Source organism: Streptomyces sp. NPDC003697 (assembly GCF_053587115.1).
Map to the genome: position 1 here is coordinate 1 of NZ_JBSFNN010000006.1, position 55348 is coordinate 55348.

At 73.1% G+C, this 55348-nt stretch carries 56 protein-coding genes and 1 rRNA gene (1 of these 57 cut by a window edge); 32 read left to right on the top strand and 25 right to left on the bottom strand.

The window, feature by feature from the left end:
- Positions 1–160 precede the first annotated feature (160 nt).
- A 5S ribosomal RNA gene (gene rrf, locus ACWDNY_RS03700) occupies positions 161–277 on the top strand.
- A 107-nt stretch (positions 278–384) separates the two neighbouring features.
- Entirely contained in the window at positions 385–951 is a 567-nt protein-coding gene (locus ACWDNY_RS03705) for a GNAT family N-acetyltransferase (protein WP_451644071.1), read from the top strand.
- 41 nt (positions 952–992) lie between these two features.
- Here ACWDNY_RS03705 and ACWDNY_RS03710 read toward each other — a convergent pair whose 3' ends face one another.
- The 7 genes from ACWDNY_RS03710 to ACWDNY_RS03740 all read right to left on the bottom strand — a co-directional run bounded on the left by ACWDNY_RS03710 (position 993) and on the right by ACWDNY_RS03740 (position 8476).
- Entirely contained in the window at positions 993–2567 is a 1575-nt protein-coding gene (locus tag ACWDNY_RS03710) for a type IV secretory system conjugative DNA transfer family protein (protein ID WP_451644072.1), read from the bottom strand.
- Between the two features lie 8 nt (positions 2568–2575).
- Entirely contained in the window at positions 2576–3997 is a 1422-nt protein-coding gene (locus tag ACWDNY_RS03715; protein ID WP_451644073.1) for an ATP-binding protein, read from the bottom strand.
- Between the two features lie 14 nt (positions 3998–4011).
- Positions 4012–5571: an SCO6880 family protein gene (locus tag ACWDNY_RS03720; protein ID WP_451644074.1), complete on the bottom strand. Its 1560-nt coding sequence runs from the start codon at positions 5569–5571 to the stop codon at positions 4012–4014.
- Positions 5568–6917, bottom strand: a complete 1350-nt coding sequence (locus ACWDNY_RS03725; RefSeq protein ID WP_451644075.1) for a hypothetical protein — start codon at positions 6915–6917, stop codon at positions 5568–5570. Before ACWDNY_RS03725 ends, ACWDNY_RS03720 begins: the two co-directional genes overlap by 4 nt.
- Positions 6907–7758, bottom strand: a complete 852-nt coding sequence (locus ACWDNY_RS03730; protein WP_451644076.1) for a hypothetical protein — start codon at positions 7756–7758, stop codon at positions 6907–6909. The genes ACWDNY_RS03725 and ACWDNY_RS03730 overlap by 11 nt, the downstream gene beginning before the upstream one ends.
- Positions 7759–7984: 226 nt before the next feature.
- Positions 7985–8293, bottom strand: a complete 309-nt coding sequence (locus tag ACWDNY_RS03735; RefSeq protein ID WP_014673544.1) for a hypothetical protein — start codon at positions 8291–8293, stop codon at positions 7985–7987.
- A gap of 54 nt (positions 8294–8347) precedes the next feature.
- Positions 8348–8476, bottom strand: coding sequence for a hypothetical protein (locus ACWDNY_RS03740; protein WP_451644077.1), 129 nt, complete (start codon positions 8474–8476; stop codon positions 8348–8350).
- A gap of 443 nt (positions 8477–8919) precedes the next feature.
- On the opposite strand from ACWDNY_RS03740, the gene ACWDNY_RS03745 reads away from it, so the two are divergent.
- From ACWDNY_RS03745 to ACWDNY_RS03755, 3 genes are all read left to right on the top strand, one after another.
- On the top strand, positions 8920–9711 hold the full coding sequence (locus tag ACWDNY_RS03745; protein WP_451644078.1) for a trypsin-like serine peptidase: 792 nt from the start codon (positions 8920–8922) through the stop codon (positions 9709–9711).
- Positions 9712–10296: 585 nt separating this feature from the next.
- Positions 10297–11241, top strand: coding sequence for a C40 family peptidase (locus ACWDNY_RS03750; RefSeq protein ID WP_451644197.1), 945 nt, complete (start codon positions 10297–10299; stop codon positions 11239–11241).
- 250 nt (positions 11242–11491) lie between these two features.
- Positions 11492–12202 carry a phosphatase PAP2 family protein gene (locus ACWDNY_RS03755; RefSeq protein WP_451644079.1) on the top strand — a complete coding sequence of 237 codons (711 nt, stop codon included), beginning with the start codon at positions 11492–11494 and terminating at the stop codon, positions 12200–12202.
- 267 nt (positions 12203–12469) lie between these two features.
- Here the strand turns inward: ACWDNY_RS03755 and ACWDNY_RS03760 are convergent, their stop codons facing one another.
- A complete protein-coding gene (locus ACWDNY_RS03760; protein WP_451644080.1) occupies positions 12470–14065 on the bottom strand; it encodes an FAD-binding oxidoreductase in 1596 nt (531 codons plus the stop codon).
- Positions 14066–14588: 523 nt separating this feature from the next.
- Between ACWDNY_RS03760 and pstS the strand changes: the two genes are divergently transcribed.
- From pstS to pstB, 4 genes are all read left to right on the top strand, one after another.
- Positions 14589–15719, top strand: coding sequence for a phosphate ABC transporter substrate-binding protein PstS (pstS, locus tag ACWDNY_RS03765; RefSeq protein WP_451644081.1), 1131 nt, complete (start codon positions 14589–14591; stop codon positions 15717–15719).
- Positions 15720–15823: 104 nt separating this feature from the next.
- Entirely contained in the window at positions 15824–16831 is a 1008-nt protein-coding gene (pstC, locus tag ACWDNY_RS03770; RefSeq protein WP_451644082.1) for a phosphate ABC transporter permease subunit PstC, read from the top strand.
- The gene (gene pstA / locus ACWDNY_RS03775) at positions 16828–17883 is read left to right on the top strand and encodes a phosphate ABC transporter permease PstA (protein ID WP_451644083.1); all 1056 of its coding nucleotides are present in this window, start codon (positions 16828–16830) and stop codon (positions 17881–17883) included. Before pstC ends, pstA begins: the two co-directional genes overlap by 4 nt.
- Positions 17884–17983: 100 nt before the next feature.
- Complete coding sequence (pstB, locus tag ACWDNY_RS03780; RefSeq protein WP_451644084.1) at positions 17984–18760, top strand: phosphate ABC transporter ATP-binding protein PstB; 777 nt, start codon at positions 17984–17986, stop codon at positions 18758–18760.
- 304 nt (positions 18761–19064) lie between these two features.
- Here the strand turns inward: pstB and ACWDNY_RS03785 are convergent, their stop codons facing one another.
- The gene (locus ACWDNY_RS03785) at positions 19065–20060 is read right to left on the bottom strand and encodes an anion permease (RefSeq protein WP_451644085.1); all 996 of its coding nucleotides are present in this window, start codon (positions 20058–20060) and stop codon (positions 19065–19067) included.
- Between the two features lie 8 nt (positions 20061–20068).
- Positions 20069–20689: a DUF47 domain-containing protein gene (locus tag ACWDNY_RS03790; RefSeq protein WP_188289463.1), complete on the bottom strand. Its 621-nt coding sequence runs from the start codon at positions 20687–20689 to the stop codon at positions 20069–20071.
- Positions 20690–20919: 230 nt separating this feature from the next.
- Between ACWDNY_RS03790 and ACWDNY_RS03795 the strand changes: the two genes are divergently transcribed.
- Entirely contained in the window at positions 20920–21276 is a 357-nt protein-coding gene (locus tag ACWDNY_RS03795) for a metal-sensitive transcriptional regulator (RefSeq protein ID WP_451644086.1), read from the top strand.
- 100 nt (positions 21277–21376) lie between these two features.
- On the opposite strand, the gene ACWDNY_RS03800 is transcribed toward ACWDNY_RS03795, so the two are convergent.
- Both ACWDNY_RS03800 and ACWDNY_RS03805 read right to left on the bottom strand, forming a co-directional pair.
- Positions 21377–21556 (bottom strand): hypothetical protein, encoded by a 180-nt coding sequence (locus ACWDNY_RS03800; RefSeq protein ID WP_451644087.1) that lies wholly within the window; start codon positions 21554–21556, stop codon positions 21377–21379.
- Between the two features lie 104 nt (positions 21557–21660).
- Positions 21661–22536: a hypothetical protein gene (locus ACWDNY_RS03805; RefSeq protein WP_451644088.1), complete on the bottom strand. Its 876-nt coding sequence runs from the start codon at positions 22534–22536 to the stop codon at positions 21661–21663.
- 145 nt (positions 22537–22681) lie between these two features.
- Here ACWDNY_RS03805 and ACWDNY_RS03810 point away from each other — a divergent pair, with 145 nt between their 5' ends.
- Entirely contained in the window at positions 22682–22855 is a 174-nt protein-coding gene (locus tag ACWDNY_RS03810) for a hypothetical protein (RefSeq protein WP_451644089.1), read from the top strand.
- A gap of 55 nt (positions 22856–22910) precedes the next feature.
- Here ACWDNY_RS03810 and ACWDNY_RS03815 read toward each other — a convergent pair whose 3' ends face one another.
- The 3 genes from ACWDNY_RS03815 to ACWDNY_RS03825 are packed head-to-tail and all read right to left on the bottom strand — an operon-like array spanning position 22911 to position 26925.
- Complete coding sequence (locus tag ACWDNY_RS03815; RefSeq protein ID WP_451644090.1) at positions 22911–23345, bottom strand: NUDIX hydrolase; 435 nt, start codon at positions 23343–23345, stop codon at positions 22911–22913.
- A gap of 60 nt (positions 23346–23405) precedes the next feature.
- Positions 23406–24659 (bottom strand): CHAD domain-containing protein, encoded by a 1254-nt coding sequence (locus ACWDNY_RS03820; RefSeq protein ID WP_451644091.1) that lies wholly within the window; start codon positions 24657–24659, stop codon positions 23406–23408.
- Complete coding sequence (locus ACWDNY_RS03825; protein WP_451644092.1) at positions 24640–26925, bottom strand: RNA degradosome polyphosphate kinase; 2286 nt, start codon at positions 26923–26925, stop codon at positions 24640–24642. Before ACWDNY_RS03825 ends, ACWDNY_RS03820 begins: the two co-directional genes overlap by 20 nt.
- Before the next feature lie 289 nt (positions 26926–27214).
- On the opposite strand from ACWDNY_RS03825, the gene ACWDNY_RS03830 reads away from it, so the two are divergent.
- Positions 27215–27640, top strand: coding sequence for a hypothetical protein (locus tag ACWDNY_RS03830; protein WP_451644093.1), 426 nt, complete (start codon positions 27215–27217; stop codon positions 27638–27640).
- Here the strand turns inward: ACWDNY_RS03830 and mshD are convergent.
- The 7 genes from mshD to ACWDNY_RS03865 all read right to left on the bottom strand — a co-directional run bounded on the left by mshD (position 27580) and on the right by ACWDNY_RS03865 (position 35166).
- Complete coding sequence (mshD, locus tag ACWDNY_RS03835) at positions 27580–28500, bottom strand: mycothiol synthase (RefSeq protein WP_451644094.1); 921 nt, start codon at positions 28498–28500, stop codon at positions 27580–27582. The two genes, ACWDNY_RS03830 and mshD, sit on opposite strands and share 61 nt — an antisense overlap.
- 354 nt (positions 28501–28854) lie before the next feature.
- The gene (locus tag ACWDNY_RS03840; protein WP_451644095.1) at positions 28855–30306 is read right to left on the bottom strand and encodes a HAMP domain-containing sensor histidine kinase; all 1452 of its coding nucleotides are present in this window, start codon (positions 30304–30306) and stop codon (positions 28855–28857) included.
- A complete protein-coding gene (locus ACWDNY_RS03845; RefSeq protein WP_451644096.1) occupies positions 30303–31037 on the bottom strand; it encodes a response regulator transcription factor in 735 nt (244 codons plus the stop codon). The genes ACWDNY_RS03840 and ACWDNY_RS03845 overlap by 4 nt, the downstream gene beginning before the upstream one ends.
- Positions 31038–31165: 128 nt before the next feature.
- Positions 31166–31417 (bottom strand): hypothetical protein, encoded by a 252-nt coding sequence (locus ACWDNY_RS03850; protein ID WP_451644097.1) that lies wholly within the window; start codon positions 31415–31417, stop codon positions 31166–31168.
- Between the two features lie 38 nt (positions 31418–31455).
- Positions 31456–32619 carry a S1C family serine protease gene (locus ACWDNY_RS03855; RefSeq protein WP_451644098.1) on the bottom strand — a complete coding sequence of 388 codons (1164 nt, stop codon included), beginning with the start codon at positions 32617–32619 and terminating at the stop codon, positions 31456–31458.
- Between the two features lie 617 nt (positions 32620–33236).
- The gene (locus tag ACWDNY_RS03860) at positions 33237–34259 is read right to left on the bottom strand and encodes a LacI family DNA-binding transcriptional regulator (protein ID WP_451644099.1); all 1023 of its coding nucleotides are present in this window, start codon (positions 34257–34259) and stop codon (positions 33237–33239) included.
- Between the two features lie 85 nt (positions 34260–34344).
- Entirely contained in the window at positions 34345–35166 is an 822-nt protein-coding gene (locus ACWDNY_RS03865; protein WP_451644100.1) for a response regulator transcription factor, read from the bottom strand.
- A 254-nt stretch (positions 35167–35420) separates the two neighbouring features.
- On the opposite strand from ACWDNY_RS03865, the gene ACWDNY_RS03870 reads away from it, so the two are divergent.
- From ACWDNY_RS03870 to ACWDNY_RS03905, 8 genes are all read left to right on the top strand, one after another.
- On the top strand, positions 35421–36404 hold the full coding sequence (locus ACWDNY_RS03870) for an alpha/beta hydrolase (protein WP_451644101.1): 984 nt from the start codon (positions 35421–35423) through the stop codon (positions 36402–36404).
- A 43-nt stretch (positions 36405–36447) separates the two neighbouring features.
- A complete protein-coding gene (locus tag ACWDNY_RS03875) occupies positions 36448–36702 on the top strand; it encodes a MoaD/ThiS family protein (protein WP_451644102.1) in 255 nt (84 codons plus the stop codon).
- Between the two features lie 3 nt (positions 36703–36705).
- Positions 36706–38172, top strand: coding sequence for a hypothetical protein (locus ACWDNY_RS03880; RefSeq protein ID WP_451644103.1), 1467 nt, complete (start codon positions 36706–36708; stop codon positions 38170–38172).
- Between the two features lie 227 nt (positions 38173–38399).
- The gene (locus tag ACWDNY_RS03885) at positions 38400–39137 is read left to right on the top strand and encodes an LmeA family phospholipid-binding protein (protein WP_451644104.1); all 738 of its coding nucleotides are present in this window, start codon (positions 38400–38402) and stop codon (positions 39135–39137) included.
- Positions 39138–39350: 213 nt separating this feature from the next.
- Positions 39351–39431: an Ms5788A family Cys-rich leader peptide gene (locus ACWDNY_RS03890; RefSeq protein ID WP_350751515.1), complete on the top strand. Its 81-nt coding sequence runs from the start codon at positions 39351–39353 to the stop codon at positions 39429–39431.
- A gap of 147 nt (positions 39432–39578) precedes the next feature.
- Positions 39579–40424: a sulfurtransferase gene (locus ACWDNY_RS03895; protein ID WP_451644105.1), complete on the top strand. Its 846-nt coding sequence runs from the start codon at positions 39579–39581 to the stop codon at positions 40422–40424.
- Between the two features lie 35 nt (positions 40425–40459).
- The gene (locus tag ACWDNY_RS03900) at positions 40460–40747 is read left to right on the top strand and encodes a DUF1416 domain-containing protein (RefSeq protein ID WP_006139129.1); all 288 of its coding nucleotides are present in this window, start codon (positions 40460–40462) and stop codon (positions 40745–40747) included.
- A 143-nt stretch (positions 40748–40890) separates the two neighbouring features.
- Positions 40891–41148: a DUF3099 domain-containing protein gene (locus ACWDNY_RS03905; RefSeq protein WP_451644106.1), complete on the top strand. Its 258-nt coding sequence runs from the start codon at positions 40891–40893 to the stop codon at positions 41146–41148.
- 317 nt (positions 41149–41465) lie between these two features.
- Here ACWDNY_RS03905 and ACWDNY_RS03910 read toward each other — a convergent pair whose 3' ends face one another.
- The gene (locus ACWDNY_RS03910; protein ID WP_451644107.1) at positions 41466–41828 is read right to left on the bottom strand and encodes a DsrE family protein; all 363 of its coding nucleotides are present in this window, start codon (positions 41826–41828) and stop codon (positions 41466–41468) included.
- Positions 41829–42036: 208 nt separating this feature from the next.
- Between ACWDNY_RS03910 and ACWDNY_RS03915 the strand changes: the two genes are divergently transcribed.
- The 6 genes from ACWDNY_RS03915 to ygfZ all read left to right on the top strand — a co-directional run bounded on the left by ACWDNY_RS03915 (position 42037) and on the right by ygfZ (position 47190).
- Positions 42037–42870, top strand: coding sequence for a hypothetical protein (locus tag ACWDNY_RS03915; protein WP_451644108.1), 834 nt, complete (start codon positions 42037–42039; stop codon positions 42868–42870).
- A 275-nt stretch (positions 42871–43145) separates the two neighbouring features.
- Complete coding sequence (locus tag ACWDNY_RS03920; RefSeq protein WP_451644109.1) at positions 43146–43895, top strand: hypothetical protein; 750 nt, start codon at positions 43146–43148, stop codon at positions 43893–43895.
- Positions 43892–44860 carry a hypothetical protein gene (locus ACWDNY_RS03925; protein WP_451644110.1) on the top strand — a complete coding sequence of 323 codons (969 nt, stop codon included), beginning with the start codon at positions 43892–43894 and terminating at the stop codon, positions 44858–44860. Before ACWDNY_RS03920 ends, ACWDNY_RS03925 begins: the two co-directional genes overlap by 4 nt.
- A gap of 238 nt (positions 44861–45098) precedes the next feature.
- A complete protein-coding gene (locus ACWDNY_RS03930) occupies positions 45099–45674 on the top strand; it encodes an FABP family protein (RefSeq protein ID WP_451644111.1) in 576 nt (191 codons plus the stop codon).
- A 93-nt stretch (positions 45675–45767) separates the two neighbouring features.
- Positions 45768–46205 (top strand): Fur family transcriptional regulator, encoded by a 438-nt coding sequence (locus ACWDNY_RS03935; protein ID WP_451644112.1) that lies wholly within the window; start codon positions 45768–45770, stop codon positions 46203–46205.
- A 10-nt stretch (positions 46206–46215) separates the two neighbouring features.
- Positions 46216–47190, top strand: coding sequence for a CAF17-like 4Fe-4S cluster assembly/insertion protein YgfZ (gene ygfZ, locus ACWDNY_RS03940; protein ID WP_451644113.1), 975 nt, complete (start codon positions 46216–46218; stop codon positions 47188–47190).
- A gap of 37 nt (positions 47191–47227) precedes the next feature.
- Here ygfZ and dtd read toward each other — a convergent pair whose 3' ends face one another.
- On the bottom strand, positions 47228–47653 hold the full coding sequence (gene dtd / locus ACWDNY_RS03945; protein WP_451644114.1) for a D-aminoacyl-tRNA deacylase: 426 nt from the start codon (positions 47651–47653) through the stop codon (positions 47228–47230).
- Between the two features lie 282 nt (positions 47654–47935).
- Here dtd and ACWDNY_RS03950 point away from each other — a divergent pair, with 282 nt between their 5' ends.
- From ACWDNY_RS03950 to ACWDNY_RS03960, 3 genes are all read left to right on the top strand, one after another.
- The gene (locus tag ACWDNY_RS03950) at positions 47936–48736 is read left to right on the top strand and encodes an RsiG family protein (protein WP_451644115.1); all 801 of its coding nucleotides are present in this window, start codon (positions 47936–47938) and stop codon (positions 48734–48736) included.
- A gap of 74 nt (positions 48737–48810) precedes the next feature.
- Positions 48811–49791, top strand: coding sequence for an asparaginase (locus ACWDNY_RS03955; RefSeq protein ID WP_451644116.1), 981 nt, complete (start codon positions 48811–48813; stop codon positions 49789–49791).
- 160 nt (positions 49792–49951) lie between these two features.
- On the top strand, positions 49952–51211 hold the full coding sequence (locus ACWDNY_RS03960) for a GNAT family N-acetyltransferase (RefSeq protein WP_451644117.1): 1260 nt from the start codon (positions 49952–49954) through the stop codon (positions 51209–51211).
- Positions 51212–51907: 696 nt separating this feature from the next.
- On the opposite strand, the gene ACWDNY_RS03965 is transcribed toward ACWDNY_RS03960, so the two are convergent.
- Entirely contained in the window at positions 51908–52096 is a 189-nt protein-coding gene (locus ACWDNY_RS03965) for a hypothetical protein (RefSeq protein WP_451644118.1), read from the bottom strand.
- Between the two features lie 171 nt (positions 52097–52267).
- Between ACWDNY_RS03965 and ACWDNY_RS03970 the strand changes: the two genes are divergently transcribed.
- From ACWDNY_RS03970 to ACWDNY_RS03980, 3 genes are all read left to right on the top strand, one after another.
- Complete coding sequence (locus ACWDNY_RS03970) at positions 52268–53149, top strand: GntR family transcriptional regulator (RefSeq protein ID WP_451644119.1); 882 nt, start codon at positions 52268–52270, stop codon at positions 53147–53149.
- Positions 53149–53898, top strand: coding sequence for an HAD family hydrolase (locus tag ACWDNY_RS03975; RefSeq protein ID WP_451644120.1), 750 nt, complete (start codon positions 53149–53151; stop codon positions 53896–53898). The genes ACWDNY_RS03970 and ACWDNY_RS03975 overlap by 1 nt, the downstream gene beginning before the upstream one ends.
- A 423-nt stretch (positions 53899–54321) precedes the next feature.
- Positions 54322–55348, top strand: the 5' portion of a protein-coding gene (locus ACWDNY_RS03980; protein ID WP_451644121.1) for a phosphotransferase. The gene runs 1151 nt beyond the window's last position; only the first 1027 of its 2178 coding nucleotides appear in the window; the start codon lies at positions 54322–54324; its stop codon lies beyond the right edge, outside the window.

The following is a 55348-nucleotide window of genomic DNA, read 5'->3' on the forward strand; positions in this document are numbered from 1 at the left end:
GGTTGATAGGCCGGATCTGGAAGCACGGTAACGTGTGGAGGTGACCGGTACTAATAGGCCGAGGGCTTGTCCTCAGTTGCTCGCGTCCACTGTGTTGGTTCTGAAACCACGAACAACCCCACACCGTTTGTGTGTGGTGCGGTTGTCAGTTTCATAGTGTTTCGGTGGCCATAGCGTGAGGGAAACGCCCGGTTACATTCCGAACCCGGAAGCTAAGCCTTACAGCGCCGATGGTACTGCAGGGGGGACCCTGTGGGAGAGTAGGACGCCGCCGAACAATTTGTGGGAAGACCCCGCACCGTATGGTGCGGGGTCTTCTGCGTTTAGGGGGTCCCGGGAAAAATGGATGCCGACGGCTGACGCACCTGCCGTACGGTGGCCCCCATGAGCAGCCCCAGCAGCGATGAGAAGTACGTCGTACGCGCCATACAAGCCGGCGAGTGGCCCGCGGTGAAGGCGCTGCGGCTCCTCGCGCTCCAGGACCCGGTGGCGCACCTGGCCTTCCTGGAGACCTACGACCAGGCCCTGACGAAGCCGGACTCCTTCTGGCAGGAGCGGGCGGCCGGGGCATCCGAAGGGGCGCCGGGGGCACGGCAGTTCATCGTCGAGGCGCCGGACGGCTCGTGGGTCGGCAGCGTCACCGTCCTTGTGGAGGAGGCCGGCAGCCAGGACTGGGCCGGATTCCCGGTCGAGCAGCGCCAGGGGCACCTGGTGGGCGTGTACGTGCGGCCCGAGCACCGCGGGTGCGGACTGACCGAGGTGCTGTTCGACGAGGCGCTGAGCTGGGCCTGGTATATCGGCGTCGAGCGGGCTCGGCTGATCGTGCACGAGGACAACGGGCGGGCGCAGCGTTTCTACCGCCGGATCGGCTTCGAACCGAGCGGGCACACCGTGGCGTTGACGGCCGGAGCGGAGAAGAACGAGCTGGAGTTCGTGCTCCAGCGTCCCTGAGGGCCAAGGGGCTGTCCGGCGGATCATGCCGGACGGGCCCCCTATACCGGCAGTTCGCGGTGGGGCCAGCGGGCGCGGGCCTGTTCGCGGGAGCGGAGCAGGGCGAGGGTCGGCAGCCCGCGGCCCGCCCCGGTGGACAGCAGGTCCGGGAGCTCGGGGAGCGGGGCCACCGCGGCCACGTCCTCCAGGACCAGGGTGAGTGGTGGGTCGAGCCGACCGGAGGATGACCGTTCGGCCATGCGCCGGCCGTGCTCGACCACGCTCTGGGCGAGTGCCGTCAGCAGGGGCATCGCGCCCGGATCGGTGCGCGGATCCTCGATGGACCGCCCCATCACGTAGAGCGTTCCCTCTTCGTGGACGAAGGAATCCAGGGCGAGCGCATCATTTCGGTGCGGGGTGCAGGCTTCACGGACGTTCACGGTGAGGAGCGAGGCCAGGGCTCGGCTCGTCAGCTCCTGTGCTATGTCGCGGCGTTCGGGGTGCGAGGTCAGCGCGGCCTCGAGCTCGCCCGCCGAGCCGGCAGCCGCCTTGGGATGGGTGCGCAGGACCCGTACGGCGTCCTGGACCTGGGACCCCTGGGCCCAGCGGTGGACGTGGCGGACGGTGCGTCCGTCGACGGCGGCGGCGTGCAGGTAGCTGCGCAGCAGGGTCTCCGCGGTGTCGCTCACCGCCTGGTCGATCCTGGCGGTGGGACGGACGGGAGCGAGCAGGGCGGTGGCCCGGGCGGCCGCCGTGTTCCTGTCCGCGCAGCCCGCGACGGGGGACCAGTGCAGGCGGCCCGGGGTGTCGCAGAGGTGGCCGGGGTCGTAGAGGAGGACCGGGCCCAGCTTGGCCCGGGCGTCCTTGGTGTCCTGCCAGAGGCCGGGGTTCGAGGTGACGACGAGGGCGGGGCCGGCCGCGTCGCGGATCGCCTGGGCCGCGATGGACCGGCGGCTCTCCGGCGAGGCCACGACGACCGTCGTCCAGCCGGTCACGGCGGCTTCGGCGAAGGGGGCGGCGGCAGGGGCCGTGGGGGTGGCGGGCCGCGATGCCCCGACCGCCTCCGGCTGCTGTACCTGTTCGGCCTGAGGCTGCTGCGGCCCTTGCGGCTGCTCGGGCTGGGCGAGGGGTGGATCGGGTGGCTGCGGGACCGTTCTCTGGGCCGGGACCTCGTGGGGTGCCGGCGCGGGGACCTCGTGGGGGTGCGGGGCCGTGTCCGGGGTGGGGCGCTTCCGCTCCGCCGCCTGCTCGGCCCGTCTGCGCAGCCGGCCCGCACGCCATCGTGCCACGGTGCCCAGGACGAACACGGTGAGCACGAACAGCACCATCAGCTGCCCGATGAACAGCCCCCAGAACAGCCCGTACCCCGACAGCCCACCCGGAGGGGTGTCGGGCCAGGCGCCGGGCAAGTCGTGCGGTCGGCCGGCGAGGTGACGCATGGCCAGAGGCGTACGGGTGAAGGTGACGCCGGACGGCCAGGCGCCGTGCGCGAACAGCCCGGCGAGGCCGGTCGCCGTCCAGACCAGCAGCGTCATGCCGAGGAGGAACCCCAGCAGGCCGACCAGCACCCCGTCGGGCACGCCTCCCTGGCCGTCCCGGCGGGCCGCCCCTGCGCGGTCGTGGTCGTCCGGTCGCACGCCGCCTCCTAGGCCACCGTCGACTCGGAGGAGCCGTCCAGGTCGGCGATGTGCTGTTCCATGAAGGCCGCCGCCCGTTGCTCGGCCTCCAGTTCTGCGGCGCGCAGGGCGTCGTCCTCGCGGTCGCTGGCGGACTCGGTCATCGCGCGGTCGGTGAAGACCAGCGGGCGTTCGGTCTCGGTGATCAGGTGCTTGACCACCTGGACGTTGCCGTTGACGTCCCACACGGCGATGCCGGGAGTGAGGGTGGGGATGATCTCCACCGCCCAGCGGGGCAGGCCGAGGACCCGTCCGGTCGCCCTGGCCTCGTCGGCCTTCTGGGCGTAGATCGTCCGGGTCGACGCCATCTTCAGGATCGCGGCAGCCTCCTTGGCCGCCGCTCCGTCCACCACGTCGGACAGGTGGTGCACGACCGCGACGAAGGACAGGCCGAGGCGGCGCCCGAACTTGAGCAGCCGCTGGAACAGCTGCGCCACGAACGGGCTGTTGATGATGTGCCACGCCTCCTCGACCAGGAAGATGCGCTTCTTGCGGTCGGGACGGATCCAGGTGTGCTCCAGCCACACGCCGACGATGGCCATCAGGATCGGCATGGCGATGGAGTTGCGGTCGATGTGGGACAGGTCGAAGACGATGAGCGGGGCGTCCAGGTCGATGCCGACCGTGGTGGGGCCGTCGAACATGCCGCGCAGGTCACCGTCGACCAGGCGGTCAAGGACCAGTGCCACGTCCAGGCCCCAGGCGCGCACGTCGTCTATGGCGACGTTCATCGCCTCCGCCGACTCCGGCTCCGGGTGCCGCAGCCGCTCGACGATGTCGCCGAGCACCGGCTGGCGCTCGACGATCGTCTCGTTGACGTAGGCGTGTGCCACCTTCAGGGCGAAGCCGGAGCGCTCGTCGAGGCCGTGGCCCAGGGCGACCTCGATGATCGTCCGCAGGAGGGCGAGCTGCCCGGTCGTGGTGATCGCCGGATCCAGCGGGTTGAGCCGGATGCCGTGGTTGAGGGCGGCGGTCGGGTCCAGCCGGATCGGCGTTATCCCCAGTTCCTCCGCGATGAGGTTCCACTCGCCGACGCCGTCCTCGCCCTGGGCGTCGAGGACGACGACCTGGCGGTCGCGGAAGCGCAGCTGGCGCAGGACGTAGGTCTTCTCCAGGGCCGACTTGCCGTTGCCGGACTCGCCGAGGACGAGCCAGTGGGGCGCGGGGAGCTGCTGGCCGTAGAGCTGGAACGGGTCGTAGATGTAGCCCTTCCCGGAGTAGACCTCGCGGCCGATGATGACGCCGGAGTCGCCGAGGCCGGGGGCGGCGGTCGGCAGGTAGACCGCCTGGGCCTGGCCTGTCGACGTGCGCACGGGCAGCCGGGTGGTCTCGACCTTCCCGAACAGGAAGGACGTGAAGGCGTCCGTGAGGGCGGTCAGCGGGTCCCGCATCAGAGCATCAGCCCCTACCGTCGGATTCCGGTGGCGAACGGGAGCGTGTTCACGAAGGCGCGGTGGTGCTCGCGGTCGCACCACTCCAGTTTCAGGTACGACTTTCCGGCCGAGGCGCGGATGGTCCGCTTGTCGCGGGCCAGCGCCTCGGGGGTGCGGGAGGAGACGGTGATGTAGCCGACGAGGTTGACGCCGGCGGCGCCGCTCGCCAGGTCCTCGCCGCGCTGGTCGATGCGGTGGTGGGCGGCCACGTCGCGCGGGTCGACGGTGCGGTTCATCTTCGCGGCGCGGCTGGCCTCGGCGACATCGTTCGTCTTCTCGGTCAGCATGCGCTCGATGGCGACCTCGGTGGGTTCCAGGTCCATCGTCACGGCGACGGTCCGGATGACGTCCGGGGTGTGGACGAGCAGCGGGGCGAGGAAGTTCACGCCCACCGGGGTCATCGGCCACTCCTTGACCCAGGCGGTGGCGTGGCACCACGGCCGGCGGGTGGACGACTCGCGGGTCTTGGCCTGCAGGTAGGTCGGCTCCATGGCGTCCAGTTCGGCCGGCCAGGCGTTGCGCTGCGTCATCGCCTGGATGTGGTCGATGGGGTGGTCCGGGTCGTACATGGAGTGGATGAGCGAGGCGAGCCGTCCCTGACCGAGCGGCTGCCGGACGCGGATGTCCGCCTCCTGGAGCCGGGAGCAGATGTCGGTGAGCTCGCGGGCCATGACGACGGCGAGTCCGGCGTCCCGGTCGAGCTTGCGGCCGCCGGCGGGCCGGGCCGCCCGGGCCATGGCCTGCGCCTCGGCGGCGAGCTCGCGGGTGTAGTGCATGCAGGCGACCAGGTAGGCGCGGTGTTGCTCGCTGCTGGTGGACACCATCGACTGCAGCTGGTCGTAGGACCGCTGGAGCCAGTGCGGCGCCCGCTCGTCGCCGCGCTGGGAGACGTCCTTGGCGTGGGCGTCGGGGTCGGCGGGCAGCGTGCGGGCGAGCATCTGCAGGCGGGTGACGAAGCCGTCGCCGTTGGCCACGTGCTTCAGCAGGGTGCCGAAGCGGTCGACGAGGGCCTCCTGGTCCTCGGAGTCGCGCAGGCCGACGCCGGGGCCCTCGATCTCGATCGCGGCGGTGACCGTCTTGCGGTCGGCGTGCAGCAGGACGGCGATCTCGTCGGGGCCGAAGGGCGCGGCGAGCCAGGTGATGCGGCCGATGCCGGGCGGCGGGCCCACCTCGATCTCCCGCCCGTCCAGGCGGGTGCCGGCCTCCATGACGCCGGAGCGGTAGAGGGCGCCGCGCTTGACGGTGCGTTTGTAGCTGCGGTTGATCTCGAACCACTTGTAGAAGGTGCGGTGCCGGTAGGGCACGTAGACCGCGGCCAGCGCCAGCATCGGGAAGCCCGCCAGCAGCACGATGCGCAGGGACAGGACGGGGACGAGGAGCCCGCACATCATGCCGATGAACGCGCCCAGGACGATCAGCGCGATCTCGCCGGTCTCGCGGTTGCGGCCGATGATCGCGTTGGGCCGGGCGCGGCCGATCAGGTATGTACGGCGGGGCGTGACCGCGTGGGACACGTGGGACTCGGTCGTCAACGCCCGTCACCTCCTGTGCGGTTGGTGCTGCTGTTGCGGGTGCTGCCGGCGTGCGGGGAGTTCACCGGGCTGGGGGAGCGCGGGGCCGGTGCGGCGGGAGGGGCGGCTCGGCCGCTGTCCGGGACGCGGGTGCTGTGGGCGGCGACGCCGCCGGACAGGGGGTTGGCCGGGCGCGGGGCGGACGACTGGGCGCCGCCACCCGCGTCGACCCGGGTGCTGTGGGTCTTGATGCCCTGGGCCACCATGTTGGCCGGTGAGCTGAGGACGGCGGCGGCCTTGCCCTCGGCGCCCTGCATGATGCGGTTGTTGCGGGAGGCGGCGATCTCGTCGCCGAAGCCGGGGACGAAGCGGTAGATCATGGCGCTGGCGAAGATGGCCAGCAGGATGATGGCGAGCCCGGAGACGACGGCTCCGAGCGCGTCCGGTCCGTCGTCCGCGGCGAGCGCGCTGGCCAGCCCGAGCACGATGACGATGACCGGCTTGACCAGGATGACGGCGATCATGATGCCCGCCCAGCGGCGGACGTGGCCCCAGAGGTTCTTGTCGACGAGGCCCGAGTAGACGACGACGCCGAGGAGGGCGCCGACGTATAGCAGGACGGCCCGGAGGAACAGCTCGAGGTAGAGGACGCCGGCCGCGAGGATCGAGACGAGCGACACCAGGATCAGCATGATCGGGCCGCCGCCGATGTCCGTGCCCTTGTCCAGCGCCTCGGCGAACGTGCCGAAGAACGTGTCGGTCTGGTCGCCGGTGGCCTTGGCGAGGACGTCGCTGACGCTGTCGGTCGCGGAGACGACGGTGTAGAGGATCAGCGGGGTGAAGGCGGAGGCGAGGACGGTGAGCCAGAGGAAGCCGACGGCCTCGGAGATGGCGGTGGTCAGGGGGACACCGCGCACGGCCCGCTTGGCGACGGCCAGCAGCCACAGCAGCAGCGTCAGGATGGCCGAGGCCGCGAAGACGACGGCGTACTGCTTGCGGAAGTTCGGGTTGGTGAAGTCGACCTCGGCGGTCTCCTGCACCGCCTTGCTGAGCTGCTTGATGGTCCAGGAGGCGGCGTCGGCGCAGCCCTGCGCGAGGGAGGAGAGGGGGTCGAGGGTGGCGGTGGGGTCGGTGGTGAGACCTCGGGAGCTCCCGCCGCTGCTGCCCTTTTCGCAGTACTTCCGTGCCTCGCCGACGATGAGGTCGCAGGGGTTCTCGCTGGCTTCCGGGGACGGGCCGGCACTGCCCGAGGGCGTCGGGCTGGGTGAGGGATCGGCGACGGCACGGCCGGCTAGCAGCACGACCGAGGTCTGGACGGCTGTCACTACTCCGGCGAGCCTGAGCAGGGGGTGACGGCTACCGGGCATAGGTGAACCCTCCGTACTCGTCGATGGCCTTGCTGATCTCGTCGGAGGTGGCGGCCCTGTCGTCACCGGGCACGGGGGCGGGGCCGTCCTGCTGCGAGTCGGCGGCGATCTTCCAGTCGCCGCCGGTCCACTGCAGGTCGAACGTCCACGTTTTCCAGGTCGAGGTGACCGGGTCGGTCGACGTCTCCCCGGACATGCCGATGAGTCCCATGTACCAGACCGCGACCTTGGCCGTGCTGTCGTTGTACTGCTGGACGGTGGTGCCCACCGGGACCACGCGGGAGACGAACGTGCTCCCCGCAGGCGGGTTGCCGTCAGAGTCCAGGCCCACCTTGCCGAGGAACTCGGCCGAGTAGGCCAGGTCCATGGGGCCGCGCAGCCGGGTGGCCGCGGCGGGGGTGTACAGCAGGGTCAGGAGGGAGTGCCTGGTGTCCTTCTTGAACATGTCCGTGGAGCCCAGCGCCACGGAGTAGTTGGCGGCCGCGCTCTGCGCGCCCTGCGCGTCGTGGGCGAAGCCCGAGGGGATGCCGCCGGACTTCTCCGTCACCGGCCGCTTGCCGGTCGCCGCCGTCGCCGCGCCGGCCGGTTTGCCGCCGCGGTCGTCGGCCGAGGAGGATCCGCCGCCGCCACGGTTCGCGAAGGCGATCGCGGCGATGAGGAGGACGACCACGCCGACCACCGTGACCAGGCTGCGCGAGGACGAGCGGCCGCCGCGCCGCGCACCCCCGTAGGGGTCGCCGGCCCGGTCCGGGAGCCGGGTCCGGGTCTGCCCGCTGCCGCCGAACAGTTCGTCGTCGGCGCGCGCGGACTCCCCGTACCGGTGCTCGTCTCCGTGACTCATGCCCCGTACGCCCCCTCGACCTCGTACCGGAACGCCTGGAAGTACGACGGTAGCCGTGCTGGTTCCCGCGCGGGCGCGGTGTGGTGACTCGACATCAGGGAAACGCAACCTCAGCCGGTGGGCACGGTGGGTGGGTGGGGGTGGCGGGGGCACCGGGCGCGCCCGGAGGGCCTGACTGGCGGTGCTGACGGAGCGCCGTGCGCGGCGTGCGCGGGCGGTGCGCCGGTTACACGGCCATGCCGTACACGATGGTGAAGAGCGTGCCGAGGGACCCGATGATGAAGACTCCCGTCAGGCCGGCGATGATCAGGCCCTTGCCCTGCTCGGCGCTGAAGGTGTCGCGCAGGGCCGTGGCGCCGATGCGCTGCTTCGCGGCGCCCCAGACGGCGATGCCGAGGCAGAGCAGGATGGCCACCGCCATCACCACCTCGATCATCACCTTCGCCTCGTTGCCCAGGCTGCCGAAGGGGCCCCAGTCCGGAGCGATCCCGCCGATGATGGTGTTGATGTCTCCCTTGTCGGCCGCAAAGAGCATGTAAGTCACCGCCCCTGTTGGGTAGTTCCGCGTGCCCCTGCGAGCGTGCAGAGGTCAGGCACCATTCTCGCCGACAATGATGCCGCTGGATGTCGACTTGGCGTCATTGATGGGCGGGTTTCGTACGAACACCTTGTCACCGCCGGTCGCCTGCCGCTCGAAGCGGCTGGTGGGGCGGTGCATGAGGGGCCGTATGGTCACTCTGTGTATCACGGTGCGTTACGCCGGGCAATGAGGCCGGTGTGAAACCTGGTGTGTGGTTCCGTCGTTGACCTACTTCACGTCCCGCCACGGTTTCTGACGGCCGGTCGGGTGACGCGCCTCCTCGATGGTCTCACGGTTCCGCCCTTCCCTCGGGGCGCCGGGCGCCGCCCGGCGCGTGATGGACGGTCAGCCTATAGGAACGAATGTTCGATCAGGGAGGGGTCGGTTCCGCTTTTTGCGGGCGAGCCCGGAGCCGGTCCGCGGCCGGTCCGCGGCCGGTCCGCGGCCGGCCCGGAGCCGGAGCGGGGACCGGGGGAGGGGGCCGGGAGCGGGCGCTCGTGGTGCGGCGTCACCTGGTTGCGGGGAAAATCTCAGGGAAGCCGGGACCTGTCTCGCACCGCCGTGGGTACGGAGTAGGCCTGATGAAGCGCACCGCAGACCAGGGGAGCCTCGTCCGGCACGCCCGCGGGCCTGCCCTGTCCCGGCACGGTGCCCTGGTCGGGGCGCTGCTCCTCCTGGCCGCCACCTCGGCCTCCGTCGCGGCCGCCGACGACGGCCCGGGCCCCCTGGGGGTCACCACCGAGGCGGCGGCGAGCGCGCGGACCGCACGGGTCGGGGCGCTGTTCGCGGCGGAGGACGCCGGTGCCCTGCGGGGCAGCCACTTCTGCACCGCCTCCGTCGTGCACAGTCCCGGCCGCGACCTCGTCGTCACGGCGGCCCACTGCCTGGACGGCGACAGCGACCTGGTGTTCGTGCCCGGGTACCGGGACGGCACGGCGCCCTACGGGGTGTGGGAGGTCCGGGGGCGTTTCGTGGCCCGGGGGTGGGCCGAGGGCCGGGACGAGGACAGTGACCTGGCGTTCGCGGTGGTCGCGCGCCGGGGCGGCAGGGGTGTGGAGGACGTCGTCGGCGGCAACCGGTTCGCCGCCGGAACGGCCACCGGGGCGACGGCGGTGACGGTCACCGGCTATCCCCGTTCCCGGGAGGCGCCCATCCGCTGCACCGCCAAGCCCCGCGCCCTCAGCCGCACCCAGCAGCGCGTCCACTGCCCTCACTTCACCGGCGGCACCAGCGGCAGCCCGTGGGTCAACGGCGACGGGCAGCTCGTCGGGGTGCTCGGCGGGCACGAGCAGGGCGGCTCGACGGCCGACGTCTCGTACAGCGTCGTCCTCGGGCGGGAGGCGGCGGAGCTGTACGAGGAGGCGGCCGGCTGATCCCGGGCGGTGACCCGCGACGGCCGGCGGTGCGGTCCCTGACGGGTGGGTCTCTGGTCTGAACGGGTGACGTCCTGCCCGCGCCGCACCGCAGCCCGCCGCGCCGTGCGGCCGGTCGATGCTCCGGCCGGGTGGCCGGTCCGCGGCATTCCCCGGCCGGGCGCGGCGCTGGGCGCGCCCGCCTCACCTCCGGTGCGTCATCGGGACTCGACCCGGTGACGGCCGTGGGCCCGCGGGCATCAGGACGAGACACCGGTCACGACGGCCGTCCACAGGGGCGCCGCCGAACTGGTGTGTGTGGCATGGTCTGTTGGACGGGCGCGCGGGACAATCGGCGGTTCCGGCGGCGCACGGGCCCCGGCAGTCGCCCGGCCGGCCCGCCGCCGCGCCCGGCGGTACCGGCGGGCAGCGGACGGGGCCCACGGGACCGGCCGCGAGGGGAAGGGAACAGGCCGAAATGCCGGCCGGCACGGCGGGCACGCGGTGGAAGCGGCATGGAACGGGCCGCCGATGGGGGAGGGTTGAGCCGTGCGGAAAGTATGGGTGGCCGGCGGTGTCGCGGCCGGACTGGGCCTCAGCTTCGTCATGCTGCTCGCCGTCGGCGTGTACGTCGTGGCCGGGAACGGCGCGGGGGGCGTCGGCCGCGGGGGGGTCGGACTGGCCAAAGGGGCGGTGCCGGCCGCCTATCAGACGCTCGTTCAGCGATGGGGCAATCTCTGTCCCGCCCTCAACCCGGCGCTGCTCGCGGCGCAGTTGTACCAGGAGAGCGGATTCAACCCGGAGGCCAGGAGCCCGGCGGCGGCGCAGGGCATCGCGCAGTTCATCCCCGGCACCTGGAACACGCACGGTATCGACGGCGACGGAGACGGCGACCGCGACGTGTGGGACCCGAATGACGCGATCCCGTCGGCCGCGTCGTACGACTGCGAACTCGCCAAGTACGTGAAGGACGTGCCCGGGGACCTCTCCCGCAACATGCTCGCGTCGTACAACGCGGGGGCGTACGCGGTCATCAAGTACGGGGGCGTGCCGCCGTACGCGGAGACGCGGAACTACGTGAGGACGATCCTGACGCTGGCGGAGAGCTTCGCCGCGCCGGTCACGCGGGTCGATCCGTCCAAGCAGGCCGCGGCCGCGATCTCCTACGCCCAGAGCAAGCTCGGCACGCCCTACCTGTGGGGCGGCGAGGGCACCGCTGAGCAGGGCGGACGGTTCGACTGCTCGGGTCTGACCCAGGCCTCGTACGCGAGCGTGGGGGTCACCCTGCCGCGGGTCGCCAACGACCAGTACAACGCCGGGCCGCACCCGAAACGGGACGAGCTGCTCCCCGGCGACCTGGTGTTCTTCTCGGACGACCTCACCGACTCCCGCGCCATCCGGCACGTGGGTATCTACGTCGGCGGCGGGTACATGATCGACGCACCGCGGACGGGGGCGGTGATCCGCTTCGACCCGATCGACACCCCGGACTACTTCGGGGCCACCCGGGTCACCGAAGATGGCGCGAAAGCGCTCCCCACACCGGTGTGAACCGAACGTGAACCCACCCCCTGAGCTGCGCAGATGAGTCTCTCTTCGATAACGTCTGCGTGATCATTCGGTGGAGTGTGGAACGTATCAATCAAGGTCGTGCGTTCCTGGTGTCGTAGGCCGAGCAGACGTCGGACGGAACGCGTGTGGCACACGCGTGCAGCGGAAGCGGATCTACAGCCACGGGGGTGGACAGGAGCGGCGCACACAGGGTGCGTCCGAGGAAAAACGACGAAGGGGCCGCAGCACAATGGCTGGACTCGCCGAATCCGGGTCGAACCCCGACGTCGACCTCCTCTACGACATCAACGGCCTGGCCAAGGCCGCGCCGCACTGGTTCGACCGGGTCGTGGAGTACGTGGGTGAGTACGGACTGCTGCTCGCCATGGTCCTGCTGGTGCTGTGGTGCTGGTGGTCCGTGCGGCGCCAGGGCGGGTCCCGGGCCGCGTCGTCCGTCGCCGCGCTGGTGTGGGCGCCGCTGGCCGCGGGGATCGCGGTCCTGGTGAACGTGCCGATACGGGGCTTCGTGGAGCGGCCCCGGCCCTTCAGGGACCATCAGGGGCTGGACGTCCTGGTCGCCGGCAAGTCCGACTTCTCCTTCGTGAGCGACCACGCCACGATCACCATGGCCATGGGCGTCGCGCTGTTCGTCGCCAACCGCCGGTTCGGGCTGGTCGGCATCGGGCTCGCCCTGCTCGAGGGGTTCTGCCGCGTCTACATGGGGGTGCACTACCCGACGGACGTGGTCGGCGGCTTCGCCCTCGGCACGGCGGTGGCCCTGCTGCTGTCCCCGCCGGCGATGGCGCTGCTCACGCCGGTGCTGAGGGCGATCGACTGCTCGGCGTGGGGCGGGTGGCTGGTGCGGGCGCGCACGCGGCCCGGCGTGGACGGGGACGGTGTGGTCGCGGGGCCCCGGACCGAGGACCGGGGACCCGCCGAGGAGCGGGACCTCGCGGCGTAGCGACGGGAGGCCCGCCGCTCGCGGCGTGGCGACGGAGTTTGCCCGGGGAGCGGCTGCCAGGGAGCGTGGCGAGCGGGGAACCGCGGAGCGATGAGCGGGCCGCCGGGAACGGGTAACCGGGTGCCGTGGACGACCGGGCTTTCGCCGACGTGCGGGGGGCGGACCCGGGGGCGTGGCGACCCGGCCGTCCGCGGACGTGCGGCGGGCCCCGGGTGTGGCGGCCGGGGTGAGCTGACCCGGGACCGGTGCCCGCCGGCCGTGGGACGCCTACAGCGCCTGCGGGAACGTGAAGAAGCGGTTCGGGTCGTACTGCGTCTTCAGCCGGGCCAGGCGGGGCGCCGCGTCGCCGTAGTAGGCCCGGCGCCAGTCGGTCAGCGTCGGGTCGGCGTAGTTCTGGTAGGCCGCGCCGGAGGCGTACGGCCTCATGGCGCCGTGCACCGCCGCCAGCCAGGACTGGGCGGCCGAGCCTGCCCGCGGGCCGGAGGCCCCGCCACCGGCCCGCCAGGAGACCAGGTACTGGGCGAGCATCCGGGAACGGCGGTGGACGAAGGCCGTCGCCGTCGGCGGGACGCGGTTGACCGCTCCGCCGAGCGCGGTGAGCGCGACGCTGCCCGCACCGCCCCGCACCGCCCGCACCTGCGACAGCAGCGCCTGGATGCCGGCCGCCGGAATCGAGCGGTCGAAGAAGTCCGACCGCGCCGCGTACGTCTCCCGGCCGAGCGCGCCCCGCGCGGAGCGGCCCGGGGTCGGACCGGGCAGGTGGCACCGGGCCTCCGCCCGGAAGGAGGAGCAGCCGGCGTAGGCCTCCATGGCCTGCTCGTACGACCTGCGCCGGAGCGAGACGCGCGTCGCGGGGGCGCCGACCGCCGCGGCCAGGCGGTCCACCGCGTTCTGCAGCTCGCCGTAGGTGCCGAGGGAGAACGCGGACACGGACACCGTCGGCGTGCCGCCGGCCGTGTTCTCCAGGTGCAGGGCGGACCAGATCTCGTCCGGCTGGCCGGGGCCCCACTCCTGCCACGCCCTGACCACCGCGGCCGCCCGCGCCCACGGCCAGGTCAGGTGCGCGGACACGGCCTGGGGCGCCGGGTGGGTCCGGAACCGCAGCTCCGTGACGACGCCGAAGTTGCCGTTGCCCGCGCCGCGCAGCGCCCAGAACAGGTCCTTGTTCTCGCGGGCGTCCGCGGTCAGCTGCCGGCCGTCCGCCGTGATCAACGTGGCCTGGGTCAGGCTGTCGCAGGTCAGGCCGTAGGCCCGGGACACCACGCCGTGGCCGCCGCCGAGCACCAGGCCGGAGACGCCCACGGTCGGGCAGGACCCCGCCGGGATCGTGCTGCCCCTCGCCGCGAGCGCCCGGTAGACGTCGATCAGCTTGGCCCCGGCACCGACCACCGCGGTGCCGCCGCCCGCCCGGACCCGGTTCAGCCTCGACACGTCGACGATGAGCCGGCCGTCCCCCGAGGACCAGCCCGCGTAGGAGTGGCCGCCGTTGCGGATCGCCACGCGCAGGCGGTGGGCGCGGGCGTACGCCAGGGTGGAGCGGATGTCGTCGGCGTGCGCCACGTACGCGACCGCGGCGGGCCTGAGCGTGTCGAAACGGGTGTTGTACAGCTGCCGGGCCACGCTCCAGGAGGCGTCGCCGGGGCGGATCAGGCTGCCGTCCAGGTCACGGGCCAGCGCGGCCCAGTTCGCGGCGGCCGCGGCGCCGGCGGTCCGCAGCGGGGTACGGGAGGACGCGGCGGTGGCGGCCGAGGCGGTGGCCCGGGCGGCGCCGGCCGCCCCCTCTGCGGTGCCGCTGTGGCAGGCGGCCGTGGTGATGGCCGCGAGCGCGGCCGCGCCGCCTCCGATGAACGCACGCCGTTCCATGTCTGCGCCTCCTGTCGGCTCCCGTGGATCGAGACGGGCCCGCGGCCGCGGGGGTTCCGCGGGCCGCGGAAGTCGGTGCGGGAGGGACCGGTGGGAGTGGTGTGACGGCAGCCGCGGGAGCGCGTCGTCTCGGCAGGACGGAGCAACGAGCTCGCGTGCGGAGAGCGTGGCGAGAGCCAGGTGGACCGAAGGGCCCCGAGCCAGGTGGACCGAAGGCCCGGGATCCACGCCCTCCACAGGTGTCCGGCCGGTGCCCGTCGGTGATCCGCCGGCATCCGCTCGTGCCCTCCCTGTAAGCGTTCCGTGACCTCACCGCACCGACGGCAGGGGTTCACTTCCCGTTCACTCATGCCGTCTGGCCGATTCACCTGTTCTGCCTAATTTCGGCCTTACCCGGTGCGGAGTGCGGCCCGACAGGCACTCACGCGTCACGGGGAGACCGCAGCCTGAGAGCAGTGCCTCGCAGGGCTGACACGACTTCGCACGCCGCCCGCCGGCGGCTCCTGGAAGGAACACCCGAAAAGTGAAGCTTCAGCGCAAGAACCGGCTTCGCGCGATGTCCCTCGGTGCTGTCGCCGTCTCCGGCGCCCTGGCCCTGACGGCGTGCGGCTCCGACGACACGGGCGGCGGCAGCGGCACCAGCGCCCCGGCGTCCGCCCAGGCCGGCTCGGTCAAGTGCGACGACGCCAAGGGTCAGCTGCAGGCGTCGGGCTCCACCGCGCAGAAGAACGCGATCGACGCCTGGGTGAAGCAGTACACGCAGGCCTGCAAGAGCGTGCAGGTCAACTACAACCCGACGGGTTCGGGCGCCGGTATCACCGCGTTCCTGCAGGGCCAGACCGCGTTCGCCGGCTCGGACTCCCCGCTGAAGCCCGAAGAGGTCGCGCAGTCCAAGAAGGTCTGCTCCGGCGGCCGGGCGATCGACCTGCCCATGGTCGGCGGCCCGATCGCGGTCGGCTTCAACGTGCCGGGCGTGGACAGCCTGACCCTCGACGCGCCCACCCTCGCCAAGATCTTCAACGGCCGGATCACCAACTGGAACGACGCGGCGATCAAGAAGCTGAACCCGGGCGCCAAGCTTCCCGACCTGAAGATCCAGGCCTTCCACCGCTCCGACGAGTCCGGCACCACGGACAACTTCACCAAGTACCTGATCTCCCAGGCCAAGGCCGACTGGCCGTACGAGGGCGGCAAGGCCTGGCAGGCCAAGGGCGGCCAGTCCGCCCAGGGCTCCTCCGGCCTCGCCCAGCAGGTGAAGCAGACCTCCGGCGCCATCTCGTACTTCGAGCTCTCCTACGCCGCCGACGGCATCAAGACCGTCGACCTGAAGACCGCCGCCGCAGAGCCCGCCAAGGCGACCGCGGAGAACGCGTCCAAGGCCATCGCCTCCGCCAAGGTCGCCGGCACCGGCAACGACCTGGCGCTGCAGCTGAACTACAACCCGAGCGAGGCGGGCGCCTACCCGCTCACCCTCGTCACCTACGAGATCGTCTGCGACAAGGGCAACAAGGCCGGCACCCTGCCGACCACCAGGTCCTTCCTCAACTACATCGCCTCCGAGGACGGGCAGAAGATGCTCGCCGACGCGTCCTACGCCCCGATCCCCGACGAGATCATCGCCAAGGTCCGTACCACCATCGCGGGCCTGAGCTGACCTGAGTGTGCGGTCCGGCCCCACCCGCGGGCCGGGCCGCACCGTCCGGTGCACCGCCGCCTGGAGCCGCCCACCACGCGCGGCTCCGCAGACCGGAGATCCAGATGGACATACCGACACAGAAGAAGGACGCGCCCGCGTCGACCGCCCAGCCACCGGCCGTGGAGCGCGAGCGCGCCGCCCGGGGCACCACCCGGCCCGGAGACCGGATCTTCCTCGGCCTCTCCCGCGGGTCGGGCATCTTCCTGCTCGTGGTCATGGCCGCCATCGCGGTCTTCCTCGCCTACCGCGCCGCCCTGGCGATCGGCGAGGACCAGGGCAACTTCCTGACCAGCTTCGACTGGAACACCAGCATCGACCCGCCCGTCTTCGGCATCGCGGTGCTGGCCTTCGGCACGGCCGTCTCCTCGGTCGTCGCCATGGCGCTCGCCGTCCCGGTGGCGGTGGGCATCGCGCTGTTCCTCACCCACTACGCGCCGCGCCGGCTCAGCGGGCCCATCGCCTACGTGATCGACCTGCTCGCCGCGGTGCCGTCCATCGTGTACGGCCTGTGGGGCGCCCTGTTCCTGGTGCCGCGGCTGACCGGCCTGTACGGCTGGCTGGACCACTACCTCGGCTGGACCGGCATCCTCTCCTGGCAGGGCGGCGCGCCGCGCTCCCTGCTCACCGTGGGCATCCTGCTCGCGATCATGATCCTGCCGATCATCACGAACGTGAGCCGCGAGGTCTTCCGGCAGGTTCCGCGGATGCACGAGGAGGCGGCCCTGGCCCTCGGCGCCACGCGCTGGGAGGTCGTCCGCATGGCGGTGCTGCCCTTCGGCCGCTCCGGCGTGATCTCCGCATCCATGCTCGGCCTCGGCCGCGCGCTCGGCGAGACGATGGCCGTCGCCATCGTGCTCTCCCCGGCCTTCGACATCCAGGCCAGCCTGCTCGACCCGGGCGGCGGCACCTTCGCCCAGAACATCGCGAGCAAGTTCAGCGAGGCGACCCCGCTGGGCCAGGACGCCCTGATCGCCTCGGGTCTGGTGCTGTTCGTCATCACCCTGCTCGTCAACGGCGCGGCCCGGATGATCATCAACCGCCGCAAGGAGTACTCGGGGGCCAACGCATGAGCACCACAGCCGTCACCTCCCGCCGCGCGAGCAGCCTGCGCGGCGCGCGCCTGCCGAAGTGGTCGCCCTGGGTGATCGCCGCGGGCTCCGTCGCCGCCGCGGTCGGCATCGGCCTGGCCGCCGGCCTCCAGAGCAGGGTGCAGTGGGGCCTGATCGCCGCGGTCCTCTTCGTCGCCGGTACCTACGGCATCGCCGCGCGCGTCGAGGGCCGGCGCCAGGCCAAGGACCGCATCGCCACCGCCCTGGTCTGGGTCTGCTTCCTCCTGGCCGTCGTCCCGCTGGCCTCCGTGATCTGGGCGACCGTCGCGAGGGGCGTGAAGGTCCTCGACGGGTACTTCCTGACCCACTCGATGGGCGTCGTCGCCGACACCGAGCCCGGCGGCGGCATCTACCACGCGATCATCGGCACCCTGGAGCAGGTCGCCCTGGCCTCCCTGATCGCCGTGCCGGTCGGCGTCCTCACCGCGATCTACCTGGTGGAGTACGGGCGCGGCAGGCTGGCCCGGGCCGTCACCTTCTTCGTCGACGTCATGACGGGCATCCCGTCCATCGTCGCCGGGCTCTTCGTCCTCAGCTTCTGGATCCTGATCCTCGACATGGGCTACTCCGGCTTCGCCGGCGCGATGGCGCTGGCCATCCTGATGATGCCGGTGGTGGTCCGCTCCACCGAGGAGATGCTCAAGCTCGTCCCGAACGAGCTGCGCGAGGCCTCGCTGGCGCTGGGCGTGCCGAAGTGGCGCACCATCCTCAAGGTGGTCCTGCCGACGTCGGCCGGCGGCATCATCACCGGTGTGATGCTCGCGGTGGCGCGCATCACGGGCGAGACCGCCCCGGTGCTGCTGCTGGTGTGGAAGACGAGCCTGATCAACAACAACCCGTTCCGGGACCCGCAGGCGTCGCTGCCGCTGTACATCTACCAGCAGTACGCGAACAGCTCGGGTGCGGGCGCGGCCTACGACCGCGCCTGGGCGGCGGCGCTCACACTGATCGCCTTCGTCATGATCCTCAACCTCGTGGCCCGCGGCATCGCCCGCTGGAAGGCCCCGCGCTGACGATCCGCGGCCACCGCGCGTGGCCGGTCGCCGAGGCGACCATCCCCGGTTCCGTCGGGCGGGACCGAAAGCGACCGAGACTGGAAGTGAAGAAGTAGTCATGGCCAAGCGAATCGACGTCAGCGGACTGACCGCGTACTACGGCTCCCACAGGGCGATCGAGGACATCTCGATGACCGTCGAGCCGCGCTCGGTGACCGCGTTCATCGGCCCGTCCGGCTGCGGCAAGTCGACGTTCCTGCGCACGCTCAACCGCATGCACGAGGTCACCCCGGGCGGCCGCGTCGAGGGCAAGGTGCTCCTGGACGACGAGGACCTGTACGGCACCGGGATCGACCCGGTCTCCGTCCGCCGCGAGGTGGGCATGGTCTTCCAGCGGCCGAACCCCTTCCCGACGATGTCGATCTTCGACAACGTGGCGGCGGGTCTGCGGCTGAACGGCGGCCGCAGGAAGGGCGAGCTGGGCGACGTCGTCGAGAGGTCGCTGCGGGGCGCCAACCTCTGGAACGAGGTGAAGGACCGCCTGAACCGGCCGGGCTCGGGCCTGTCCGGCGGTCAGCAGCAGCGTCTGTGCATCGCACGGGCCATCGCGGTGGAGCCCAAGGTGCTGCTGATGGACGAGCCCTGCTCGGCGCTGGACCCGATCTCCACCCTGGCCATCGAGGACCTGATCGGCGAGCTGAAGCAGCGCTTCACGATCGTCATCGTGACGCACAACATGCAGCAGGCCGCGCGCGTGTCGGACCGTACGGCGTTCTTCAACCTCGCCGGGGTCGGTCAGCCCGGTCGGCTGGTCGAGATCGACGACACCGAGCGGATCTTCTCCAACCCGTCCGTCCAGGCGACGGAGGACTACATCTCGGGCCGCTTCGGCTGAGCCGGCGGCCGGGTGAGGCCCCTCGCGGTGCTGCATGGCGGTGCCACCGCGAGGACGCAGAAGGGCCCGCCCCCGGCTTGTGGGGGCGGGCCCGCTGTGGTGGGGCGAGGGGTCCGGTCGCCGGCCCTGGCCGACCGGTGCAGAAGCGTTTCGGCAGGAGTCGGCCGACGGACCCCGGTACCGCGTGTGCCGTCCGGGGTGAACCGTTTCAGCACGCATTCGGCGCGGAAGGCGCGCCCGGCGTGCGGCAGCTGCGCTGAACCGTTTCCGCAGGCGGCCCCCCGCCGGTCGGTCGGGGCACCCCCTAGAAGGCGAGGTCGAGGACCCCGAACGCCACCGCCGCCACCAGCGCGGCGGCCGGCATGGTGATGAACCAGCCGAGGACGATGTTCTTGGCGACGCCCCACCGCACGGCGTTCACGCGCTTCGTCGCGCCCACGCCCATGATCGCCGAGGTGATCACGTGGGTGGTCGAGATCGGGGCCTTGAACAGGAACGCCGTGGCGAACATGATCGACGCGCCGGTCGTCTCGGCGGCGAAGCCCTGCGGCGGGTCCAGTTCGATGATCTTCCGGCCGAGTGTGCGCATGATCCGCCAGCCGCCCGCGTAGGTGCCCAGCGACAGCATCATCGCGCAGACGATCTTCACCCAGACCGGGATCGGGTCGCCGTAGTCCTCCACGTCCGCGATGACCAGTGCCATCACCACGATGCCCATGGTCTTCTGGGCGTCCTGCAGACCGTGGCCGAGCGCCATGCCCGCGGCGGACACCGTCTGGGCTATGCGGAAGCCGCGCTTGGCCTTGTGGGGGTTGGCCTTGCGGAACAGCCACAGGATGGCCGTCATCACCAGGTATCCGATGATCAGGCCGACGACGGGCGAGATGAACATCGGCAGCACGATCTTGTCCAGCACGCCGCTCCAGTAGACCGTCGTGCCGCCGGCGAGGGCGGCGCCGACCATACCGCCGAACAGCGCGTGCGAGGAGGAGGAGGGCAGGCCGAAGTACCAGGTCGCCAGGTTCCAGACGATCGCGCCCACCAGGGCGGCGAAGAGGATGGCCATGCCCTTGGAGCCCTCGGGCGTCTGGATCAGGCCCTCGCTGACGGTCTTGGCGACCCCGCTGCCGAGGAAGGCGCCGGCGAGATTCATGACGGCCGCCATCGCCAGCGCCGCCCGGGGGGTGAGCGCCCGTGTCGAGACGGACGTCGCGATGGCGTTGGCGGAGTCGTGGAAGCCGTTGGTGTACGTGAAGAAGAGCGCGACTGCGATGGTCACGACCAGGGCGAAGGTGTCCATGGACGGGCTCAGGACTCCTTGACCGCGATGGTCTCCACCGTGTTCGCCACGTGCTCGAAGGCGTCCGCCGCCTCCTCCAGTACGTCCACGATCTGCTTCAGCTTGAGCACCTCGATCGCGTCGTACTTGCCGTTGAACAGGTGCGCCAGCAGCTTGCGGTGAATCTGGTCCGCCTGGTTCTCCAGGCGGTTCACCTCGATCCAGTACTCGGTGAGGTTGTCCATGGTCCGCAGGTTCGGCATGGCCTCGGCCGTCAGCTCCGCCGCCCGCGCCAGGACCTCGATCTGCTGCTCGACGCCCTTGGGCAGCTCCTCGACGTTGTAGAGGACGACCAGGTCGACGGCCTCCTCCATGAAGTCCATGATGTCGTCGAGGGACGACGCGAGGGAGTAGATGTCCTCGCGGTCGAACGGCGTGATGAACGAGGAGTTCAGCTGGTGGAAGATCGCGTGGGTGGCGTCGTCACCCGCGTGTTCCGCTGCCCGCATGCGCTCCGCGATCTCGGCCCGGGCGGAGGTGTCCGCCCCGAGCAGTTCCATCAGGAGTTTCGAGCCGGTGACGATGTTGTCCGCGGACGCGGCGAACATGTCGTAGAAGCTCGTCTCCCTGGGGGTCAGACGAAAGCGCACGTGTGGTCCTCGGTCTGCTTCGGTTTTCGGTCAGGCTGATGCTAGGCGCATCATCCGGCCACGGCTATCGGGCCGCCCTCCAGTGTCGCCCATCGCGTGCAGTGGTTCGCATGTGGGTCTCACCACGGCCGCTCCGGCGACCCCGTCGGGCATCGGCCGAGGCCCGTATACCCAACGAAATTCGGTACCATATACCCGGCAGGGGTATATGTCTGGAGCTGGAGGACGCGATGACGACCACCGAGGCCGGCGCGGCGGCGCCCTCCGAGGACACCGGGGCCGTGGTGACCGACCACGACCGCGGCATTCACGGGTACCACCACCAGAAGGACGAACACCTGAAGCGGCTGCGCCGCATCGAGGGCCAGATCCGCGGCCTGCAGCGGATGGTCGACGAGGGCGTCTACTGCATCGACATACTCACCCAGGTGTCCGCCTCCACGAAGGCCCTGCAGTCCTTCGCCCTGCAGCTGCTGGAGGAGCACCTGCGTCACTGCGTCGCCGACGCGGCCCTGAAGGGCGGCGACGAGATCGACGCCAAGGTGGAGGAGGCCACGAAGGCCATCGGGCGGCTGCTGCGCACCTGACGCGGCGCGTGGGTGCCGCCCCGCCCGGGGCGGGGCGGCGCGCGCCCCTGCGCGGTGGCGGCGCCCGCCCCCGCGGAGGCCGGTGTCGTGCGGCGCCCGGTCACCCGGCGGAGGCCGCCCGGCGTTCCTCGGCCACCTTCAGCACCTCGTCGATGCTCTCCAGGCTGAGCCGCTCCTCGGCCTCCGAGGCCGCGATGATCAGCTCTCCGCACAGCTCTATCTCGGCCAGCGCCACGTGGTCCTGAACTGCCGTACCGCCGACCGGAGCCACGTGCGTCACCTCTTCCTAGCCGTCACCGGCTTCCTAGGGTAGGCAGCGCTCCACGCACCGCGCATGGCACGGAAGGGCTAGTTCGCCGGTCATTTCCCCGCCCGTCTCCCGGTTCATCCCTCGGCGATCCGGCCGGCGTAGATGTCGTCGGGACGGGGCAGCCGCACGGTCACGGGGGTGCCGAAGCCGTACAGCAGCGTCGTCGAGAACACCGCGACGGTGCCCCTCCGCTGCCCGTTGACGAAGCTGAAGCGCTGCCGGATCTTGCGGACGCGCCCCCCGTCGTCGAGATACACGTCGAAGGGGACCTCGGCCGTGGCGAAGCCCTTCGCCGCCGCCTCCAGCGCCGCCGCGGCCGCCGCGGAGGCGTTCTCCGCGGCCAGAGCGAGATCCGCCGTGCCGCGGTAGTGCCGCACCGAGGTCCCCGCCACCTCCGTCCGCCCGAGGTACGTCGCCGCGCGCGTCCCGCGCAGCACCTCGGCGGCGGCGAGCGGGTCGGTGGCGCCGCCGGTGACGAGATTGCCGTCGGACGACGTGGCGGTGTCCACCCGCACCCACTTGTCGGCCGGCACCCCCGCCCCCCGGTTCTTCATGTAGAGGGCTCCGGGCGCCAGCAGTTCGGTGATCGGCCGGTGCTCGGGCGCCCCGGCCGGGTCCTGCGGCAGCACCACCGTCAGCCGCCCCAGTTGTCTGCGGAAGTCGTAGGCGCCCTCACCGCGGATCGTCACCCGGGTCCCGCCGGCGGCCATCTCCATCGACGTACGGGTCCGGGAACTGCCCGCCCGCAGCAGCGTGTCGGCGGCGTCGCGCAGGGACCGCACCGGATCGGACGCCGCGCGCGCGTCCTCGGCGGCGACACCACTGCCGGAGCACCCGGTGGCGCACACGCAGACCACCAGCGCCGCGGCGAGGACCGTGCCGCCGGCACCGCGCCGGGTCCTCGACCCGGCTCGTGCAGGGGGGACCACCGTCTGCCGCCGCTCCGTCATCGCCTGCCTACCCCCAGCCGGTACGTCCGTCACGGGCCCCCCTTCCGGGTTAACGACGGGTAAGGGGGCCCGTCACGCACCGGCGCGGGCACGGGCGCGGCGGACCGGCACCGGCCGTTCACCCGGCCTCGGTACGGTGGTGGGCGTGGCACAGCAGGAGGGGCTCGGCCCTGCCCCCGAGGACCTGGAACACCGCACGACGACCGCCGAACAGGGGCGCTTCTGCGTGGCCCGCTGCAGCTGCGGCTGGCGCGGTCCCGCCCGCCGCGCCCGGAGCCTGGCCCGCTCGGACGCGGAGGGACACGGGGCGGGGCCCTGAGCGGGTGCGCGGGCCGTCGAGCGGTGCGCCGCGCTCCGGGGCGCGTGGCGGCCGGTCAGGCGGGCGGTGGTGGCGCCGGCAGCTCGTCGAGCAGGTCGCGGTCGCGGGCCTGGGTCAGGCGGCCGCGGGCCCGCGCCGGCGGAAGCCACAGCAGGCGGTCCACCTCGCGGTTGGGCGTGAAGCGGCCCCCGGTGGCCTCGGCCGCCCAGTAGCGGACCTGTTTGGGGCGGCCGTTCGCCAGGTAGCGGACGGTGCTCAGCTCGGCGCCGGGGACGGCGGTGTACCCCGTCTCCTCCGCGACCTCGCGCAGGGCTCCCGCGAGCGGGTCCTCGCCCTGCTCCAGCTTCCCCTTCGGGTGCGACCAGTCGTCGTACTTGGGCCGGTGGACGAGGCAGACCTCCAGGCCGCCGTCCACCGGGGAGCGGCGCCAGAGCACGCAGCCCGCCGCCTGGACCGTGGTGCCGTTCGCGCGTGTCACGGGGTCGTCCACGCCCTCCTGCCTCCTTCACCGCGTCTCCGGTCGTGCGACGTCCCATCGGGCCGGGGGCCGTCAGGAGGCGCCGGCCGTCTCCTTCTGCCACGACTGCTGGAAGGCGAACCGGGCCGCCTCCACCTCGTGCCGCTGGTCGGCGTGCAGGACACCGAGCACGTACGCCGTCGCCGGGGCGATGCGGGGCGTACGGGCCGCCGACGCCGCGGCCGCCGCGGCCTCCGAGGCGTCGCGGTGCCGGTCGAGGGCCCGACCCGCCGTCATCAGCCGCACGTCGGCGCGTACTTCGCCGCCGTACAGGACCTCCAGGGCGTACCGGTGCAGCCGCAGCAGCAGGCGGACCTGGTGCCAGGGCGCATCCTGGGGGTGCGGGGCGGAGTCCGGGGACAGGCCGTGGGCCAGCGCCTCCGCGTTGTAGGGGCTGCCGGCGGTGACCAGGGGCAGCGCGGCGACGGCCTCCGTCAGGCGTTCCTCGGCGGCGGCGGCCGGCGCGCGCAGGTCGGCGGTGGCCGCCGCGGGCGTCAGCGGGACGTCGCTGGCGAGGACGGCGACCCGGTCGGCGACGGCGTGGAAGCGGCTGGAGCCGAGGGCCTGGAGGGCGGTGGAGTGGGCCCGGGTACGGGCGAGGGTGAGCCGGCGGTCCAGGAGCGCGCCCGCCTTCGCCGCGCCGGCCGTCAGGTTGCCGCGGTCCCAGGAAGCCGTGGGCGGGGAGACCGGGCCGGCGGCGGGTGCCTCCCCCGGGTCGTCCGGACCGGGGGAGCCGCCGGCGCGCGCCCTCCCTGCGGGATCCGCGGCGGACTCCACCGCCGCGGAGGCGCCGGCCTGGCGGCCGGCCGCGGCGGATACGACCGCCGGCTCGCCGGCCGCGGTCTCCGGCCGGGGTGGCAGGGGGGAGACGCCCGAGAGCCGGTGCAGGGCCAGCAGGAGGCGGTCCAGACCGGCCTGGCAGGCGTATTCGCGGGCCAGCGTGCCCGACACCCAGGCAAGTTCGGGACGCAGCTCCGCCGCCCAGCGCTCCTCGAGGAGCGGGCGGAAGGTGTGCAGGCTGCCGCTGATGCGGCGGGCCGAGCGGCGCAGGGCGCGGGCCGCGTCGGCGGATCCCTCCGCGGCGGCGGCCGGCCCGGTCTCCCGGTGCAGGCGCAGCGCGCGGAGGAACTCCGTGGCCTGGGCCCGCAGATAGCCCGCGAGGGCATCCGCGGTGGGGACGCCGCCGTGGTCGCGGGAGCTCGCCCGCTCCGGCGGAGCCGCGGCCGGGCCGCGGGCCGGGGAGGGCGCGGCCGCGCGGTCCGCCGGGTCAAGGTTTCGTGTTGCCACGCCGGCGCCTCCGGGCGTCTATGAGCATCTCCTGGATGTTGCGCAGGGGGTGTCCGTCGGCGTCGGTCGCGTGCCGGGTCCACTCGCCGTCCGGGCCCAGGTGCCAGGAGGCGGTGGTGTCGGACATGCCGGTCTCCAGGAGCCGGTTCAGGGCGGCCCGGTGGGCGGGGTCGACGACCCGGACCAGGGCCTCGATCCGGCGGTCGAGGTTGCGGTGCATCATGTCGGCGCTGCCGATCCACACCTCGGGCTCGCCGCCGTTGCCGAAGGCGAAGACCCGCGAGTGCTCCAGGAAGCGGCCGAGGATGGACCGTACGCGGATGTTCTCGGACAGCCCGGTGACGCCGGGCCGCAGGGCACAGATGCCGCGCACCCACACGTCGACGGGCACCCCGGCCTGCGACGCGCCGTACAGGGCGTCGATGACCGCCTCGTCGACCATCGAGTTGACCTTGATGCGGATGAAGGCGGGGCGTCCGGCGCGGTGGTGCTGGACCTCCTTGTTGATCCGCGCGACGAGGCCGTCCCGCAGGGACTTGGGCGCGACCAGCAGCCGGCGGTAGGTCTCCCGGCGGGAGTAGCCCGAGAGCCGGTTGAACAGGTCGGACAGGTCCGCGCCGACCTGCGGGTCGGCGGTCAGCAGCCCGAGGTCCTCGTACAGGCGGGCCGTCTTCGGGTGGTAGTTGCCGGTGCCGACGTGGCTGTAGCGGCGGAGGGTGTCGCCCTCCTGGCGGACCACCAGGGACAGCTTGCAGTGCGTCTTCAGGCCGACCAGGCCGTAGACGACGTGGCAGCCGGCCTCCTCCAGCTTGCGCGCCCACTTGATGTTGGCGTGCTCGTCGAAGCGGGCCTTGATCTCGACCAGGACGAGGACCTGCTTGCCGGACTCGGCGGCGTCGATGAGCGCGTCGACTATGGGGGAGTCGCCGGAGGTCCGGTACAGGGTCTGCTTGATGGCGAGCACGGCCGGGTCGGCGGCGGCCTGCTCCAGGAAGGCCTGCACCGAGGTGGAGAACGAGTCGTAGGGATGGTGCAGCAGCACGTCCCGGCTGCGCAGCGCGGCGAAGATGTCCGGCGGGGACGCCGACTCCACCTCGGCCAGGTCGCGGTGGGTGCCGGCGATGAACGCGGGGTACTTCAGGTCGGGCCGGTCGAGGCTGTGGATGCGGAAGAGGCCGGTGAGGTCGAGGGGGCCGGGCAGCGGGTACACCTCGGCCTCGCTGATCTTCAGCTCCCGTACGAGGAGGTCCAGCACCTCGCGGTCGATGGACTCCTCGACCTCCAGGCGCACCGGCGGCCCGAAGCGGCGCCGCATGAGCTCCTTCTCCAGGGCCTGGAGAAGGTTCTCGGCGTCGTCCTCCTCGACCTCCAGGTCCTCGTTGCGGGTGAGGCGGAAGGTGTGGCTCTCCAGCACCTCCATGCCGGGGAACAGCTCCTCCAGGTGCGCGGCGATGACGTCCTCGACGGGGACGTACCGGCCGGGGGAGCACTCCAGGAAGCGGGACAGCAGCGGCGGCACCTTCACCCGGGCGAAGTGGTTGTGGCCGGTGACGGGGTTGCGCACGACGACGGCCAGGTTCAGGGACAGGCCGGAGATGTACGGGAACGGGTGCGCCGGGTCGACCGCCAGCGGGGTCAGCACGGGGAAGATCTGGTGCCGGAAGAGCGTGAACAGGCGGGCCTGCTCCTTCTCCGTCAGCTCGTTCCAGCGGACCAGGTGGATGCCCTCTTCCGCGAGGGCGGGGGCGACGTCCTCGTGGTAGCAGGCGGCGTGCCGGGCCATGAGCTCGCGGGAGCGGGCCCAGATCATCTCCAGCACCTCGCGGGGCTGCAGACCGGAGGCGGACCGGGTGGCGACCCCTGTCGCGATGCGCCGCTTCAGACCGGCGACCCGGACCATGAAGAACTCGTCCAGGTTGCTGGCGAAGATCGCGAGGAAGTTGGCACGTTCGAGCAGGGGCGTGGCGGGGTCCTCGGCGAGTTCGAGGACGCGCTCGTTGAACGCGAGCCAGCTGCGCTCCCGGTCCAGGAACCGGCCCTGGGGCAGCTGCGCCTCGTCGCCGCGCGACTCGTCGTACCCGCCGAGGTCGGAGTCGAGGTCGGGTTCCAGGTCGGAGACCGTGGCCGCCACGGTGTGCGGGCGGTGCGCGGCGATCGAGCCCACGGAGGGCTGGGCGTGCTGGATGGCCTCGTGGCCCACGGCGCCCGTCCGCAGGGTGCCGGTGGGGGACGGGTTGGCCTGTGCCTGGCTGTCTGGCTGCCTCATGACGTCATTCTTCCGCGTCCGGCCCCAGTCAGGCGCGTCGGACAGGGCGCGGGCGGGCGCGGGGGCGGGGGACTCCGCGGCCGGCCGGGGCCGCGGGCGGCGGGCGGGAGCGTCCCCGTTCCCGGCGGCCCCCTCCGGGGGCGGCGAAGGCGCTGGCACGGCGGGCTTCATTCGCCGAGCGTCGCAAGCCCGTCTGAACCGGCGGTTACGGCGACGTGACGTGCGGGACAGCGGGGGGCGGCTCGCGGGGGCCGCGGCGGCCGGGGTCCCTGGGCGGCCGGGGCGCGGTGTGGCCGGCGCGCTCACGCTGGAGGCAGCCGCGATCGCCGCGTGCGCGTCGGCCCTGGCCGCGGCCGCGATACGGCTGGGCGCCACGACCCGGCCGGGCGACCGCACGGCGCTCACGCAGCTCGCCCGGGCCCTCGCCGCGCTGCTGCCGCCGCGCCGGTGGAGCCTGCTGGTGGTGTCGAAGGACCCGAACCGGGCGGCCGCCCACGGAGGGCGGGCGGCGGTCCTCGCCCTGGCCGTGCTGACCTGGGGCTGTGCCTGCCGGAGCCCCTGCGGCGCCGGTCGGCCCTCCGGCGAGGGTCAGTCCTCCGCCGCCGGTCCGCCGCGGGCGCGTCCGGCGGCTGAGGCCGGACCGGCCGGGGGCGGTCAGGTCTCCGTGCGGTACATCAGGTCCGTCTCGTACGTGACGAAGCCCATGCGTTCGTAGACGGACACCGCCGCCTTGTTGTCGGCGTCGACGTAGAGCATCGCCGTCGGCAGGCCCCGGTCCGCCAGGTGACGCAGGCCGATCACGGTGAGGGCCTTGCCGAGGCCACCGCCCTGGGACCCGGGGCGGACGCCCAGGACGTACACCTCGCCCAGCCGCTCCCGCGCGTGGGTCTTGGTCCAGTGGAAGCCGACGAGCCGGCCCTCGCGCTCGGCGAGGAAGAAGCCGTCGGGGTCGAACCAGGCCTCCGCCTTGCGGTCGTCGAGGTCCCGCTGGGTGAGCGCGCCCTGCTCGGGGTGGTGCGCGAACGCCTCGGCGTTCACGGCCAGCCACGCGGCGTCGTCCTGGCCCGGGACGAAGGTGCGCACCGTCACCCCGTCCGGCAGCACCGGGTCGGGCAGCGCGAAGTGGCTCAACGGCCGACGCATCTGGCGCAGTTCGCGGAACAGGGTCAGTCCGAGCACCTGGGCGAGGTGCCGGGCGGCGGAGTGCCCGCCGTGCGCCCACACCCGCAGCCGCTTGCCGGAGACGCCGAGCAGCGCCATACCGAGCGCGCGTCCGTGCCCGTGCCCGCGGTGGGCCGGGTGGACGACCAGCTCGGCGGCCGGCGCCTCCACCGGGTCGGTGTCCTCCAGCTGGGCGTAGCCGACGAGTTCGCCGGCGACGGTCAGGAGCAGATGGGAGACGCCCGTGCGGGCGCCGCCGCGCAGCTGCAGCCGGCCCTGTTCGGACACCGCCTGCTGACCGTCGGCGCGGGCGGCGTCCGCCAGCAGTGCGAGGACGGCTTCGGCCTGGTCCGGGGAGAGCGCGCCGAGGGTCTCGATGGAGCGGGCGATCGGTGCGGGGTCGTCGCTGGTCATGCGTATGAGGGTAAGGCGCCGCAGTCCCGAGCAGCCCCGCCGTGCGCCGGCGGCCCGCCCGGGTTCCGCGGGTCCGGGGTCTGCGGCCTGTCCGGGTCCCGGGTCGGTGGTCGGGCCGGGTTTCGCGGGTCCGGGGTTCGCGGCCTGTCCGGGTCCCGGGTCGGTGGTCGGGCCGGGTTCCGCGGGTCCGGGGTCTGCGGCCTGTCCGGGTCCCGGGTCGGTGGTCGTGCCGGGTTTCGCAGGTCCCGCACCCCCGGCCCGCCGTCTCGCAGGTCCCGCGTCCGTGGGCCCGCCGTCTCGCCGGTCCCGCGTCCGTCGGCCCGCCGCGTCGCCGGTTCCGCGGGCGGGTCGCCGTCACGGCACCTCCGGCGGCGGGGTCGGTGCGCCCGGCAGGCGAAGCGTCGCCACCGTGCCGCCGCCGTCGGCCGGGGCCAGGGACACCTCGCCGCCGGCCTGCTGGACCGTGCGGGCGACGATCGACAGGCCGAGACCGGAGCCCGGCAGGGCCCGCGCGCCGGGCGAGCGCCAGAAGCGGTCGAAGACGTGCGGGAGTTCCTCGGCGGGGATGCCGGGCCCGTAGTCCCGCACGGTCAGCACGCCCCGGTCGAGGACGACCTCGACCTTGCCGCCCTCCGGGCTGAACTTCACCGCGTTGTCCAGGACGTTGACTACCGCCCGTTCCAGCGCGGACGGCTCCGCCCGGCTGTACCAGGGGGCCAGGTCCGCCATGATCGTCAGCTCCGGTCCGCGCAGCCGGGCCCGCCGCAGCGCCGCCGTCACGGTGTCGTGGACCGCGACCACCTGCACGCGTTCGCCGCGCTGCCCCTCCGACCGGGACAGCTCCTGCAAGTCACCGATCAGCGCGGCGAGTTCCGTCATCTGCGCCTTCACCGACGCCAGCAGCGCCTTGCGGTCCGGCTCGGGGATCGGGCGGCCGGTCTCCTCGCTTCGGGTGAGCAGTTCGATGTTGGTCCGCAGGGAGGTGAGCGGGGTGCGCAGCTCGTGGCCGGCGTCCGCGATGAGCTGCTGCTGCAGGTCCCGCGAGCTGGCCAGTGCCGACGTCATCGAGTTGAAGGAGTGCGACAGGCGGGCGACCTCGTCCTCGCTGGCGTCCTCCACGGGGATGCGGATGGTCAGGTCCTCGGTGCGGGCGACCTGCTCGACCGCCTCGGTGAGCCGGTCGACGGGCCGCAGCCCGGCACGGGCGACCGCGAGGCCCGCGGCCCCGGCACCGACGACCCCGACGCCCGAGACCAGCAGGAGCAGCAGTGCGAGGTCCTTGAGCGTGTTCTGGGTCTCCTCGAGGGACACGCCCACCACGAGGGCGACGCCCGCGTAGACCTGGTCGCCCGGGCCCGGTGCGGGGACGGCCATGGCGGCCACCCGGACGTCGTTGCCCCGGGTGTCGGTGGTGTCGTGGAGGAAGCGCAGGCGCGGGTCGGTGTTCTCGGTGGCCTTCCGGTCGGTCGCCGTCGTCCTCAGCTCGCCGACGGAACCGGGGACGGAGCAGGACTTGCCGCTGTCCGTGACCACCTGCAGGTAGTAGTAGAACTGGGTCCGCCGGTCCGGGGCGGAGCCGCCGGCCGCCCCGCCGCAGTTGGCGACGATCCCCGGCATCTCGTCGCTCAGCAGGCGGCTGTTGTAGTTCACCAGCCGGTCGTCGATCTGCTTCAGCAACTGGTCGCGGACCACGAACCAGCACGTCACCGACACCGCCGCGACCGCGAACGCCACCGCCGCCGCCACGAGCAGGGCCAGCCGGGAGCGGATCGGCAGCGAGCGGAACCGGCGTACCGCCCTGTTCACTCGGCGCCGCCCTGGCGCAGGACGTAGCCGACGCCGCGGACGGTGTGCACGAGCCGCGGCTCGCCCCCCGCCTCGGTCTTGCGGCGCAGGTACATCACATACACGTCGAGGGAGTTCGACGACGGTTCGAAGTCGAAGCCCCAGACCGCCTTGAGGATCTGCTCCCGGGTGAGGACCTGGCGCGGGTGGGCCATGAACATCTCGAGGAGCGTGAACTCCGTGCGGGTCAGCTCCACCGGCCGCGCGCCGCGGGTGACCTCGCGGGTGGCGAGGTCCATGCGCAGGTCGGCGAAGGCGAGGACGTCGGTGTCGTCGGCCGCGCCCGCCACGGCCGCCGCGTAGGAGCTGCGTCGCAGCAGCGCGCGGATGCGGGCGAACAGCTCGTCGAGTTCGAACGGCTTGACCAGGTAGTCGTCGGCGCCCGCGTCCAGCCCGGTGACCCGGTCGCCCACCGTGTCGCGGGCCGTCAGCATGAGGATGGGTGTCGTGTCGCCGGTGCCGCGGATGCGGCGGGCGGCGGTGAGGCCGTCCATGCGCGGCATCTGGATGTCGAGGACCAGCAGGTCGGGCTTGTACGCGGTGGCCCTCTCCAGCGCGTCCGCGCCGTCGACGGCGACCTCGGTGTCGTATCCCTCGAAGGCGAGGCTGCGCTGGAGGGCTTCGCGCACCGCGGGCTCGTCGTCGACGATCAGGATGCGCTGGGGGTCACGGTCGCCGTCTGCGGGGCTCATCGCTCGCTGTTCCTCGGGGCGGTGGGGTACGGGACGAATCTCAGCCTCGCATGTTTCGGGGGTACCGGGGTGATGCGGACGGGGGGCGCCCCCCGGGGGCGCCCCCGAGGGGCACGGGCCGGCGGGGCTCAGCCCCGAACGGCCGTCAGCCGCCTCAGCGGCACCTTGTGGCGGTGGTGGCGGACGGCGGAGGTGCGCAGTCCCATCAGCTCCGGGACCGCCACCTCGGGGGTCCGGGCCGTCTCGGGGCTCCGGGCAGCGTCGGGCGTCCGGGTCGCCGGGCGGGGCAGCTCGTCCGTCACGGAAGGGGACAGGGCGACGCGGGCGGGGTCGGTCGTGACGATGGTGCCGGTGGTCTCGTGCATCACCTGCTGGATCATGTCGTTCTCCTTCTCGAAAGGGCCGGTCGTCCGTGCGTTCAGCTCTGGGAGCCGGAGCGCAGTTCGGCCAGGTCGGCCTTGACGGTGTTGATCGGGATGGCGAAGCCCAGACCGACGCTGCCGGCTCCGGCGGAGCTGGTGTCGGAGACCGCCGAGTACATCGCGGAGTTGATGCCGACGACCGTGCCGTTCGCTGCGATCAGCGCGCCGCCGGAGTTGCCCGGGTTGAGGGAGGCGTCCGTCTGGAGCGCCTTGTAGGTGGTGGTGGACGATCCGGTGTCGCCGTTGAACTCCCGGCCGCCGAACTGGAACGGCCACCGGCCGCCGCCCTGGTCGCCCCGGCTCGGGTCCTCGTCGGCCGGAACCGTCACGTCGCGGTCGACGGCGGAGACGATTCCGCTGGTGACGGTGCCGGTCAGGCCCTCGGGGGAGCCGATCGCCACGACCTGGTCGCCGACCTGCACGGTGCCGGAGTCGCCGAGGGCCGCGGCTTTCAGCCCGGAGGCGCCCTTGAGCTTGATCAGGGCGAGGTCCTTGGAGCTGTCGGTGCCGACGACCCCGGCGGTGTACGCCTTGCCGTCGCTGGTGCGCACCCTGACCGACGAGGCGCCGGCGACGACGTGGTTGTTGGTGAGGATCTCGCCGTCGCTGGTGACGATCACGCCGGACCCGGTGGACGTGCCCGCGCCGAAGGCGGACCTGACCTCGACGACGCTCGGGCTGACCGCCTTGGCGATCGCCGCGATGCTGCCCCGCTGGCTCGACGGCACCACGTTGCTGCCGCTGCTGCCGACCGCGGCCGTGTCCGTGCCGGTCAGCTCCTGGAAGGCGTAGGCGGTGCCGCCCCCCACGGCCGCGGCCGCGATAGCCACGACGGCGAGCAGGGCGACCGGTCCGCCGGCGCGCTTGTTCGGCGCGGGCTGCGCGGGGACGGCCGGCAGGACGGCGGTGTCGCCGCCGTGGACGCCGTGGCCGGCGCTGTCGGCGTACGCGGCCGGCCCGGGGTGGGCGGCCGTCCGGGACGCCCACGCGGTGTTTGCCGGATCGGCGGCGACCGGCCGCGGCGGGTCGTAGGCCGGCGGGGGCGGCCACTCCGGGTTCACGGGAGAGGAGGCGTGCTGCTGCCGGGGGGCTGCGGACGGCTGGTCCCCGTTCCCCCGGGAGTGCTCGTACTCGCCGCTGCGGCGGATGCTTTCGGTCATGTCATGAGAGTGTCCCGTGATCATGAAAGACGCCTGAGTCCCCGCTGAGAAGCCCGGCAGAACCTCGTATGCCGAATATGAAGACACCCGGACCGCCCTTGAGCCGGGCCTCGCCGGGCGCCCTGGGGTGGGCCTTGCCGAGCGCCCTGGGCCGGGCCTCGTCGCACCCTGGGCCGGGACCCGGAGGCCTTGGGGGAGCCGCGGAGGCCTTGGGCCGAACCTCGGAGCGGCCTCGTCCGGACTCGGGAGCAGCCTCAGCTAGGACTGCGGAGCGCCCCCGGCCGAGCCTCGGAGTGCCCCGGCCGGACTGCGGAGCGCCTCGGCCGAACACTGGGAGCGCCCCGGCCGGGGCCGGGAGCCTCGATGCGGACTGGGGTGCGCCCTCGGCCGAGCACTGGGAGGCGCCCCGACCGGACTGCGGAGCGCCCCGGCCGGACTCCGGAGCGCCCCGGCCGGACTCCGGCTCGGCGGACGTACGGCCCCGGCCCGGCCCCGCGCGTGGCGCGGGCGGAGCACACGTCCGGCAGCGCGCGTCCGGGCAGGGCACACGTCCGGCCGCGAGCCGTCCGTGGGCGGACGGCTCGCGGCCGGACGCCGCTACCGAGCCCGCCCCGGCGTCACGCGCACCCGCAGGACTGCCGCACCACCAGCCGGGACGGGAACAGTTTCAGCCGCTCCCGGCGGGACCCGGCGACCCGCAGCCCGTCGTCGAGGACGAGGTCCACCGCGGCCCGCGCCATCGCCGACCGGTCCGAGGCGACCGTCGTCAGCGGCGGGTCGGCGAGCGCCGCCTCCTTGATGTCGTCGAACCCGGCCACCGCCAGTTCGCCCGGCACGTCGATCCGCAGCTCCCGCGCCGCCCGCAGCAGGCCGATCGCCTGGTCGTCGGTGGAGCAGAAGACCGCCGGCGGGCGGTGGGGCCCGGAGAGGATCTCCAGGGCGACCCGGTAGGCGTCGTACCGGTTGTACGGCGCCTCGAACAGCCGCCCCTCCGTGGGGATGCCCGCCTCGTCCATGGCGCGCCGCCAGCCCTCGACGTGGTCGGAGACGGGGTCGCCCACCGCCGGGGTGTCCACGGTGCCGCCCATGCAGGCGACGTAGTCGTAGCCGTGCTCCAGCAGGTGCCGCACGGCGAGCTGCGCGCCACCCAGGTCGTCCGTGACGACGGCGACGTCGTCGATGGCCTCGGGCCGCTCGTGCAGCAGCACCACCCGGGCGTCCCACGCGTCGATCTCCGCGGCGGCGAGGTCGTTGAGCGCGTGGCTGACGAGGATGAGCCCGGACACGCGCATCCCGAGGAAGGCCCGCAGATAGTGCACCTCGCGCTCGGCGACGTAGTCGGAGTTGCCGACCAGGACCATCTTGCCGCGCTCGGCCGCGGCCCACTCCACGGCGTGCGCCATCTCCCCGAAGAAGGGCTGGCGGGCGTCCGGCACGATCAGGCCTATGAGGTCCGTGCGCCGCGAGGCCATCGCCTGGGCGACCCGGTCCGGCCGGTACCCCAGCTCCTTGATCGCGGCGAGGACACGCTCGCGCGTGGCCGGGGCGACCGGCCGGGGTCCGTTGTTGATGACATAACTGACAACGGCGGTGGAGGTCCCCGCCAGCCGCGCCACATCATCCCGAGTCACCTTGGCCACGCGCGGAGTCTACGCGGATGGACCCCCTCCGGGCAGGGCGTTTCAGACCCCGGTCTCACACCGGCGGGGACCTGCGTGACGCCCGCTACGCCTCCGCGCGGGCCTCCGCGGCGGCGATCGGAGCGGCCGCGCCGTCCCCGTTGCTCCGATTGTCCCGCTCTGGCCGGCCCGTCGTGGCCTTCGTGTCACGCCGGCCGTCGCGATCGCCGGAGCGGTCGGCGTCCCCGCGGTCCGCCTTCTCCGGTGTCACGAATCGATAACCCACGTTCCGGACGGTGCCGATGAGCGACTCGTGCTCGGGGCCGAGCTTGGCGCGCAGCCGCCGCACATGGACGTCGACGGTCCGGGTGCCGCCGAAGTAGTCGTAGCCCCACACCTCCTGCAGCAGCTGGGCGCGGGTGAAGACCCGTCCCGGGTGCTGGGCGAGGTACTTCAGGAGCTCGAACTCCTTGAAGGTGAGGTCCAGCACCCGGCCCTTGAGCTTGGCGCTGTAGGTCGCCTCGTCCACCGACAGGTCGCCGTTGCGGATCTCCATGGGGGAGTCGTCGTTGACGATCTGCTGCCGGCCGACGGCCAGCCGCAGCCGCGCCTCGACCTCGGCCGGTCCGGCCGTGTCGAGCAGTACGTCGTCGACGCCCCACTCGGCGGTGACGGCCGCGAGGCCGCCCTCCGTCACGACGAGGATCAGCGGGCACCCCGGGCCCGTGGAACGCAGCAGCTGGCACAGGCTGCGCACCTGCGGAAGGTCGCGGCGGCCGTCGACCAGCACGACGTCGGCGCTCGGGGCGTCGACGAGAGCGGGTCCCTCGGCCGGGGCCACGCGCACGGAGTGCAGCAGCAGGCCGAGAGCGGGGAGCACCTCCGTCGACGGCTGGAGGGCGTTGGTCAGCAGCAGCAGAGAACTCATCGGCCACCTGCCAGGGTCGTCCTGGGTTGGTGCACGGTTCGCTTGCCCATGGCGTTCGGTCCCTCCTCGGTCCCTGCGAGGACGTGGCGGCACTGCCTCGTACGGTCGGTGCGAATCCCGCGCCCCTGGGACCCGCCGTGCGGTCGACGGCCCCGTACACCGGCGGTCTCCCGCCTCCTGTACAACGCTCCCGGAAGCACGAAAGGACCCGGGGGCGTCGCTGCCCGAGTCCTCTACGCAGCAGAATAGCCGACATGAGCTCGGATACGGCAGGACATGTGACGCGTTCGTCGGTCGTCCCGGCCTCCGGGACGGGCCCGTCCACGCGGGTCAGGGCGTCCCTGCGCACCGCGGACGGGGTCACCGTCGACGCCGCCTACGACCCGGGTGCCACCGCCTCCGGCCGTTCCGCCGGCACCTGGGCGGCACCCGCCGGTGACCTGGTCTTCGTGGTCGCGCACGGTTTCACGGGCGACCTGGACAAGCCGCACGTGCGCCGGATCGCGGCGGTCCTTGCGTCCTACGGGGCCGTGGTCACGTTCTCCTTCCGGGGCCACGGCGCCTCCGGCGGGCGGTCGACCGTCGGGGACCGCGAGGTGCTCGACCTGGCGGCGGCGGTGTCCTGGGCCCGAGGGTTCGGGCACGCGCGGGTGGCCACCGTCGGCTTCTCCATGGGCGGCTCGGTGGTGCTGCGGCACGCGGCCCTGTACCGGGAGGACGACGGCCCGAGGAACCCGGACGGCGGCGGACCGCACACGGACGTCGTGGTGTCGGTGAGCGCCCCGGCCCGCTGGTACTACCGGGGCACGGCCCCCATGCGCCGGCTGCACTGGCTCGTCACGCGCCCGGCGGGCCGCCTGGTGGGCCGCTACGGCCTGCGCACGAGGATCCATCACCGCGACTGGGACCCGACGCCCCTTTCACCGGTGGAGGCGGTCCCGCGGATCGCGCCCAAGCCGCTGCTGGTCGTGCACGGCGACCGGGACGCCTACTTCCCCCTGGACCATCCCCGGATGCTGGCCGAGGCCGCCGGCCGGCACGGCGAGCTCTGGGTGGAGCCCGGCATGGGCCACGCCGAGCACGCGGCCGGTGAGGACCTGCTGCGCCGCGTCGGCGACTGGGTCGCGACCCGGGCGGGTCAGCCCCTGTCGTACCAGGGCCCGGCACGCCGAGAGCACGCAGCCGACGTCGCGGGGCCGCCCCTCGGGCGACGACGTGGGTTTGACGACAGGGTCTAGCCTGACGGCTGACGGTGTTCACTGCCGAGTGATGAGGGACGGGATGGCAAGGGTCACGGTGCGCTACTGGGCGGCGGCGAAGGCCGCGGCCGGGGTCGCCGAGGAGCCGTACGAGGCGTCGACGCTCGCCGGCGCGCTCGACGCGGTGCGCGAGCGGCACCCCGGTGAGCTCACCCGCGTCCTGCGGCGCTGCTCGTTCCTGATCGACGGCGACCCCGTGGGAACCCGCGGACATGAGACGGTACGGCTGACCGAGGGCGGCACGGTCGAGGTGCTCCCCCCGTTCGCAGGAGGGTGAGCGATGACCGACCGGCCGTATGACGGGCCCCCGCACGAGGGCTACGACCCGCACACGCAGCAGTACCCGCAGGACCAGCCGCAACCGCCGCAGGGACACGGCGGGCCGCAGCAGCACGGGTACACCCAGCCCCCGCAGCCGCCGTCGCAGGGGTACGCCCAGCCTCAGCCGCAGGGCCACGCCCAGCAGCCGTATCAGCCGCAGGGCCACGCCCAGCCGCACGCCCACCCGCAGGGCCGGCAGTATCCGCAGGCACCGGCTCAGCCCCGTCCGGCGGCGCCGGGCCACGCGCAGCCGCAGCCGGAGGGATGGCCGGGGCGTCACCCGTACGGCGGACCCCAGGCCGGCGGGGAGCACACGCAGCAGTGGCAGGGGCAGACCTGGGAGACGCAGGTCCAGCCGCCGGTCGCCGCGGCGGCGGAGACGGCGTACCTGCCGCCGGTGTCCGCGCAGGGGTACCCCCAGGCGGCCCACGGCGTCCCGGCCACCGGGCAGGCGGCTCATGGCGCTCCGGCGGCCGGGCAGGCAGGCCACGGCGCCCCGGCCACCGGGCACGCGGCCCACGGCGCCCCGGCGGCCGGCGGTCGGGCGGCGGGGTTCGCCTCCGCGGCCCCCGCCCCGGGTCCGCCCCCGCAGGCCTCCGCGGCCCCCTCCGCGACGGCGGAGCAGGAACCCGCCTACGGGCCGGCCACCCTGGCCGGCAACACCCGCGTCACCGACGCGCAGCGGGCCCGCGCCGAGGGCCGCTCGCCGATCATCGAGCCCGGGATGCAGCCGGCCGCGCTCACGGCGCTGCTGGGGCTGCTGCTCGCCGGCACGGCGGAGCTCGGGACGTACGCGCTGCTCGTGCCGCTCGTCGTCCTGCAGGCCGTGACCGCGGCGGGCTGGTTCCGGCTGAACGGCATGTGGCCGGCGCGGCAGGGCATCGCGCTCGGTTTCGCCGGGGCGCTCGTCGCGGACGCCGCGGTGCTGGTCACGGGCCGCGCGCACGCGCCCGCCGCGATCCTCGGCACCCTCGGGGTGTGGGTACTGCTGTCCCTGGTGCTGCAGCTGCGGTCGCACGCCGATCCGGACGAGCGCATGTACGGCCTGATGGCGACCGTCGCCGCGGCGGCCCTGGCGGTCGTCGCGACCGGCTACCTGGCCGCCGCCGGGGACGCGGTGGCGGTCGGCACGGCGGCGGTCGCGGTGGCCGTCCTGGCCCGGGCGCTGCCGCTGCCCACGCCGGCCTCGGTGGTCGTCGCGCTGCTCGCGGCGGCGGGAGCCGGTATCGCGGTCGGCGGCATGACCGGGCTGGACGGGCGGAGCGCGCTGCTCGGCGCCGGCGCCGCGGTGTGCGCGCTGATCGGCCATCGGGCGGCGAGCTACGACTACCCCTCGCGGTTCGTGCACTTCACGGCGGGTGTCGCGCTGCCGCTGGCGGCCGCGGCACCGGCGGTGTGGCTCCTCGGACGGGTGCTGGGCCACTGAGGCCCGCAGTGGCGGAAGCGGCCCCCGGCCTCCGGCCGACGGGGCCGCTTCCGCACCAGGTCCCGGAGGCCGCCGGACGGGCCGGACCTGGATGCTCCCGGGTGGAGCCTCTGGCTCCCCGGGCAGCGGCCGCCCTGTCACAGATGATCGACAGTTTCGCGATCACGTCCGCGTACGGGGTTACCGTGGCCGACGTCCACGAAGCCGCCTAGGTGGGGGAGCACCGCATGCGTGCACTGCGAATACTTCTGATCGTCGTCGTGATCCTGGGCGGCCTGTTCGTGGCCGCCGACCGGGTGGCGGTGCACTTCGCCGAGGGTGAGGTGGCCGACCGGCTCAGGACGAGCGAGAACCTGACCACCACGCCCGAGGTGTCCATCAAGGGCTTCCCCTTCCTCACCCAGGTGGTGGGCGGCGAGCTGGACGACGTCGAGGTCGGCATGGACGACTACCGGGCGGCCACCGGCAAGGGGGACCGGACGATCCGCCTCGACGACCTCAGGGCCGACATGAGGGGCGTCGAGTTCTCGGGCGACTACAGCTCCGCCACCGCGGCCACCGCCACCGGCACGGCGACCATCTCCTACGAGGAGCTGCTCAAGACCGCCAACTCCGAGCCCACCCAGGTGGCGCCCGGGGTGACCGCCCGGGTGATCGGCCTCTCCGACGGCGGCAACGGCAAGATCAAGGTGGCGGTCGAGGCGACCGTGCTGGGCGCCAAGCTGCCCGAGCCGGTCCAGGTGCTCAGCACGGTCGCGGTCCGGGACGGCAGGCTGGAGGTGAACGCGGACTCCCTGCCCCGGTTCGGCGGCGTCGACCTGGCGGAGAACCGCGTCCGCCGGATCACCGACTTCCAGCAGGCGATCGACCGGCTGCCCGGCGGCATCGCGCTGGACAAGGTGCGGGCGGGCCGGAACGGCCTCGAGATCACGGTGAAGGGGTCGGACGTCCGGCTCGCCGGATAGACGGAGCCGCGGGCGGGGTGTCCGGAGGCGCCGGCGGGCGTCCGACAGGCGAGACGCCCCCGTCCGAGGCGCAGCGGCCGGCAGCGGAGCCGGTGCCCGAGAACCGCCCCGGGGCGGCCGTCACGGCTCGCGCATCCCAAAGTGCGGACAATCTCGTCTCGATATGCGACACGGCGGTGACATGCCCGCCTCTTCCTCCCTACGATCGGGCTCATGAAGCGACAGGCGGATCTCACGAAGCGGCGGGCAGTGGACCTCTGCCGCGTGGCCGCCATGCTCTGTCGCCCCTTCTGAGCGGGAGTCCGGCCTCCCGCGTAGCCCGGCCCTGCCATCCGGCCCTGGGCCGTCGTGCGCCGCGTCCGTCGGACCGGCACCGCGCAACCCGCACCCCCTCGCATTCGCACTCGCACGCCCGCCGCACCTGCCCCGGAGGAGAGAAGCATGAGCCGCAGCGACGTCCTGGTCGACGCCGACTGGCTCCAGGAACACCTGGACGACCCGAGCATCGCCATCGTCGAGGTGGACGAGGACACGTCCGCCTACGAGAAGAACCACATCAGGAACGCGATCCGAATCGACTGGACCACGGACCTGCAGGACCCGGTCCGCCGTGACTTCGTCGACCAGGAGGGCTTCGAGAAGCTCCTGTCGGAGAAGGGCATCGCCAACGACCACACGGTCGTCCTCTACGGCGGCAACAACAACTGGTTCGCGTCGTACGCCTACTGGTACTTCAAGCTCTACGGCCACCAGGACGTCAAGCTCCTCGACGGCGGCCGCAAGAAGTGGGAGCTCGACGCCCGCGAGCTGGTCGACGGCGCCGACGTCCCCGAGCGCGCGCGGACCGAGTACAAGGCCCGGCCGCAGGACGCCTCCATCCGCGCCTTCCGCGACGACGTGGTCGCCGCGATCGGCTCGCAGAACCTGGTCGACGTCCGCTCGCCCGACGAGTTCTCCGGCAAGCTGCTCGCACCGGCCCACCTGCCGCAGGAGCAGTCCCAGCGTCCCGGCCACGTGCCGACCGCCCGGAACATCCCGTGGTCGAAGAACGCCAACGACGACGGCACCTTCAAGTCGGACGAGGAGCTCAAGGAGCTCTACACCGCCGAGGACGTCGACCTGGCCAAGGACACCATCGCCTACTGCCGCATCGGTGAGCGCTCCGCGCTGACCTGGTTCGTGCTGCACGAGCTGCTGGGCGTGGAGAACGTCAAGAACTACGACGGCTCCTGGACCGAGTACGGCTCCCTGGTGGGCGTGCCGATCGAGCTCGGCTCCGGCAAGTAAGACCGTTTCGACCTTTCAGGACTCTGGAGAGACACATGTGTGGAGCGAAGGCCGGCGGCCCGGACGCCTCGACGATCAAGCCCGGTGAGACGACGATCCAGGGGCAGGTGACCCGCGACGGCGAGCCCGTGACGGGCTACGTCCGGCTGCTCGACTCGACCGGTGAGTTCACCGCGGAGGTCCCCACCTCCGCCACGGGCCAGTTCCGTTTCTACGCGGCCGAGGGCACCTGGACCGTCCGCGCCCTCGTTCCCGGCGGCAGCGCCGACCGTACCGTCGTCGCCCAGCAGGGCGGCCTGGCGGAGGTCGCGATCGCGGTCTGAGCCGGACCGTCCGACGGCCGCTCGCACGGCGCAAGGGCCGCACTCCTCGGGTTGGACGCCTGGGGTGCGGCCCTTCGGCCTGCCCGGCCCCCGGCGGGCACGCGTCCGGGTCGGAGAGCCCCGGCCGACCTAGGCTGGAGGGTATGTACGCACGCAGGCGTCACGTGTACTTCGCCATGATGGGGGTCTGCATCGCGCTCTTCGTCCTGGCCTGGGGCGTCGTGCGCCTGTGGTCGGTCCCGGCCGCGGTCGCCATGTGCGTGGTGGCCATGGTCATCCCGCCGCTCGCCGCCGTGGTCGCCAACCGGCGCGGCCCGGACGACCGCTGGTGGGACGACCCCTCGGGCGACCCGCAGTCCGACGACTGGTGGGACGAGCTGGACGGCAGGAAGCGCCACTAGTGCCGCGACAGGCGACGTTCGCCCCGTCGCGACGCCCGGCACGCTCCCCCCAGCTCTCGGCTCCGCTCGAGCAGGGGGTACCCCCACTCGCCGCACCGGCCGGAAGCCCAAGTGCAGCCAGTATGAGGGCGTCCGGCGGGCACGCCGGGAGCAAGCACGCACCGGACGCCGCTCCTTGACGGGTGAACGTCGCCTGCCGCGGCACTGGTCGCTACTGGCCTGAGCCGGTCAGTCGCCGTCCGCTGCCGGCGAACCCCGGCTCGGTCGGGTCACCCGAGCGTGCGGGCGGCGCCGGTGGGGCCGGTTCCCGCCCCGTCTCAGTACACGAGCGCCTGCGTCTCCTCGGCCATCGCCTCCTGCACGAAGAGCTGCGCACCCGCGATCCGTACGCCCTCGACGACGTCCTTCTCCGTGATCCCCCGGCGGGCCGCGCACTGGGTGCACAGGGTGACGCGTCCGGCCGCGAGGATCGAGTCGATCAGGTCGGGCAGCGGCGCCGCGTGCGGGAGTTCGAACTCGGCGGCCCGCCCCGGCAGGGCGAACCAGGACGACTCCCCGGTCAGCCACAGGGAGACCTCCACACCGCTGGCCACGGCCACCGCCGCGACGGTGAACGCCTGCGAGCAGCGCTCGGGGGCATCGGCCCCCGCCGTCACCTTGATCACGAGCTTCTTCGCCATGGCCGAATCGTAATCAACTCCGGCGCAACTGCTTGGCATGTCCACGGGTCTCCCGTGGAGCGCGCATACGGAACGCGCGCTTCACGTTCTGAGGGGGGACGTTGTGCAAGAACCCGAGAGGGCGCAGGAGCCGGTCGGAGCACCGGAGATGCCGCCGCATCGGCAGAGTGCGGCGCTGTTGCCGGAACTGCCGGCTGCGTCCGGTGCGTTGAACCCGCCTGACGCGTCCGACGAGCCCCGTACGGACGCGCACGGCGACAACGGGACGCCGGGCGGCGGATCGGCGTCCGGCGAGGGCGTCGAGGGCGCGCCGGGCGCGGACGCGCCCCGCGCGCGTCGCCGGGGCCGCACCACGCTGATGGTCGCCGCGGCCGCCGTGCTCGGCGTCGCGGCCGGTACCTGCACCGGCTACCTGATCCAGGCCGACCGGGAGCCCACGAAGCTGCCCTCGCTGTCCCAGCCCGTCGTCAGGCAGGCCAAGGGGGAGGTCGAGCCGCTGTCGGCCGCTCAGGACCGCCGCGTCAGGACCGACGGCGACCTGCGCAAGCTGCTGATCGAGCGTCCGAGGGGCGCGCGGGAGTCCGGGATCTCCCTGGGCAGCGACGGCTGGGCGGACCTGGCCGAGTACGCGGATCAGTTCAAGGAGCCGTCCGGCGCGTTCGTCGACCTCGCCGACCAGGAGTTCCGCCGCGCGGCCACGGTCATGTGGCAGGTGGGCCGGGCGCACGTGGTGGAGATCCGCCTGGTGCAGTTCCGCCAGGAGGAGTTCCTGGGCGCGGAGGACCGTGCCACGAAGAACCACTACTGGGCCGAGCAGGAGGACGACACGCGCAGCTGGCCCGTCCCCGGCCCCGGGGACGACAACGGCACGGCCTACGTCCACGACGAGCCCGAGCGGAAGCCGGGCTTCCTCCCGGTGTACTCGGCCGAGGCGCATGCCTGGCGCGGCGACGTGTGCATGGAGATCTGGGTCTCCGACATCAAGCCGATCCCCAAGGCGGAGATCATGGACCTGGCGGAGCGGCAGGTGGCGAAGCTGTGAGCGGGACCCCCGAGACCCCCGAGACGTCCCGGACCTCCGGGAACACTGGAACCGTCGCGCCGGACGCGGCGATCGAGACTGCCGGGACCTCCGGGACGACGGAGGCTGCTGGGACCCCTGAGGCCTCCGAGACCCCTGGAACTTCGGAGACAGCCGGGATCGCAGAGACCCCCGGTACCCCTCAGTCCTCTGGGACGCCCGGGACGCCTGAGGCCGTCGGTACCGCCGGGACGGCCGCGACCACCGCCGGCGCCGCCACCTCCGCGCGCCGGCCCGTGCGTCGTGGCCGTGCCGCCGCCGTCGCCGGTTCCGCCCTGCTGGCCTGCGCGCTCGTCGGCGGCGTCGGCTACACGGTCGTCACCGTGCAGGACGCCGACCGCGACCCCGGCAAGCCCACCTGGAAGTTCTCCGCGCAGGACCAGCAGGGTGCGAAGGACGCGAAGACGAGGGGCGGTCCCGCACTGCGGGAGCTGTTCCTGCCGTTCGGCGTCAACGGGTACGAGCGCGGGCCCGACCTCGCGGAGTTCGGCGCCGACGCCGAGTTCAGCGGACAGCAGGCCACCGCCCTGCGCAAGGAGTCGGTCAAGGACCTGCCGTCCTCCACGCGGCGGAAGGTGGAGCGGCTGATCGACCGGGAGCACATCCGGGGCATGGCGATGCGCAGCTACCTCGTCCGCGTGGGCAACGAGTTCGACGACAACCTGTTCACCGTCGACCTCACGTTGTCGCGGATGGAGAACCGTCGCACCGTGCGCGACATGTCGGAGTCCTTCACCTCCTTCCTCGCGGCCACGGACGTCTTCCGCAAGGGCCCGAAGGTCAAGGGCCACGAGAACGCACGGTGCTTCCTGACGCCCAAGAGCCACGACAAGCACCCCGTCGACGGCGTCTTCTGCTCGGCCTACCAGGGAGACATCCTGGTGAACGCCACCGTGAGCGGGCCCGGTCCCGTCGACGCGCAGGCCGTCGCCGCGTTCCTCGCCGCACAACTCGACCGCATCGACGACCCTGGACAGGCCGTATGACCGAGCAGACGCAGACGGAACCGCAGCCCCAGCGGGAGACGCAGCCCCGGACCGAGACGTCGGCGGCGGGACCCGAGCGGACCCCCACCGCGCAGCCCCCCGCGGACCCCGCCCCCGCCGTGGCCGCGACCGGTGCGCCGGAGGGCGCGGCCACCGCCGGCACCGCCGGCACGGCCGAAGCCCCCGCCCAGGCCGCCCCGAAGGACCGGCGGGTCCTGCGGGCCGTCCTGCGCTGGACAGCGGTCGCCGTGGTCTTCGCCGCCGTCGGCGCCGGCACGGCGTACGGGATCACGGGCATGGACCGCACGGACGTACCGGGCCTCGCCACCGAGTCGGACGGCCGCTGGCCGTACCCGGAGATCACCAGGCCGCCCCTGCCCTCCGGCCGTCCGGGCCCGTTCTCCCCGGAGAACCTGGCCGACGCCCACTACGCGGACCTGCGCGCGCTGCTCCTGCCGGCGCCCACGGGGGCGGCGGAGGACACCGCGCTGCGGGGCACGGGCGGCTGGCTGGCCAAGAAGGACTTCCTGTCGCTGTACGCGTCGAAGAAGGACCAGGACAAGGTGAGCCAGGTGCTGACCGACCGCGGCCTGCGGCACGTCGCCGCCCGCGGCTGGACCACCGCCGACGGCACCCGCACCCGCGTGTACCTGCTGCAGTTCGACACCGGCCGCGTCGCACACGAGGTCTACGGGCAGCTCGCCGGCTTCCCGGAGCCGAAGTACGCCGCGCGCGGGGGCGAGGCGACCGAGTTCGACGACACCTTCCCGACCGACGCCGAGGTCGGCGGCGGGATCGACCGCAGCGCCTACACCGAGGTGAAGCCGTACGGGGCCGAGCAGATGCGTCAGGCCTACGTCGACGCGGGGGACGTCCTGGCCGTGATCGTGCAGTCCCGCAAGGGCGGTGCCGCCGCCGTGCCCTTCCAGCAGACGGTGACGCTGCAGAGCCAGCTCCTCGCCTGAACGGTGCGGGCGGACCTCACACGGAGGGCCGGGCCCCGGCCGACTAAGCTGGGGCCCGGCCCTGTGCACGAACCGCACCCTGCCCAACCGAGGAGCACCCCGTGGAGATCTTCTTCGAAACCCTGCTGGTCCTGGTCTGCGTCGGCGTCCTCGCCTTCGCCGGGCTGACGGTGAAGAAGCTGTACCAGGGCCAGCGCTGACCGCCTCCCCTTCCCACGGCCACGACGAAGAGCTGCTCATGATCGAGATCCCGTCCGACCTCCACAAGGACCTGGTCCCCCTCGCCTTCCTGCTCGGCAACTGGGCCGGCGCGGGCGTGCACGACTTCCCCGGCTCCGAGAAGTGCAACTTCGGCCAGGAGGTCACCTTCACGCACGACGGCCGGGACTTCCTGGAGTACCACTCGCACACGTGGGTCCTCGACCAGGACGGCAACAAGGTGCGGCCGCTGGAGACCGAGCACGGCTTCTGGCGCATCGACGCCGACCGCAAGGTCGAGGTCACGATGGTCCGGAACGACGGTGTCGTCGAGATCTGGTACGGCGAGATGGCCGCGAAGAAGCCGCAGATCGACCTGGTCACCGACGCCGTGGCGCGCACCGCGGCCTCCGGCCCGTACAGCGGGGGCAAGCGGCTGTACGGCTACGTCAAGAGCGACCTGATGTGGGTCGGCGAGAAGCAGACCCCCGAGGTCGAGCTGCGCCCCTACATGTCGGCCCACCTGAAGAAGGTCGTCACCCCGGAGGACGTCGAGCGCTGGGCCAAGGCCCTCCCCGACGACCTGCCGGACGACGGAATCGCCTTCTTCAAGTGAGTCCTTCCGCCGGCTCGTCACAGGGCCTGCCGTGGAAGCGGCCGCCCCTCCGGGCGCCGGGGCCGTTTCCGCGACAGGCCCTAGACTTTTCCTGTGGTGAGCACCGACTGGAAGACTGACCTGCGGCAGCGCGGCTACCGGCTGACCCCGCAGCGGCAACTCGTGCTCGAAGCCGTGGACACCCTGGAGCACGCGACCCCCGACGACATCCTCAGCGAGGTGAGGAAGACGGCGTCGGGGGTCAACATTTCCACCGTGTACCGGACCCTGGAGCTCCTGGAGGAGCTGGGTCTGGTCAGCCACGCCCACCTCGGCCACGGCGCGCCGACGTACCACCTGGCGGACCGGCACCATCACCTCCACCTGGTCTGCCGGGACTGCACCGACGTCATCGAGGCCGATCTCCAGGTGGCCGCCGAGTTCACCGCGAAGCTGCGCGAGGAGTTCGGCTTCGAGACCGACATGAAGCACTTCGCGATCTTCGGCCGCTGCAAGGACTGCTCGCTCAAGAGTTCAACAGGTACGTCTTAGGCTTGGTTTCATGAAGAGCCCCCTGCTGTCCCTGCCCGGCGCCGTGCCCGCCGAGGGCGTGGACGAAGGCGTCGCCGCCCATTACGGCGATCTGTTCCGCGAACAGCGTGCCCTCGCCGAGGGCACCGGCTTCGTCGACCTCTCGCACCGCGGCGTGGTCACCGTCTCCGGTGCGGACCGGCTGAGCTGGCTGCACCTGCTGCTCACCCAGCACGTCAGCGAGCTGCCCGCGGGCCAGGCCGTCGAGGCGCTGATCCTGTCCGCGCACGGCCACATCGAGCACGCGCTGTACCTCGTCGACGACGGCGAGACCGTCTGGGCGCACGTGGAGCCCGGTACGGAGCAGGCGCTGATCGCCTACCTGGAGTCGATGAAGTTCTTCTACCGGGTCGAGGTCGCCGACCGCACCGGCGAGTACGCGGTCGTGCACCTGCCCGCGGGCTCCATCGCCGAGGTCCCCGAGGGCGTCGTCGTCCGGGAGACCGCCTACGGGCGCGACCTCTTCCTGCCCCGCGCGGACCTGGAGTCGTACGCGGCGGACCTCGGCCGGCACGGTCCGCCCGCCGGGATCCTCGCCCACGAGGCGCTGCGCGTCGAGCAGCACCGTCCGCGGCTCGGGTTCGAGACGGACCACCGCACCATCCCGCACGAGCTGGGCTGGATCGGCACCGCCGTCCACCTGCAGAAGGGCTGCTACCGCGGGCAGGAGACCGTGGCCCGGGTGCAGAACCTCGGCAAGCCGCCGCGCCGCCTGGTGTTCCTGCACCTGGACGGCAGCGAGGTGCACCTGCCGGTCCCCGGCACCGAGATCCGGCTCGCCGGCGAGGGTCCGGAGGGCCGCAAGGTCGGCTTCGTCACCACGTCCGCACGCCATCACGAGCTCGGTCCGGTCGCCCTGGCGCTGCTCAAGCGGAACGTGCCGGTGGACGCGCGGCTGCTGGCCGGCGACACGGCGGCGGCCCAGGAAGTCGTCGTCGAGCCGTAGTCCGCATCCGGCCGGCGCCCCGGGGCGCCGACCGGAGTCACATCTCCAGCAGGACCGTGAACGGGCCGTCGTTCGTCAGCGACACCCGCATCCGCGCGCCGAACCGGCCCGTGGCCACCGTCGCGCCCAAGGCCCGCAGCTGGGCGACCACCTCGTCGACGAGGGGCTCGGCGACGTCGCCGGGGGCGGCGGCGTTCCAGGTGGGACGCCGGCCCTTGCGGGCGTCGCCGTAGAGCGTGAACTGGCTGATCACCAGCAGCGGGGCGCCGGTGTCGCTGCACGACCTCTCGTCGTGCAGCATCCGGATCGACCACAGCTTGCGGGCCAGCTGCGCCGCCTTCTCCTTGGTGTCCTCATGGGTGACCCCCACCAGGACGCACAGCCCCTCGCCCTCGATGGCCCCCACCGTCTCGCCGTCGACGACGACGCTCGCGCCGTCGACCCTCTGCACCACTGCACGCATGCCGACCATCATGCCGGTCACCGGACCCACCCGGCGGCCGGACCCATCCGGCGGCCGGACCTCACGGCGCGGGTGCCGGGTCCGCGTGCCGGGGCCCGGGTGTCCGCGCCGCCGAGCCGGTCGTTTCGGGCCGAAACGTAAAGTGCTCCACACTACTTCCCAACCCCCCATCCGGGGCTGTTCACGGGCACTAGGTCACATAGCGGCCACCTCTGGTGGCACGATGCTTCCGTACGAGCCGGCCGCTTCCGTACGCGCCGGTCGAGGGGACGGTAGAGGCACATGAGCACATCGAGTACCGGACAGACGCTCCGGGCGGTCTCGCTGACCCGCGCGGGAGGCCCGGAGAGCCACCGGCCGCCCGTGCAGCGCACCGACAGCCCGCGGCTGACCGTGGACCTGACGGAGCGCGACCCGCACCTGGACCCGTCGGAGGCACCCGGGTCCGGCCCGGCGCCCGCGCCGCGGGAGACGCCCCGGGCCGAGCCGGCCGCGACCCCGCCCCCGTCGCCGGATCCGGCGCAGGCGGCCGGCCGCGACCTGAGCGTGGACCCGCCCGGGCCCGACCTGAGCGTGGACCCGCCCGAGTACGACCTGGCCGTGCTGAGCCTGCCCGAGGTGCGCGCCCTGCGTCGGCAGGCCCAGCGCGACGAGGCCGACCTCAGCTATGTGCGCAGGCTGCTCCAGGGGCGCATCGACATCCTGCGTGCGGAGCTCGCGGCCCGGCGCGGGCCGGCGCCGGTCGTGCCGGCCGGCGAGACGTCCGTGGTCGAGCGGCTGGCGCGGATCCTCCGGGACGCGCCCGCCCGGCACCGCTCCTCGGCGCGGCATGTGACGCTCGGCACCCCCCAGGGCGAGGAGTACCGCCGACTGGCCGCGGACATGCTGGGCGAGGTCGAGCTGTCGGACCTCGGCGCCCGCACCGACATGGAGCTGGGCACGGCCATGGGGCGCCTGGTCGGCTACGAGCAGCAGGTGTCCCGGCGGCGGCAGCGGCTGCAGCGGACGGCCGACGACTGCAGCGCGGAGATCGCGCGCAGGTACCGTGAAGGGGAAGCGCAAGTAGACGACCTGCTCATGTGACGCGGGCGGCCCGGAGACCCCGGGCCCCGCTCCGGGCGGGTCTCCGCATGTCCCAGCCCGGAAGGCCACCGTCGATGTCCGCGTCCGCAGTCCTGTCCTCCCCGTCCGCCGCCGCGGTGCCGCCCGTCCTCGCCGAGGTGGTGCGCTCCGGCTTCGTGGAGGGACGGCATCGCGGCAGCCTGGTGCTGCTGGACGCGGACGGGTCGGTGGAGCTGGCGCTGGGGGACGTGGCCGCGCCCGTCTTCCCGCGCTCCTCCAACAAGCCCATGCAGGCCGCGGGCGTGCTGCGCGCCGGCCTGGAGCTGGACGGGGAGCGGCTGGCCCTCGCGGCGGCGAGCCACTCGGGGGAGACCTTCCACCGCGACCTGGTGCAGAAGATGCTCGACGAGTACCGGCTGACCCCGGAGCGGCTGCAGTGCCCGCCGGACCTCCCGCTGGACCCGGAGGAGAGGGACACCTACCTGGCCGCCGGCGGGGTCCCCGAGCGGGTGGTGATGAACTGCTCGGGCAAGCACACGGCCATGCTGGCGGTGTGCGCCCGGCGCGGCTGGCCGCTGGAGTCCTACCTGGATCCCGGCCATCCGCTGCAGCGGCTCATCCACGAGGTGGTCGAGGAGGCCGCCGGCGAGCCGGTGGCGGCCGCGGGCACCGACGGCTGCGGGGCGCCCCTGATGGCGATCGGCCTGACCGGTCTGGCGCGCGCGTTCCGCTCCTTCGTCCTCGCCGCGCCCGGCACCGCCGAGCGCCGGGTCGCCGACGCGATGCGCGCCCACCCGGAGTACGTCGCCGGCACCCGCCGCCCCGACACCTGGCTGATGCGGGAGGTGCCCGGCGCCCTGTCCAAGATGGGCGCGGAGGCCGTCCAGGCGGTCGCCCTGCCCGACGGCCGCGCCCTCGCCTTCAAGGTGGAGGACGGCGCGACACGCGCCCTCGGTCCGGTCCTGGCCCGCGCGCTGGCCCTGCTCGGCGTGGACGCCCCGGTCCTGCGGCGCATCGGCCACGCGCCCCTGCTGGGCGGCGGCCGCGAGGTGGGGGAGATACGGGCGGCCTTCTGAGGCCGGGGCGCCGGCCGGAGCGGCGCGCCGTTCCGCGGGCCGTGGGGAGGTCCCCGGAAGGCCGGGAACGGCCGAGGCGCGGACGGGGGCGGCCCGGCGGGGCCGGGCGGGCGGGAAAATACCCGCGACACCTTCACTCGCGGCCGCATACGGTCGAGCCATGACTGGCCGCAGCTCCGACATCGATGTCCGCCCGATCACCGAAGCCGAGTTCCCCGACTGGCTGCGTGCCGTGAGAACCGGTTTCCTGCGCGCCCCGCAGGTGTCCGACGAGGAACTGGAGGCCCGCCGCGGTCAGTTCTCCACCGGCCGGTACCTCGGCGCCTTCGACGCGGGGCGCTGCGTGGCGACATTCCGCTCCTTCGACCAGGAACTCACCGCCGTCGGCGGCGCCCCGGTGGCCGCGGACGCCGTCACGGGCGTCACCGTCACCGCCACCCATCGCCGCCGCGGCCTGCTCACCCGGATGATGACTCGGGACCTGGCGGCCGCGAAGGAGCGCGGCGACACCGTCGCGACGCTGATCGCCGCCGAGTACCCGATCTACGGCCGCTACGGCTTCGGGCCGGCCGTGAGCACGGCGGAGTGGACGATCGACGTGCCCAGGACGGGTCTCGACCCCCGGTGGTCCGGACCCGACGACGGCGGCCGCATCGACCTGGTGGACGGCGGGGACGTACGCAAGCTCGGCCCGGAGCTGCATGAACGGCTGCGGCGCTCCCGACCTGGCGTCATCAGCCGCGACGAACGCTGGTGGCAGGTGGCCACCGGTGCGCTGCGCCCGGAACCCGGCCCCTGGACCGAGCCCTTCCACGCCCTGTACCGCTCGGCCGACGGCACGGTCGAGGGGCTGGTCGGCTATGTGTGCGACGACACCTGGGGGGACGGCAAGCAGCCGCTGAACACCGCCACGGTGAAGAGCCTCATCGCGGTGTCCCCGGCGGCCGAGCGGGCGCTGTGGCGCTATCTGTGCTCGATCGACTGGATCACGCGGGTCAGGACCGGCTACCGCGCCCCCGACGACCTGCTTCCGCTCTATCTGCCGGACCCGAGGGCCGCGCGCATCACCACGCAGGCGGACTGGCTGTGGGTGCGGATCCTGGACGTCCCGCGGGCCCTCCAGGCGCGCACGTACGAGGGGGAGGGGACGCTCGTGCTGGAGGTGACCGACCCGGGCGGTCTGACCGGCGGGCGGCTGCGGCTGGAGGCGTCGCCCGATGGGGCGTCCTGCACGCCGACGACGCGGAGCGCTGACCTGACCCTGGGCGTGTCCGAGCTGGCCGCCCTGTGGCTCGGCGACGAGTCGGCGGTGCGGCTCGCGGCGCTGGGCACGGTCCAGGAGGAACGAGCGGGCGCCGTCCGAGTGGCCGACGCCCTGCTGCGTACGTCCAGGCGGCCTTGGTGCCCGGACATGTTCTGAGCGCTCCTTCCTGCCGGCGACAGGGACGACGCATCCGTAGCTGTGCTGTTCGGTTGTGGCTGTGCGGTATGCGGTTGTGGCTGTGCGCTGCGGGCCCCGGGCCGTGGGTCGTCGGACCGGGCCCGGGGCCCCGGGCTCTGTCGCACGGTGGCGTGTCGACCGGCCCGCGGTGTTCGGTTGTGACGGTGCCTCGGTATTCGGTTGTGGCTGTGCCGGGGTATGCGCCTGTGACTGTGCGGCGGTGTTCGGTTGTGACGGTGCGGCCGGCCGAGCTCCCGGCTCCCCTCCGGGGGGAAGCGCGGTCCGGCGATCCCGGCTGTGCGCCGTGCTTTGGCCAACAGTCGGGAAGTGTGACCATGTCGTTGAAGTTGGCAGCCAACTTCACTGTTCTTATTGCCACTTGGAAGCTACTCATAACCACCTTTCCGGCACCTTCCGGAGGATGGCGGGAAGTCGCACCGTTCGGCCGTGGACCGGAAGCACGCCCTCGCCAGTGGACGGAGGGCGCCCCGGTGGCCACGGCGGTCACACCAGGAGGTGGCGTCGTCGCGACCTGGGCTCTGCACCCTGCCGGCTCTCGACGGGCCCGCGCGCCGGAGCCGCATCGGGCGGCTGGATCCGGCCAAGATCGGCGCCTTGTCCCCGCCGGTCGGCCGCGGCGTCGCCGGGCCGTCCCCCGCGGAGGCGGCCCATGGCTCACAGGGCGGGCCCGGTGACCAGCACTGCCAGCAGCACGGCCCCGACGGAGATGGCCTTCGGGCTGTCGGCCTTGATGCCGACGGTGAGCGTGAGCAGGCCGACGATGCCCAGGGCGCCGTACTTCCACTGGACCAGTTGCTCGACGGCGACGACGAGGAGGGCGGAGAGAAGAGCGAGGACGGGCACGGCGATTCCCCCTTCGGAGTGCCTGGGCGGGACGGGGAGCGGGACGAGGAGGCCAAAGTTCCGCCAACTCGCACTAGTTGGTTGCCAACTCTGGTTAAGTTGTCCCCACTTGGCAGGTGTTCATAAACAGGTGCGGGACAACTCCCGCTGGATTGGTCAAAGTTGTAGCGTTTGGTCGTGACCCAGGAGAACGTGGCAGTGAACGGCAGCAGGAGACGCTCACCCCGGGAGATCGCCGACACGCTGCGGGAACGGATCCGCACGGGCGAGCTCAGGCCGGGCGACCGCCTGCCCACCCAGGCCGAACTCGCCGGGGAGTTCGGCGTGGAGCGCGGCACGGTCCGCCAGGCCCTCCGGGTGCTCCAGGAGGACGGTCTGCTCAGCAACGTCAGCAAGGGCAGCCCGCCGCGGGTCGCGGCTCCCGCCTCGGCCGGCGCCGACCCGCAGCCGACGATGGTGGGCCTGGCGCCCCGGCTCACGGAGGCGTTCGCGGCGCGGAACGTGCGGATCGACGCGGCGTGCCTGACCGCCGAGACCCTGATGCTGGCGCTGGGCGAGCCGCTCCGCCTGATCCACGAGGGCCGGCTGCGCCCCGAGTCGATCGACGTCCGCATCCTGCTGCCGTCCCGGGAGATCAACCTCGCCTTCCCCACCTCGGTCGACGCCGACGAGGCCGACGACGACCCGGTGCACCAGCGGTGGCTGGCCCAGCGCAACGCCCAGGGCCAGGTCCTCCAGCACAACCTGCGCGCGCTGCGCTACTCCCACGGCGTCGACGTGCGCGTGGCCTTCCGCGCGCTGCCGTTCACCCCGCCGGTCAAGCTGTACCTGCTCAACGGAGCGGAGGCGCTGATCGCGTACTACATGATCACCCGCCGCGAGGAGCCGTCCGACGGCGGCACGCTGGACATGTACGACGTCATGGGGACCGAGTCGCTCCTGTTCTCCTTCGCGGCCGGCGGCGGGCAGCGGGACGCCGCGTTCGTGGCGGAATCCCAGAAGTGGTTCGACGCCCTCTGGGAAACCATCACGTCCGACCTGACACTCTCCTAGTGACTTCTGACACCGAGCACACAGAACTGGTGGCGGCGAAGACAGAGAACGAGACCGGAAGATTGCGGGAACTGATCGAAGCCGCTCGGGTGGTGCTCTGGGACTTCGACGGCCCCATCTGCCGGCTCTTCGCCGGCCACTCGGCGGAACGGGTCGCGCGCGACCTGGTCGACTGGCTGGAGAGACAGGGCCTGCACGGCCTGCTGACGGCATCGGAACGCGAACTGCTGGACCCGCACGTCGTGCTGCGGGCCGTCGACCGCCGGCACCCCGGCAGCGACCTGGTGGCCGCGCTCGAGGAACGCCTCACCCAGGAGGAGTTGCGGGCGGCCTCCTCGGCCATGCCCACCGCCTGGGCCGACCCGCTGATCCGCACCTGGGCGGCGGTGGGCGCGCGGCTGGCCATCACCACCAACAACTCCCCCCGCGTGGTGCGCGCCTACCTGGACGGCCGCGGCCTGCTGTCCTGCTTCGCCCCCCACGTCTACGGCCGCACCGCGGACCTGCGGCTGCTCAAGCCCCACCCGCACTGCCTCGACCGCGCCCTGCACACCCTGGGCTGCGCCCCGCCGGACGCTCTGATGATCGGCGACACCCCCTCGGACCTGGAGGCCGCCACGCGGGCCGGGGTCCCGTTCCTCGGCTACGCGCACAACGCGCGCAAGGCCAAGCTCCTGCGCGAGGCCGGCGCCACCAGGGTGGTGGACTCGCTGGAGCCCGTGCTGCGGATCCTGCGCGTCCACCCCTGAGCGGGCGGGCACCCGAACCCCACCGCCGTACCGACGCCGGGACCGGGTCCGGTCCGGCGGCCGGCCGGCCCGCGCCGCCCGCGCCACCGACCCGCACTCCCCGGGCCCCGCCCCCGCGCCCGCCGCGCGGGGGCCGGGGGCGCGAGCCCGTGCGGACACGGTGGGGCGCTGAAGACGTGTCACTTCGGCACCAGGGCGGTGCTGTAGCATGCCCGCACCGCGTGAGCAACAGCTCCGCTCCCCCCTGTCCGGCACGCAAGAGGCAGTGCACAAGCCGTCCTCGAAGGTGCTGACACGCACCGGATGCGCGGGCGAGGGCGCACCACCCGTTGTGCCGACGCCGGCCGCGCTCCGGTCGTGCCGGGTATGTCCGGTGACATACCGTGTGGCTACTTTCCTTCTGCGCGAGTACCTGGAGCGGCCGTGGGCGCACCTCCTCCCCTGCGTCGCCCTCCCGGGGAGCGCGCCGCCCGCGACGTCCAGGCCTTCGTCCGGCGGGCGGCCGACGCGGGCCGGACGAGCGGCGGGCACCACCACCGCGACCGTGTGCTGCCCCTGACGGGACACGTGGCGCGACTGCTGGGCCGGCCCGCCGGGACGTCCGTGCTCGTGCGGATCCGCCCCACCGGGACGCCGCCCGTGGCGGTCCGGACGTGGGACGACGAGGCGCGGATCCTCGACGCCGTCCGCAGCGTCCTGCCGCACACACCGCGGTGCCTGTGGGAAGGGGACGGCTTCGCCATCCACAGCCATGTGGACGGCGTGCCGCTGTCCGGCGTCCACCCCGACGGCACGCCCGTCGGCAGCGGGCTCATCGAGGCGCTGACGGGCCTGCTGGCACGGCTGGCCCAGGTGCGCAGGGGAGCGCTGCCGCCGCTGCCGGCCGGCCGGTCCGGCAACGACACCGACAGCCAGGGCTTCCTGCGGACGCTGGCCCGGCAGGCGGACCGGCAGATCCGGCAGGCCGGCCGGCCCGTGTTCGGCGGGCTGTTCGCGGCCCTCGGCGTCCCGGAGGACGCGCTGGTGCGGCTGGCCGACCGGGCTCCCGCCATGACGCGGCGGCCCTACGGCCTGCTCCACACCGATCTGCACCGCGGCAACCTGATCGTGCCCCACGGCGGCGTCCCGCCGCTGGTCTGCGTCGGCTGGGAGCTGGCGGGCTACGGCGATCCCCTCCACGACCTCGCCACGCACCTGGTGCGGATGCGCTACCCCTCGTCCCAGTGGGACGAGGTGATCGCGGCCTGGGCCGCGGCCATGCGGCGGATCCGCCCGGCCGCCGTGCACGGCCTGGCCAGGGACCTGCCCCACTACCTCGCCTTCGAGCGGGCGCAGTCCGTCTACCCGGAGGTGATGCGGGCCGCCGGGGCCCTGGAGGACGCGCCCGGCCAGGAGAGCCTGGAGGAGGCGACGGCCCGTGTGCACCGGGCCCTGCGGACGGCTGCCGAAC

Excerpts from the sequence above, each read along its gene's own strand:
- ACWDNY_RS03705 (WP_451644071.1), top strand. The coding sequence starts at position 385 with ATGAGCAGCCCCAGCAGCGATGAGAAGTACGTCGTACGCGCCATACAA.
- ACWDNY_RS03715 (WP_451644073.1), bottom strand. The coding sequence starts at position 3,997 with ATGCGGGACCCGCTGACCGCCCTCACGGACGCCTTCACGTCCTTCCTG.
- ACWDNY_RS03725 (WP_451644075.1), bottom strand. The coding sequence starts at position 6,917 with ATGCCCGGTAGCCGTCACCCCCTGCTCAGGCTCGCCGGAGTAGTGACA.
- ACWDNY_RS03730 (WP_451644076.1), bottom strand. The coding sequence starts at position 7,758 with ATGAGTCACGGAGACGAGCACCGGTACGGGGAGTCCGCGCGCGCCGAC.
- ACWDNY_RS03735 (WP_014673544.1), bottom strand. The coding sequence starts at position 8,293 with ATGCTCTTTGCGGCCGACAAGGGAGACATCAACACCATCATCGGCGGG.
- ACWDNY_RS03740 (WP_451644077.1), bottom strand. The coding sequence starts at position 8,476 with ATGCACCGCCCCACCAGCCGCTTCGAGCGGCAGGCGACCGGCGGTGAC.
- ACWDNY_RS03745 (WP_451644078.1), top strand. The coding sequence starts at position 8,920 with ATGAAGCGCACCGCAGACCAGGGGAGCCTCGTCCGGCACGCCCGCGGG.
- ACWDNY_RS03750 (WP_451644197.1), top strand. The coding sequence starts at position 10,297 with ATGCTGCTCGCCGTCGGCGTGTACGTCGTGGCCGGGAACGGCGCGGGG.
- ACWDNY_RS03755 (WP_451644079.1), top strand. The coding sequence starts at position 11,492 with ATGGCTGGACTCGCCGAATCCGGGTCGAACCCCGACGTCGACCTCCTC.
- ACWDNY_RS03760 (WP_451644080.1), bottom strand. The coding sequence starts at position 14,065 with ATGGAACGGCGTGCGTTCATCGGAGGCGGCGCGGCCGCGCTCGCGGCC.
- pstC (WP_451644082.1), top strand. The coding sequence starts at position 15,824 with ATGGACATACCGACACAGAAGAAGGACGCGCCCGCGTCGACCGCCCAG.
- pstA (WP_451644083.1), top strand. The coding sequence starts at position 16,828 with ATGAGCACCACAGCCGTCACCTCCCGCCGCGCGAGCAGCCTGCGCGGC.
- pstB (WP_451644084.1), top strand. The coding sequence starts at position 17,984 with ATGGCCAAGCGAATCGACGTCAGCGGACTGACCGCGTACTACGGCTCC.
- ACWDNY_RS03785 (WP_451644085.1), bottom strand. The coding sequence starts at position 20,060 with ATGGACACCTTCGCCCTGGTCGTGACCATCGCAGTCGCGCTCTTCTTC.
- ACWDNY_RS03795 (WP_451644086.1), top strand. The coding sequence starts at position 20,920 with ATGACGACCACCGAGGCCGGCGCGGCGGCGCCCTCCGAGGACACCGGG.
- ACWDNY_RS03805 (WP_451644088.1), bottom strand. The coding sequence starts at position 22,536 with ATGACGGAGCGGCGGCAGACGGTGGTCCCCCCTGCACGAGCCGGGTCG.
- ACWDNY_RS03825 (WP_451644092.1), bottom strand. The coding sequence starts at position 26,925 with ATGAGGCAGCCAGACAGCCAGGCACAGGCCAACCCGTCCCCCACCGGC.
- mshD (WP_451644094.1), bottom strand. The coding sequence starts at position 28,500 with ATGACCAGCGACGACCCCGCACCGATCGCCCGCTCCATCGAGACCCTC.
- ACWDNY_RS03845 (WP_451644096.1), bottom strand. The coding sequence starts at position 31,037 with ATGAGCCCCGCAGACGGCGACCGTGACCCCCAGCGCATCCTGATCGTC.
- ACWDNY_RS03850 (WP_451644097.1), bottom strand. The coding sequence starts at position 31,417 with ATGATCCAGCAGGTGATGCACGAGACCACCGGCACCATCGTCACGACC.
- ACWDNY_RS03855 (WP_451644098.1), bottom strand. The coding sequence starts at position 32,619 with ATGACCGAAAGCATCCGCCGCAGCGGCGAGTACGAGCACTCCCGGGGG.
- ACWDNY_RS03865 (WP_451644100.1), bottom strand. The coding sequence starts at position 35,166 with ATGAGTTCTCTGCTGCTGCTGACCAACGCCCTCCAGCCGTCGACGGAG.
- ACWDNY_RS03870 (WP_451644101.1), top strand. The coding sequence starts at position 35,421 with ATGAGCTCGGATACGGCAGGACATGTGACGCGTTCGTCGGTCGTCCCG.
- ACWDNY_RS03875 (WP_451644102.1), top strand. The coding sequence starts at position 36,448 with ATGGCAAGGGTCACGGTGCGCTACTGGGCGGCGGCGAAGGCCGCGGCC.
- ACWDNY_RS03880 (WP_451644103.1), top strand. The coding sequence starts at position 36,706 with ATGACCGACCGGCCGTATGACGGGCCCCCGCACGAGGGCTACGACCCG.
- ACWDNY_RS03885 (WP_451644104.1), top strand. The coding sequence starts at position 38,400 with ATGCGTGCACTGCGAATACTTCTGATCGTCGTCGTGATCCTGGGCGGC.
- ACWDNY_RS03890 (WP_350751515.1), top strand. The coding sequence starts at position 39,351 with ATGAAGCGACAGGCGGATCTCACGAAGCGGCGGGCAGTGGACCTCTGC.
- ACWDNY_RS03895 (WP_451644105.1), top strand. The coding sequence starts at position 39,579 with ATGAGCCGCAGCGACGTCCTGGTCGACGCCGACTGGCTCCAGGAACAC.
- ACWDNY_RS03900 (WP_006139129.1), top strand. The coding sequence starts at position 40,460 with ATGTGTGGAGCGAAGGCCGGCGGCCCGGACGCCTCGACGATCAAGCCC.
- ACWDNY_RS03905 (WP_451644106.1), top strand. The coding sequence starts at position 40,891 with ATGTACGCACGCAGGCGTCACGTGTACTTCGCCATGATGGGGGTCTGC.
- ACWDNY_RS03910 (WP_451644107.1), bottom strand. The coding sequence starts at position 41,828 with ATGGCGAAGAAGCTCGTGATCAAGGTGACGGCGGGGGCCGATGCCCCC.
- ACWDNY_RS03925 (WP_451644110.1), top strand. The coding sequence starts at position 43,892 with ATGACCGAGCAGACGCAGACGGAACCGCAGCCCCAGCGGGAGACGCAG.
- ACWDNY_RS03930 (WP_451644111.1), top strand. The coding sequence starts at position 45,099 with ATGATCGAGATCCCGTCCGACCTCCACAAGGACCTGGTCCCCCTCGCC.
- ygfZ (WP_451644113.1), top strand. The coding sequence starts at position 46,216 with ATGAAGAGCCCCCTGCTGTCCCTGCCCGGCGCCGTGCCCGCCGAGGGC.
- dtd (WP_451644114.1), bottom strand. The coding sequence starts at position 47,653 with ATGCGTGCAGTGGTGCAGAGGGTCGACGGCGCGAGCGTCGTCGTCGAC.
- ACWDNY_RS03950 (WP_451644115.1), top strand. The coding sequence starts at position 47,936 with ATGAGCACATCGAGTACCGGACAGACGCTCCGGGCGGTCTCGCTGACC.
- ACWDNY_RS03955 (WP_451644116.1), top strand. The coding sequence starts at position 48,811 with ATGTCCGCGTCCGCAGTCCTGTCCTCCCCGTCCGCCGCCGCGGTGCCG.
- ACWDNY_RS03960 (WP_451644117.1), top strand. The coding sequence starts at position 49,952 with ATGACTGGCCGCAGCTCCGACATCGATGTCCGCCCGATCACCGAAGCC.